The organism is Candidatus Protochlamydia naegleriophila (assembly GCF_001499655.1).
GTDB lineage: Bacteria > Chlamydiota > Chlamydiia > Chlamydiales > Parachlamydiaceae > Protochlamydia > Protochlamydia naegleriophila.
This window is the reverse complement of sequence record NZ_LN879502.1, coordinates 1,672,469-1,730,139: the sequence shown is the minus strand read 5'-3', so window position 1 is coordinate 1,730,139 and position 57,671 is coordinate 1,672,469. Positions and strand designations below refer to the sequence as shown.

At 41.1% G+C, this 57,671-nt stretch carries 46 protein-coding genes and 1 tRNA gene (1 of these 47 cut by a window edge); 23 read left to right on the top strand and 24 right to left on the bottom strand.

Features of this window, described 5'->3' with window-relative positions:
• The first annotated feature begins 372 nt into the window (after window positions 1-372).
• Window positions 373-711, top strand: coding sequence for a cupin domain-containing protein (locus PNK_RS07250; protein WP_032124307.1), 339 nt, complete (start codon window positions 373-375; stop codon window positions 709-711).
• A gap of 69 nt (window positions 712-780) precedes the next feature.
• Here the strand turns inward: PNK_RS07250 and PNK_RS07245 are convergent, their stop codons facing one another.
• The 3 genes from PNK_RS07245 to PNK_RS13695 form a co-directional block, all read right to left on the bottom strand.
• On the bottom strand, window positions 781-1,248 hold the full coding sequence (locus PNK_RS07245; protein WP_032124308.1) for a hypothetical protein: 468 nt from the start codon (window positions 1,246-1,248) through the stop codon (window positions 781-783).
• Window positions 1,249-1,359: 111 nt separating this feature from the next.
• Window positions 1,360-2,955 carry a RasGEF domain-containing protein gene (locus PNK_RS07240; protein ID WP_059061226.1) on the bottom strand — a complete coding sequence of 532 codons (1,596 nt, stop codon included), beginning with the start codon at window positions 2,953-2,955 and terminating at the stop codon, window positions 1,360-1,362.
• Window positions 2,956-3,158: 203 nt separating this feature from the next.
• Complete coding sequence (locus tag PNK_RS13695) at window positions 3,159-3,389, bottom strand: hypothetical protein (protein ID WP_059061222.1); 231 nt, start codon at window positions 3,387-3,389, stop codon at window positions 3,159-3,161.
• Window positions 3,390-3,549: 160 nt separating this feature from the next.
• On the opposite strand from PNK_RS13695, the gene PNK_RS07230 reads away from it, so the two are divergent.
• A complete protein-coding gene (locus PNK_RS07230; RefSeq protein ID WP_059061220.1) occupies window positions 3,550-5,913 on the top strand; it encodes an ATP-binding protein in 2,364 nt (787 codons plus the stop codon).
• Window positions 5,914-6,495: 582 nt separating this feature from the next.
• On the opposite strand, the gene PNK_RS07225 is transcribed toward PNK_RS07230, so the two are convergent.
• Window positions 6,496-6,750 (bottom strand): hypothetical protein, encoded by a 255-nt coding sequence (locus tag PNK_RS07225; protein WP_158021743.1) that lies wholly within the window; start codon window positions 6,748-6,750, stop codon window positions 6,496-6,498.
• A gap of 523 nt (window positions 6,751-7,273) precedes the next feature.
• Here PNK_RS07225 and PNK_RS13900 point away from each other — a divergent pair.
• The 4 genes from PNK_RS13900 (at window position 7,274) to PNK_RS07205 (ending at window position 11,886) form a co-directional block, all read left to right on the top strand.
• Window positions 7,274-8,371 (top strand): collagen-like domain-containing protein, encoded by a 1,098-nt coding sequence (locus tag PNK_RS13900; RefSeq protein WP_158021742.1) that lies wholly within the window; start codon window positions 7,274-7,276, stop codon window positions 8,369-8,371.
• Window positions 8,372-8,549: 178 nt separating this feature from the next.
• On the top strand, window positions 8,550-9,968 hold the full coding sequence (locus PNK_RS07215) for a methyltransferase domain-containing protein (protein WP_269446512.1): 1,419 nt from the start codon (window positions 8,550-8,552) through the stop codon (window positions 9,966-9,968).
• Window positions 9,969-10,096: 128 nt separating this feature from the next.
• Window positions 10,097-11,185, top strand: coding sequence for a glycosyltransferase (locus PNK_RS07210; protein ID WP_158021741.1), 1,089 nt, complete (start codon window positions 10,097-10,099; stop codon window positions 11,183-11,185).
• Between the two features lie 17 nt (window positions 11,186-11,202).
• Window positions 11,203-11,886: a hypothetical protein gene (locus PNK_RS07205; RefSeq protein ID WP_158021740.1), complete on the top strand. Its 684-nt coding sequence runs from the start codon at window positions 11,203-11,205 to the stop codon at window positions 11,884-11,886.
• A gap of 107 nt (window positions 11,887-11,993) precedes the next feature.
• Here the strand turns inward: PNK_RS07205 and PNK_RS07200 are convergent, their stop codons facing one another.
• The 4 genes from PNK_RS07200 to mscL all read right to left on the bottom strand — a co-directional run bounded on the left by PNK_RS07200 (window position 11,994) and on the right by mscL (window position 16,090).
• Entirely contained in the window at window positions 11,994-12,761 is a 768-nt protein-coding gene (locus PNK_RS07200; protein ID WP_032125773.1) for a hypothetical protein, read from the bottom strand.
• 93 nt (window positions 12,762-12,854) lie between these two features.
• Window positions 12,855-14,306, bottom strand: coding sequence for a GMC oxidoreductase (locus PNK_RS07195; RefSeq protein ID WP_059061215.1), 1,452 nt, complete (start codon window positions 14,304-14,306; stop codon window positions 12,855-12,857).
• 12 nt (window positions 14,307-14,318) lie between these two features.
• Entirely contained in the window at window positions 14,319-15,611 is a 1,293-nt protein-coding gene (locus tag PNK_RS07190; protein WP_059061213.1) for a DegT/DnrJ/EryC1/StrS family aminotransferase, read from the bottom strand.
• A gap of 47 nt (window positions 15,612-15,658) precedes the next feature.
• Window positions 15,659-16,090 (bottom strand): large-conductance mechanosensitive channel protein MscL, encoded by a 432-nt coding sequence (gene mscL, locus PNK_RS07185; protein ID WP_059061211.1) that lies wholly within the window; start codon window positions 16,088-16,090, stop codon window positions 15,659-15,661.
• A gap of 72 nt (window positions 16,091-16,162) precedes the next feature.
• Here mscL and PNK_RS13895 point away from each other — a divergent pair, with 72 nt between their 5' ends.
• On the top strand, window positions 16,163-16,297 hold the full coding sequence (locus PNK_RS13895) for a hypothetical protein (protein ID WP_269446511.1): 135 nt from the start codon (window positions 16,163-16,165) through the stop codon (window positions 16,295-16,297).
• A gap of 94 nt (window positions 16,298-16,391) precedes the next feature.
• On the opposite strand, the gene tgt is transcribed toward PNK_RS13895, so the two are convergent.
• From tgt to PNK_RS07170, 3 genes are all read right to left on the bottom strand, one after another.
• Window positions 16,392-17,522 (bottom strand): tRNA guanosine(34) transglycosylase Tgt, encoded by a 1,131-nt coding sequence (gene tgt, locus PNK_RS07180; protein WP_032125769.1) that lies wholly within the window; start codon window positions 17,520-17,522, stop codon window positions 16,392-16,394.
• A complete protein-coding gene (locus tag PNK_RS07175; RefSeq protein ID WP_051982006.1) occupies window positions 17,519-18,166 on the bottom strand; it encodes a queuosine precursor transporter in 648 nt (215 codons plus the stop codon). Before PNK_RS07175 ends, tgt begins: the two co-directional genes overlap by 4 nt.
• Window positions 18,167-18,279: 113 nt before the next feature.
• Window positions 18,280-19,254: a C39 family peptidase gene (locus PNK_RS07170; RefSeq protein ID WP_051982005.1), complete on the bottom strand. Its 975-nt coding sequence runs from the start codon at window positions 19,252-19,254 to the stop codon at window positions 18,280-18,282.
• Window positions 19,255-19,437: 183 nt separating this feature from the next.
• Here PNK_RS07170 and PNK_RS07165 point away from each other — a divergent pair, with 183 nt between their 5' ends.
• Both PNK_RS07165 and PNK_RS07160 read left to right on the top strand, forming a co-directional pair.
• Window positions 19,438-20,244, top strand: coding sequence for an MHYT domain-containing protein (locus PNK_RS07165; RefSeq protein ID WP_162264039.1), 807 nt, complete (start codon window positions 19,438-19,440; stop codon window positions 20,242-20,244).
• A 304-nt stretch (window positions 20,245-20,548) separates the two neighbouring features.
• A complete protein-coding gene (locus PNK_RS07160) occupies window positions 20,549-21,916 on the top strand; it encodes an alanine/glycine:cation symporter family protein (RefSeq protein ID WP_032125768.1) in 1,368 nt (455 codons plus the stop codon).
• A gap of 105 nt (window positions 21,917-22,021) precedes the next feature.
• On the opposite strand, the gene PNK_RS07155 is transcribed toward PNK_RS07160, so the two are convergent.
• The 3 genes from PNK_RS07155 to PNK_RS07145 form a co-directional block, all read right to left on the bottom strand.
• Window positions 22,022-22,702, bottom strand: a complete 681-nt coding sequence (locus tag PNK_RS07155) for a class I SAM-dependent methyltransferase (RefSeq protein ID WP_059061209.1) — start codon at window positions 22,700-22,702, stop codon at window positions 22,022-22,024.
• An 80-nt stretch (window positions 22,703-22,782) separates the two neighbouring features.
• Complete coding sequence (nfi, locus tag PNK_RS07150; RefSeq protein WP_059061206.1) at window positions 22,783-23,475, bottom strand: deoxyribonuclease V; 693 nt, start codon at window positions 23,473-23,475, stop codon at window positions 22,783-22,785.
• A 9-nt stretch (window positions 23,476-23,484) separates the two neighbouring features.
• Window positions 23,485-25,884 (bottom strand): hypothetical protein, encoded by a 2,400-nt coding sequence (locus PNK_RS07145; RefSeq protein ID WP_032125765.1) that lies wholly within the window; start codon window positions 25,882-25,884, stop codon window positions 23,485-23,487.
• A gap of 323 nt (window positions 25,885-26,207) precedes the next feature.
• Here PNK_RS07145 and PNK_RS07140 point away from each other — a divergent pair, with 323 nt between their 5' ends.
• The 4 genes from PNK_RS07140 to PNK_RS07125 all read left to right on the top strand — a co-directional run bounded on the left by PNK_RS07140 (window position 26,208) and on the right by PNK_RS07125 (window position 28,214).
• Window positions 26,208-26,681 (top strand): DUF948 domain-containing protein, encoded by a 474-nt coding sequence (locus tag PNK_RS07140; protein WP_051982003.1) that lies wholly within the window; start codon window positions 26,208-26,210, stop codon window positions 26,679-26,681.
• Window positions 26,682-26,683: 2 nt separating this feature from the next.
• Window positions 26,684-27,358: a YtxH domain-containing protein gene (locus PNK_RS07135; protein WP_059061203.1), complete on the top strand. Its 675-nt coding sequence runs from the start codon at window positions 26,684-26,686 to the stop codon at window positions 27,356-27,358.
• 2 nt (window positions 27,359-27,360) lie between these two features.
• Window positions 27,361-27,669, top strand: a complete 309-nt coding sequence (locus tag PNK_RS07130; RefSeq protein ID WP_059061201.1) for a hypothetical protein — start codon at window positions 27,361-27,363, stop codon at window positions 27,667-27,669.
• 161 nt (window positions 27,670-27,830) lie between these two features.
• Entirely contained in the window at window positions 27,831-28,214 is a 384-nt protein-coding gene (locus PNK_RS07125) for a YtxH domain-containing protein (RefSeq protein ID WP_158021739.1), read from the top strand.
• A 121-nt stretch (window positions 28,215-28,335) separates the two neighbouring features.
• Here the strand turns inward: PNK_RS07125 and PNK_RS07120 are convergent, their stop codons facing one another.
• The gene (locus PNK_RS07120; RefSeq protein ID WP_032125762.1) at window positions 28,336-28,860 is read right to left on the bottom strand and encodes a hypothetical protein; all 525 of its coding nucleotides are present in this window, start codon (window positions 28,858-28,860) and stop codon (window positions 28,336-28,338) included.
• Between the two features lie 382 nt (window positions 28,861-29,242).
• A complete protein-coding gene (locus PNK_RS07110) occupies window positions 29,243-29,836 on the bottom strand; it encodes a hypothetical protein (protein ID WP_032125760.1) in 594 nt (197 codons plus the stop codon).
• Window positions 29,837-30,117: 281 nt separating this feature from the next.
• Here PNK_RS07110 and PNK_RS07105 point away from each other — a divergent pair, with 281 nt between their 5' ends.
• The 3 genes from PNK_RS07105 to PNK_RS07095 all read left to right on the top strand — a co-directional run bounded on the left by PNK_RS07105 (window position 30,118) and on the right by PNK_RS07095 (window position 34,220).
• The gene (locus tag PNK_RS07105) at window positions 30,118-30,327 is read left to right on the top strand and encodes an alkylphosphonate utilization protein (protein WP_032125759.1); all 210 of its coding nucleotides are present in this window, start codon (window positions 30,118-30,120) and stop codon (window positions 30,325-30,327) included.
• A 307-nt stretch (window positions 30,328-30,634) separates the two neighbouring features.
• A complete protein-coding gene (locus PNK_RS07100; RefSeq protein ID WP_059061199.1) occupies window positions 30,635-32,062 on the top strand; it encodes a leucine-rich repeat domain-containing protein in 1,428 nt (475 codons plus the stop codon).
• Between the two features lie 739 nt (window positions 32,063-32,801).
• Window positions 32,802-34,220, top strand: coding sequence for a leucine-rich repeat domain-containing protein (locus PNK_RS07095; protein WP_059061197.1), 1,419 nt, complete (start codon window positions 32,802-32,804; stop codon window positions 34,218-34,220).
• Window positions 34,221-34,591: 371 nt separating this feature from the next.
• Here PNK_RS07095 and PNK_RS07090 read toward each other — a convergent pair.
• Window positions 34,592-34,679 (bottom strand) — tRNA-Ser (locus PNK_RS07090).
• Window positions 34,680-35,171: 492 nt separating this feature from the next.
• On the opposite strand from PNK_RS07090, the gene PNK_RS07085 reads away from it, so the two are divergent.
• Window positions 35,172-37,394: a hypothetical protein gene (locus tag PNK_RS07085; protein ID WP_059061195.1), complete on the top strand. Its 2,223-nt coding sequence runs from the start codon at window positions 35,172-35,174 to the stop codon at window positions 37,392-37,394.
• 132 nt (window positions 37,395-37,526) lie between these two features.
• Here the strand turns inward: PNK_RS07085 and PNK_RS07080 are convergent, their stop codons facing one another.
• Window positions 37,527-39,047, bottom strand: a complete 1,521-nt coding sequence (locus tag PNK_RS07080; RefSeq protein ID WP_032125756.1) for a carboxypeptidase M32 — start codon at window positions 39,045-39,047, stop codon at window positions 37,527-37,529.
• A gap of 26 nt (window positions 39,048-39,073) precedes the next feature.
• A complete protein-coding gene (locus PNK_RS07075; protein WP_059061192.1) occupies window positions 39,074-41,599 on the bottom strand; it encodes a bifunctional UDP-N-acetylmuramoyl-tripeptide:D-alanyl-D-alanine ligase/alanine racemase in 2,526 nt (841 codons plus the stop codon).
• 327 nt (window positions 41,600-41,926) lie between these two features.
• Here PNK_RS07075 and PNK_RS07070 point away from each other — a divergent pair, with 327 nt between their 5' ends.
• From PNK_RS07070 to PNK_RS07060, 3 genes are all read left to right on the top strand, one after another.
• The gene (locus tag PNK_RS07070) at window positions 41,927-42,772 is read left to right on the top strand and encodes a zinc metalloprotease (protein ID WP_059061190.1); all 846 of its coding nucleotides are present in this window, start codon (window positions 41,927-41,929) and stop codon (window positions 42,770-42,772) included.
• Window positions 42,773-42,886: 114 nt separating this feature from the next.
• On the top strand, window positions 42,887-43,102 hold the full coding sequence (locus PNK_RS07065) for a dodecin family protein (RefSeq protein WP_032126098.1): 216 nt from the start codon (window positions 42,887-42,889) through the stop codon (window positions 43,100-43,102).
• Window positions 43,103-43,333: 231 nt separating this feature from the next.
• A complete protein-coding gene (locus tag PNK_RS07060) occupies window positions 43,334-44,257 on the top strand; it encodes an alpha/beta hydrolase (RefSeq protein ID WP_059061188.1) in 924 nt (307 codons plus the stop codon).
• 920 nt (window positions 44,258-45,177) lie between these two features.
• Here the strand turns inward: PNK_RS07060 and PNK_RS07055 are convergent.
• From PNK_RS07055 to PNK_RS07035, 5 genes are all read right to left on the bottom strand, one after another.
• Window positions 45,178-48,291 (bottom strand): efflux RND transporter permease subunit, encoded by a 3,114-nt coding sequence (locus PNK_RS07055; RefSeq protein ID WP_079992853.1) that lies wholly within the window; start codon window positions 48,289-48,291, stop codon window positions 45,178-45,180.
• Entirely contained in the window at window positions 48,288-49,106 is an 819-nt protein-coding gene (locus PNK_RS07050; protein ID WP_032125750.1) for an efflux RND transporter periplasmic adaptor subunit, read from the bottom strand. The genes PNK_RS07055 and PNK_RS07050 overlap by 4 nt, the downstream gene beginning before the upstream one ends.
• 1 nt (window position 49,107) lies before the next feature.
• Entirely contained in the window at window positions 49,108-50,373 is a 1,266-nt protein-coding gene (locus PNK_RS07045) for a TolC family protein (protein WP_059061186.1), read from the bottom strand.
• 79 nt (window positions 50,374-50,452) lie between these two features.
• Window positions 50,453-51,547, bottom strand: coding sequence for an LptF/LptG family permease (locus PNK_RS07040; protein ID WP_079992852.1), 1,095 nt, complete (start codon window positions 51,545-51,547; stop codon window positions 50,453-50,455).
• Entirely contained in the window at window positions 51,544-52,695 is a 1,152-nt protein-coding gene (locus PNK_RS07035) for an LptF/LptG family permease (RefSeq protein WP_032125747.1), read from the bottom strand. The genes PNK_RS07040 and PNK_RS07035 overlap by 4 nt, the downstream gene beginning before the upstream one ends.
• 327 nt (window positions 52,696-53,022) lie before the next feature.
• Here PNK_RS07035 and PNK_RS07030 point away from each other — a divergent pair, with 327 nt between their 5' ends.
• The 3 genes from PNK_RS07030 to ftsH form a co-directional block, all read left to right on the top strand.
• Entirely contained in the window at window positions 53,023-53,361 is a 339-nt protein-coding gene (locus PNK_RS07030) for a DUF4339 domain-containing protein (protein ID WP_059061185.1), read from the top strand.
• 4 nt (window positions 53,362-53,365) lie between these two features.
• Window positions 53,366-54,706, top strand: a complete 1,341-nt coding sequence (tilS, locus tag PNK_RS07025; RefSeq protein WP_158021738.1) for a tRNA lysidine(34) synthetase TilS — start codon at window positions 53,366-53,368, stop codon at window positions 54,704-54,706.
• A 412-nt stretch (window positions 54,707-55,118) separates the two neighbouring features.
• Window positions 55,119-57,671, top strand: the 5' portion of a protein-coding gene (ftsH, locus tag PNK_RS07015) for an ATP-dependent zinc metalloprotease FtsH (protein ID WP_032125743.1). It continues 195 nt past the right edge of the window; 2,553 of the gene's 2,748 nt are visible here — the first part of the coding sequence; it begins with the start codon at window positions 55,119-55,121; its stop codon lies off the right edge, out of view.

Sequence of the window (57,671 nt, the reverse complement as noted above, 5' to 3'; positions counted from 1 at the left end):
TTGATTCGCCCCATTCACCTCTATCCTTTAATACAGACTGAAAAGTTAGAGAAATGCAGATCTTTGCATTTCCACCTTCCTGTATTAAAGGGGAAGGTTAGCATTTACTAGAGAGCCGAGGATATTTATCCTCTTCTTTTTCTGAGAAAAATGCCTAGCAAGTTTTTTAGCTTAGTGTCCATTGAATCTAAGATAGACAATGCTGTTGAAGTTTGACTTGCGTGACTGCAAAAGAGGCTTCGGGCATGGTCAATATTCATTTGCCAGCATCACTCTTGTGCATGAGTTGATTGGCCGCACCAAACGAATTGATGGGATATTATGGAAGTCAATAAGATTAAAATTATGAGACTTGATCAAAGGAGCAATGGGATGATCAAAATCGATTTCGATCATCTTCCCTTTCCCTCGGATTTTTCCATTCAAAAGCACATTGCCATTTGGATTCCACCTTTGCAGAAAGGTGGAAACCATAAGCATCCAAGGAGGGAGCTTTTTGTCTCCTTTGATAAGCATTTAGAACTGCACTGGATTGATCAGAGAGGTCAAAAACAGATGGCATGCATGAAAGAGGAAAATCAACTCTATCTTTTTGACATTCCACCCTATGTCCCACACGTCGTTGTCAACACATCGCAAGTCTTACCCGCCATGCTCATTGAGTTTGCGGGCAGCGAACAGCACAATGTCGAGCCTTATCAGGTATTATAAAAGTGAGAATATTAAAGAGAAAAAGAGCCTGATTTATGATAAAATCAGGCTCTTTTTTTAAACGGCGATTTAGTTTTTAATGATGAGTTTGGCTTTGAATTTGCAATGAGCGCTTGCTTGTTCTGTTGCTTCATTGTTTTCAAAGAAGCTTGCTAGATAACCCTCTAACAGCATGGCAATGATGCATTCACCTTCTGTAGGCTTGATCTCGCTGTCAGCAAGTTTTAGAGTTAAAATTTTCTGAAGATCGAGGCTTGGATTTTCATAGTATGATTTTAACTCATATCCGGAGCTTTCTGTTATGGTGGAACGAATAACTTCTTGGCACTTTTCAACGGTTGTTAATGTAAATAACCCGCCCTCAATTGCTTTAAGTTGGCTATAACCTTGTGGATTGACTATCTCGTAACCATTCATGTTGCCTGGTGGGCCAATATAGACATGTTTCTCTTCGCACAGGCGAATAAGCCCCTCTTTTTGATCATAAAGTCTGGTAAATGTGTCTGCTGTAGGAATGCCGTTAAATGAAATAGTCATGTTACTCCTTAGAAAGTTAAGATTCTGGTTATGCCCATATTCATATTAAAAGTTATGTAAATAATTTACCAATGCTAGCCATTAATGGCTTAGAGTGGCTAATGAGATTGTTTATTCTTTAAATAACGCTTGTGTAGAGCTCGAAATGGGAGTGGGATCCATAGCCTGAATAGAATTAAGCCAATTTGTCATGGGAGCATAGATAGTGCTTTCAATCTTCTTTTCTGTCCTATCTTTGAAAGCCTCATGTTTTTCAGTTGCTTGTTTATTATCATTGATTGCTTGTTGTACATCAGCTGGAGGAGAAGCTTGCATATTTTCTGCCATTTTAATCTCTTCAGTTAAATCGCTGATTTTGTAGGAGAAACCCATCGATTTTTTTTCGAGGTCTTTGATTTCCTTTTTGAAAGCCTTGATTGTTTCCGCATAATTCTCGTTTTTTGTGTTCTGATAGGCATCTGTTTCAAATTCCAATTTGCGATTTAAGAGATCAATGCTGTCATTGATGGCCTCTCTTTTGTGTTCGGCCTCAGCCTTCTTTTCCTTTAAATTACCTATGTGCGAGTTTAAGGCATTGGGTCCTTGCTCTAGTGCTTGTAAGGCTTTTAATTCCTTTTGTTTCAAGTCAATTTGTTCTTTAGTATGGTCGACTTGGGCATTGAGCATGTAAAGACCTCCAAGAGCTGCACTCATTGGTGGAACCTTTGTTCCTTCTGCATTTGCAAAACGATTTAATAATCCTTCCCGGCTACGGAAGGTTTTCATCAAGTCATTCAATTGATTTTTCGACTCGGCGCTCAATCCATTTTTAACTTCTGAAATGGACTGTTTGGTATCGGATAAGCCTGCATAGATGGCATGAGCGATAGAAAAATCATTTTCTTTCAATGCCTTTTCAGATAATTTGATCACGAGTTCCATCGCCTGTTTTTTTTGTTGGGGAGTGGTTTGCTCAAGAATGAATTTTTGCATCTCTTGGCCCACATTATTGAACATGTGCGCTTGCTCTTTAAGGTTAGGGCAATGCTTAGCGTATAATTTGGGGTGAAGTTCGTATTTTGTAGAGGCTAGCATTTCATTTAAAGATGTTTTTGCAAGTAGCTGCATTTGTCCAGTTTTTAACTCGCTGAGCATTCCCGTGAGTTTTACTTCTTGAGTAAGACGGTTGAATTCGGCCTTGAGAGAAGGATTTTTTTGCAGCACAGCTTGAATGGTTTTATCGTTTCGCAAATTTTCTAACGTGGCGGAGGCTTCCTTTGCGTTTGCATAGGTTAAGTGATCCTTAATTGTTTGGATAGATTGCTTAACCGCTTGCTGAGTTTCGCTTGATTTTCCCTTCTTTCCCAAAAAGGAATTTCGTGAAACCTTCACAGAAAATTCCTCTCCTCCAAATTGAAGCTTCACGGCCCCTTTTTCATTTTTGAGCGTTTCAGCTAGGCGAGATAATTGCTGGAAAGGATTCTCCGTTTGCATCTTAATAGAGGGATCCGAAGCAGTAAAAACTTGTGAAGAGCTCTTTGCAGCTCCTCCCAGTGTTTCGCTGGCCCTCTGCTGAGCTTTTTGGACTCCGGGGTTACTAAACTCCGAAGATATAGTCCTCCCTTGCATCTTTCCTACTACCTCTGTCTGCTCCAAGCCCTGCGTTTGTGGCAATATTTCAACAGAACCGATAGCATGAAGTCCGTTTGGCTGAAAATTAATACCCATAAACACCCAAACCTTTTTTAAAGATAAAACCTTAATCTATATTATATTATTTATCTGTCGACGTGTCAAAAATTATATTGGTATTGTTATTTTTTTAACAATTTCTTTAATAATCATAAACGCAAAACTAATAAATGAATATTCCAGAAAGTGTTTGTTATACATAAATGCCTTGTTTTCTCTTGAAAGATGAAATAACAAGGCTAAGCGGGGTCTAATTTTTTGGGGGAAGGGTCGAGTTGTAAAGCTAGTTGAGTTCCCCAATATCTTCGAGCCAGAGGGATGTTTTTTTCTCTGATTGATCTGCATTCTTGGAGATCGAGATCGATAAGTTCTAATCCATGTGATTCCACAAATTCTCTAGCTCCTGCAAACGTTTTGGATTCTTGAATAGTGGCTTTCATGAAGGTATCGAGATAAGAGCATGTCAACATATAGAATCCATTAGAATCCATGATTTAAGTTGATTTTACAGGCATTTGCTTGACAAAGAGAGTGCACAAAAAATTTATCATGACTAGCGTGGTCAACAACCGAATGGAGTTTTAATAAACATTTTTTTATAAAATAAGCTTTACTAACAGGAGTTGTATCATGCAAGAGTTCGAGAAGCTAGGTGTATTTTACTTAGGCAAGGTAGTCGATCCATCAAATGGCCAAGTGGAAGATAATTTATTGCTATACGACTCCAAAGATTTGACCACACATGCTGTTTGCGTTGGGATGACGGGCAGTGGAAAAACAGGGCTTGGTATCGGGATATTGGAGGAGGCGGCTATCGATAAAATCCCGGCCATTATCATCGATCCTAAAGGGGATATGGGAAACCTCTTGCTCACCTTTCCAGAACTCTCGTCAGAGGAATTCAAGCCATGGGTTGATACTAATGAAGCTGATAGGAAGGGAATGGCATTGGGTGCCTATGCAGATAAGATGGCCAAAACTTGGGAGAATGGATTGGCTGCATGGGGGGAAGATGGCGATAGAATCAAGCGTTTTAGAGACTCAGTCGAGTTGACCATTTACACACCAGCTAGTTCAGCAGGGATTCCGATTTCGATTTTAAATTCCTTTGCAGCCCCGCCAAAAGAGTACATGCTAGACACGGCGGCTATCCGCGAGAAAATTCAATCGTTGGCATCGAGTCTGCTTGGCCTATTAGGCATAGGGGCTGATCCGATTAAGAGTCGCGAGCATATTTTAATTTCAACGATCATTGATCAAGCGTGGCAGGCTGGAAAAAGTCTCGATATTGCTACTTTAATCCAGCAGGTACAAAAGCCTCCCTTCTCTAAAATTGGCGCCCTTGATGTCGATACATTTTATCCGCCTAAAGATCGAATGAGCCTGTCCATCAGTTTGAACAATTTACTTGCCTCTCCTGGATTTCGAGCTTGGATGGAAGGGGTTCCGCTCGACATTAAGGAACTGCTTTATACAAAAGCTGGTAAGCCTAAACTTTCGATTATTTCTATCGCTCATTTGACCGATGCCGAAAGAATGTTTTTTGTCACATTACTCCTCAATGAGTTTTTGGCCTGGATGCGCCGCCAGCCAGGAACGTCAAGCCTACGGACATTGCTGTATATGGACGAAATTTTTGGATTTTTCCCTCCAACGGCAATGCCTCCTTCTAAATTGCCTATGTTAACCCTACTTAAACAGGCAAGAGCATATGGAGTTGGAGTTGTGTTAGTGACACAAAATCCAGTTGATCTCGACTATAAAGGGCTTTCAAATTGCGGTACGTGGTTTATTGGTAAGCTTCAAACAGAAAGGGATAAATCACGTGTCATAGAAGGATTGAATGTGGCTTCAAATGGTGAAATTGATGCTAAGGCGTTAGACAAAATGATTGCTATGACAGGAAATCGCACGTTTATCATGCGGAGCATCTATGAAAAGGACCCCGTTCTTTTTCAAACGCGCTGGACACTTTCTTTTTTGCGGGGTCCTCTGACTCTTACTCAAATCTCGCAACTGACCGATAAGCCTTCAGAATCTCTTCATGAAAGATCTGCACCAGTTGAAGAGAAACAAAGCTCGGTTTCTAGCTCGGAACCAAGTGTTCCATCCGGTATTAATGTATTTTTTGCTCGCCTAGGACAAACGAAGTCTCCTGTAAAGTACGAACCTCGGTTGGCAGCTATCGCTAAGCTTCATTTTGTAGATGCAAAGAATAAAATTGATCTGTGGGAAAATGTTTGCTATGCCTTGCCTACAAGCGACGAAGGAAAAAGCATCCTCTGGGATGAAAAGGCAAGTATTCCTGATTTAAAAGACCATCTTGAAAAAGCTCCTATGCCTGAAAGTATGTTTAAGGAGCTCCCAGCGGGTCTTATGCAAGAGAAAAGTTATATATCGTTTGAAAAAGCATTTGCAACCCTGCTTTACCAAAATCGAACTCTTATAATTTATCAATCATCGGACTTAAATTTAACGTCTAAAGTAGGGGAATCTGAGGGGGATTTTCGATCAAGAGTCATTCATGCCATGCGCGAAAAACGAGATGAGTTAGTTAAAAAATTGCGCGAGAAGTATGCAGACAAAGTAGAGGCGCTCGCCGCCAAGATCAAACGGGCTCAAGACAAGATGGCTCAAAAGCAAGAGAAAGCTGGTATGCAAAAAATTCAGACCATTATTTCTTTTGGAGCTACACTTCTGGGCGCTATATTTGGCCGCAGAGTGACAAGGGAAACAATTTCCCAAACAGGTACATCACTTCGACGCGCCACTCAAATGGGAAAAGATTCACAAGATATTACTCAGGCTGAAAATGATCTTAAAACTTATCAGCAACAGCTTCAAGATTTAGAAAATCAAATGAATAGCGAGGTGGCGGCCATAGCTTCAAAATCGGATGTTGATATTAAGATTGAGACGATTTCTGTCAGGCCGCGTAAAAGTGACATAGACGTGGAAAGTGTTTCATTGCTTTGGTGGCCAATTAACTCTTAAATACCATTCAGCTTACAAGGAAAGAAACTAAGCTATTTTTGCAGTGCTTCAAATATTTGTTGGGTACTGCAACTTTTTGCCGTGCAAGTTCTCCCGCAATAAAACAAGCTTGAACCTGAAGAGAATCGTCTAAAAGAATAAAATACGTTCATTTTCCTTAATTGATAAAGTCCAGAGGGCTCGCCAAATGCCTGTATGGCGTCTGAGACAAGAAAAAACTTTTGGATTGCTCTTCATGCAAGATTAATCATAGATTGGGCTACATGAACACCTTCTGCAATAATTGAATAATGGATGGAGTTGTCTTTCAAAACAGCTCCAACGAAGCTTGGATGGCGGTGATTGAGAGCTGCATGGCATTAAATAAATGAGTCGCCGTTTGGACACCTGCTTCGAAAGCAGATTTTGCTTCTTCTTAGGGTACATTGATGTGATCTGCTTTTTAAATAGCTAATAGCTTCTATTCTTCCAAGTAATTCTGGGGCCAATGTAACAATTTTTACACCATTTAAATCCCCATCATATTCACTTATAGATTGATCTAAGGATTGAATGGCATCCGGATCGTGCGTGCCGCATCTATTACGTGCAAAGAAGGCCTTCTAAGTGAATACCCAAAATTGTTGAGCCATGTGGCCCCACCAAGATGCGACTGTAATGGGGAAGAAGGTGTTTGTAGAGTTCTTTATTCAATGAAACTAAAGTTGGTAAAAATGCCGTGACGCCGTATTTGGGAAGTTGGCTTGCAACGTGCTTTACTTGATCAGCCTGAACAGAAAAATCAATTCCAAATCCTTCGTTGATTTGTAGATCGATATAACCTGATGCAATAATCAATCTTTTTACATTGATAGCTATCAGCATTTTCTTGAGCTGCAGCAACTTTTCAATTTACTATCCAACGTTCACCTTCTTTGAGGCCATGTTTTTTTGCAATCCTGCCCTTGTAATAGCGGTGAACCTTTTTTGAAGGGTATGAAGGTTGATTTAAATCAGGCATACATCCTTTTTAATCAAAGAAATATGTCCTTGTGTGAAAGCGCATTAGAAAAACAAGCTAACCTTAAGGCTAAAAATAGCTTTTCGAGCCGAAATGAACACTGACTATCAGAATAATCGACTACATATCTAGCCAGCGCTTCTTAAGCGTACTAAGTTGGATTTACTTATAAATGTTGGAAATGCCAAGCAGAATGAATGAGAATTTAATCGTTCATAATTGCTTGGATGCCATCATTTTGTAGATGGGATGGCTCGCAGTGCCAAGAAAATCGTTTAAATTAAATTTAAAATTTTCTATTGTCAGTACCTTGTTAGCGCCTTGAGAGTACTTACGAAAATTTTAAGATTATGATATCCCATGCGCAAAAACGTCTTTCTTCTTTCGCTCTTTCTGGGCATACATTCTCTTGCTTTTAGTGCAGAATCAATTTTTCAGTTATTTAATAACGCAAATGAAAAAGAATTTGTTTTTGATCCACTCAATTCTCAAAGAGGCTTAAGCCGCACTCATATACATAAACATAAGCATAAACATAAACATAAAATTGTTCTGAGAGGGCCTCGAGGTGCTAGAGGACCACAAGGGGTGCCAGGAGCAGTTGGTCCTATGGGGCCAATGGGATTATCTGGTGCAACCGGGCCTGCAGGCTCGACGGGTGCAACTGGTGCCACAGGTCTAATGGGAGCGACGGGCTCGACTGGTGCTACTGGCGTAACTGGAGCGACGGGAGCGACGGGATCGATAGGACCAACAGGTAATACTGGAGCGACAGGCGCTAAAGGAGAAACTGGTGCTACTGGCGTAACTGGAGCGACGGGATCGGTAGGGCCAACAGGTAATACAGGAGCAACAGGAGCTAAGGGAGAAACTGGCGCAGTTGGATCTACAGGAGCTGTGGGAGCTGGGTCGACAGGTCCAACAGGTAATACTGGAGCAACAGGCTCGACAGGGGCAACGGGTGCGATAGGTCCGACTGGGAGTACAGGAGTGACAGGTGCAATTGGACCCACCGGAGCTGATGGGGCTGATGGAGCAACAGGTGCTACAGGACCTGTGCTTGGCACATTTGTATCTTCAGTAATTACAACAGCAGATTTGGTAGCAAGCAATAATACGATAAAGTTTGGCGCCTCATCAACAACTACGCTTTCGAATGGCTTTACTAGTGCTGCAAGTGGTGTATATACAATTCCTGCTACAGGGACTTATAGCATTACGTTCGGCGTATCGGCTAATCCATTCAATGTGACAATTGCCGTAAGGAGAAACTCAACTGATTTGACGCAAGGAACGCTTAACACGCAAAATAATCAAGGAATAGCTGGAATGACGTTTGATGTTGCCTTAACTGCAGGCGATACCATTGCTATATACAATAGAAGTTCGTCTGCGTTTACATTGCAAGGTAGCGGTTCAACTGTAAAAGCTTATCTTGAAATTCGGAGGATTTTATAAGGTTTGTAATCTTCGCTAGAACCGATTGATTTGGTTTTGGATAAATAGATGGTTACATATATAAAGTTTGTGAGATTAGAGATTGATAAAAATGGTTTTAAGGTATCCATGTTGAACTATTGTGCTAAGCTTATGCTAAAAAAAAAAATTATTCTTTATTTCATCTTCTTGCTTTTTTTTGGGGCTTGGGGCTGAAGAAAGCCGTGATGATAAAACCGTAATGATAGCCATTCTTGCACGGAATAAGGCACATGTTTTGCCTCAGTTTTTGAGCTCCATTGAAAAACTAGATTACGACAAGCAGCTCGTTTCTTTATATATTAACACCAACAATAATCAAGATGCGACTGAGGAAATTATTAGGGACTGGGTGAAACAAAATGAAGAGCAATACCAGCGTGTGATTTTTGAAAAGCATGAGGTGGAAGATGTGGAGTCGACCCGTCCTCATGAGTGGACTCCAGGAAGATTTAAGATTTTAGCTGCTATTAGAAATAAAAGTTTAGAGCAGGCAAAAAAACATCAGACTGACTACTATTTTGTGGTAGACTGCGACAATTTTATTGCTCCTTGTACATTGAAAGAGCTTATTCGAAAAGATAAGCCAATTATTGCTCCTATGTTGAAGTCAATACCGGAGCCTGTGGATTACTACAGCAATTTCTTTTGTGCAGTTTCAGACATAGGCTATTATCAAGATCATCCAGACTATATGAAAATTTTGCATCGCATACAAAGGGGAACTTTTAAAGTGCCCTTAGTCCATTGTACCTACCTCATCAAGTCTGAATATCTCGATCGGTTGAATTATATGGATGGCAGTTCACAACATGAATTTGTTATTTTTGCTCGTTCCGCAAGAGATAATCATATTGATCAGTACATTTGCAATGAGAAAAATTTTGGTGTTTTGCTTCACTTTCACAAAGATTTATCTGTAGAAGAAGAAAGAGAAAGGATCAAAGATATTGAAATAGAAAACTACCTAAAAGAACCGCTGCAGGGAAATATTGAAAATGTATTTAATTGCATTTATGACAAGGGGATTTGGGGGCGCAACAATAAAGGAGAGGGCTTCTCAGGCGAGGGGTCCAGTGTCGAAAATGCCGCCCAATACGCAAAATTTTTAGAAGATTTCATCAAGTATAATCAGATTGAAAGTGTGCTAGATGTAGGATGCGGCGATTGGACATTTTCTCAATATATTCAGTGGGGAAAAACCCGTTATATAGGAATTGATGTCGTCAAGTCTGTTATAGATAAAAATCTTGTGAAATTTGCTTCGCCAACTGTCAATTTCCTTCACTGCGATGAACAATTTACCGACCTGCCTTCAGCGGATCTTGTCATATGCAAAGACGTTTTACAGCATCTGCCAACCGAAAGCATCTTTCTATTTTTAAATCAGATCTCCAAGTTTAAACATTGTTTAATCACGAATGACATCGATGATTGGAGCACGAATAAACCCATTCAAGCGGGCGATTATCGATCCATAGATCTTCAAAAGCCACCTTTTAATATGAAAGGGGTTAAAATATTAACTTTCCGTTCAGGGTATGTCACAAAGCAGATCTTTTATATAAACAACAATTAAAATCAGCAACCCGCAGCAGTCAGAATACTATGTGCTATCTTTATTACATATTCATCTTTTGTAGTTTTTTTGTTTTTGATTTAGATGCTCAGGAAATTAAGAGTAGCCGGGAAAGAATTTGTCTTAACATGATTGTTAAAGATGAAACTCCAGTGATTGAAAGATGCTTGGCAACAGTCAAACCAATCATCGATTATTGGGTCATTGTTGATACTGGTTCGACAGATGGTACGCAGCAAAAGATTAAAGAGTTCATGAAAGATATCCCAGGCGAACTTCATGAAAGGCCGTGGGTCAATTTTGCGCATAATCGCAACGAAGCTTTAGCTTTGGCGAAAGGAAAAGCCGACTATGTTTTGTTGATGGATGCCGATGATACATTGAGATTAAATCCTGATTTCAAAATGCCTGATCTGAATTTAGATTGTTATAACAGCCTCATTTTATTTGCCAATCTGCAATATGACCGACCCTTATTGATTAAAGATGCACTCGATTGGAAATGGTATGGAGTTTTACATGAATATTTAGCTTCTACACAGCATAAAACATCTGATCGGCTGCAAGGCATTCAAAAAATAGTGAATACCGATGGAAATAGATCCCAAGATCCGCAGAAATATCAAAAAGATGCAAAGCTTCTTGAAGCCGCTTTAAAAGAAGATCCGACAAATAGCCGTTATGTTTTCTACTTAGCTCAGTCTTATAAAGATGCTGGTGAGTATGAATCTTCTTTAAAACAGTATGAAAAGCGGGTTGAAATGGGTGGATGGGATCAGGAGATTTTTTACTCTAAGTTGCAAATCGCAAGATTACAACAAATGCTTAATAGAAGTCCCGAGACATTCATTAAAAGCTATTATGATGCTTATCACTATAGGCCCTCAAGAGTTGAGCCTCTCTACTATTTAGCGAAATATTATCGAAGTCAACAAGATCATTTAAAGGCTTATCTTATTGCTTCTATAGGTCTCTCTATACCAGCTTCTCAAGATAGTCTATTTGTGGAGAGGTGGATTAATGACTATGACATGCAGCTCGAGTTGTCTGTTTGTGCTTATTGGATTGGCAAATATGAGGAGTGTCAAATCCTATCCGCCAATCTTTTAAAAAAGCCCGATTTACCGGAAAATGTCCGTGAAGTTGTAGAAAAAAATATTTCTTTCGCAAATGCAAAACTTGTGGAAAGACTGCAAGGGAGTGTTAAACAACTATGAAGGTTAAAGGACGCTATATGGCTCAATCATTGAGCAAAAAAATATCTATTATGGCTCTAGGATCCTGTTTTCTGTTTGGAAATCTGCATGCATATGATAGTCAACAGGTTCGTTTTGATGGGTCTAATGAAGTCGTTGCTGTTTGGCAAAAAGTGGATACTGCAACGAGCTATTTGCAAATTGTTGGATCGTATGGAACCTATAATGCCCCTACTGTCTCTTTAACAGATCCCGCAAAAGTACATGCCTTTTCTCCAATTCTTAAGACATCCCAATTTTCTTCTGCAACGGTGAGGGCTGTGGCAATATGGAAGGCTTATGATCTTGCAACTCAAAATTTGGTCATTCAAGTCGCGGTCGCTTCTAATTCTGGTTGGACGACAGATTCTGCTACAACGATCTCATTAGATGGAGAGACTCCAAATGATGACTATCGCGTGATTATTTCTGATGACGGTCATGTGATTGTGGCTACTTGGTCATCCGATGTGGGAGGGTCTAATCATAGCCGTGTTGTGACCTCCAGTGATGGAGGAATGACTTGGAATCATCTATCTCTATCAGATATCTTGCTGGGACAGCCGGTAAGTTTTGTCAATGCACAACCAGAGCAGCCTCAAAGTTTGATCGGTGATCAAACGATGTTTGTATTTGGCTATTTATTGAATTTCATCAAAAAATTAGGAGTGATATTCAGATAACCCTATTGGGAAGGCAATGAGAGCCTATGATTTTTTGCAGGTGTTTGGATTGAATGAAAGAGGCCCCGATTGGGGCCTCTTTCATTTAAAGGACATTATTTTAGGTTCTAACGATTAGGCTTGGGTGGGGGTGCTGGTTGGATGATTGTTTCTGGTGCTGCAGTTGTTGAAGTAGGATAAGGATATTGTGAAACAGTCGTGACTGGATAAGCATCGTTATAAATGGCAGAAGGTGCATTAGCTGGACGCTGTAGTGCTGTTGTTGTTGGCTGCGCATAGTTTGATTTGTAAGCATTATAACCTGCGGCTTGATAGCCTGTTGGCGAAAGTTGGCTTCCTGGGTAATAGCTAGCAGGTCCTTGTTGAACGGTTGTTGAAGGGTAAGTCGTAGTTGGGGTAGTGGTTGTGTAAGGGTAATTGAGAGTCGATGTATAGCTCGATGTTGGGTATGGATAGTTATATGTTGGGGTTTGAGTTGTGGTTGTGTAACGGCCAGAAATATAGGAACTAGTTGTCCCGTAGGGATAAGCTGGAGCAACAGTTGTCGGAAAAGCTGTAGGAGATGTATAACGGCTTTCGGTTCGGGGAAGATTATAACGATCATTTGATGGATAAGAGGCTACCGTTTGTTGAGACATATAAGGTCTTTGAACAAAAACGGCTTGATTGGTTGTGTAAGCTGGAAGTCTGTTGATTGCTCCTTGGCGGGAATTGTAGTCATAGTTTGTATAGAGGGAAGAGTTGTAAGGTGATTGGACAAAGACGGCTTGACCACTCGTATAAGGGTAGTTGACCTGGGCATTGGCGTATGAAGCTATCATCAGAAGAGCGCTTACAACTCCTATGCTGATGGTTTTTAAAAAAGAATTCTTCATAAACCTACCAAAAAGTAATTTCCTATTTTTTCCCTATTTTTATTATAGCAAAAGTAAATTAAAAAAAATATTAATGAGCTGCCTCCTGAATTCTTAATTCGCTTGCTTTTTTTGTTCTTGCTTAAGATGGGAGGCTAATCTTCTTGCGAGAGCCAGAATGGTCAGGGTTGGGTTAGCATTTCCGGCCATTGGAAAGACTGAGCTACTCATTAAATAAAGGTTATCTACCCCAAATATTTTGCAGTTGGGATCTACGACACCATTTGTTGAATACATAGCCATGCGTGTCGTTCCCATCTGATGACTGGCGTCGCGTAAAAAGGTCAATTCTTCGTAGTCGGGATTAGTGACTAATCTGCCAATGCGATTCGAATCGAGTAAATCTGTCATTTTCTCAATAAAGCGTTTGAAGCAGGTCTTGTCCAGCTCTCTAAATTTCCAATCTAGACAGGCGACTGGCATGTTTAACGTATCGCGATCATTGGTTAGAAATAGGCGACTTTCCCGGTTTGGAAGCTGCTCTAGGTAAATTTTTACTGCATAAGCTAACTTGCTGCCATGCAAACGAGGGAAAATATTCATGCAATGATTGGGCAATTCCCATTCCCGAAGTAGATTGGGGTGAAGGGCAATGCCGATTTCTAGTATTTTATTGCGACTCTCAAAGAAAGTGCGTGCTTCGGTGATATCTTTTAGGTCGTATGGAAAAAGCATTCCAACGTAACCTTTAGGATGATCCAGTAGGTTTCTGCCAACCCAGTCAGTTTGATTACCAATTCCTTTTTCTAACTGTGAATTAGAGCTTAGTAGCAACTTGGTGGTTTCGATGGAGCCGCAGGCTAAAACAAACAGTTCAGCTTGGACTGTCCATTCATCGCCATTTAGAGAACGGACATTGAGCTTGGTAACATGTTTTAAATTTTCTGATAAAAGAATGTTGACTGCGGAGGCTCCTAAAACGGCTGTAATAGAAGAGGAGTCTTTCAAGCGTTTGTGGAATTTAACGCTGCTATTAGTTGGAATGCATTCTAAAAGATCAATGCTTGGGTAAAAGCAAGGAAGCTGTGAAATGGTAGAAGGCAGCTCGTTTGGATGATTGTTTAGCCAAATGAGGTCGGCTATATCGTAGTCTTCTGCTATGGCATGGTAATAAGGATGCAGCTCTTCATAGGTGATAGGCCAGCCTGTCTCTTGGAGATAGAGTTTGGGTGAAAAATCGATCGGATCTAACGCTTTCCACTTTCCTCCCCAAATATTTAATGTTCCTCCATATTGTCGCAGATGTGTTTGCTGTTCTCTAGCAATTTCAAGATTGAGTGGGTGATTGGGATCGACGCTCCTGATAACCATTCCTTTTTGCTGAAAGTGAGCGAGTTTTTGCGTGTGCCAGTCGAAAGTTTCGAATCCACTATCGATTAAAAGAATTGAGTCGAACGAATTTTCTAGTTGGGTGGCCAATTCGAGTCCAGCGGCACCTGTGCCTACTATGCAAAGTTTTACTTTGGGCAGCGTCGAATTGAGATAATCGTTGATAGTCGTAATCATAGATAAGTCATTTTATAAGAGTCGGTGATATCCCTGCTCAATTTTGCGAAAGGCTGCGGTCAAACAAGTATAATAGTCATCGTCCACGTCAATAAAGCTTGGTAGAGTAAAAACGCAATTGTCCATGCGTTCTGCTTGAGGAAAATCTTGTTTTGTTATTCCTCTATAAGGTTCCAATCCTTGCCAAGCATCTAAAAGCGGGCCGCGATGATGGCCCCACAAATCAAATCCCTTGGCAACTAAAAAGCGACGATATTCACAAGAGCCAACTCCAACTTCAACGAGCGGGACTCCTTCGGCTGCTAGGCACTGTAAAAAATGAAGTAAAGAAAGGTCATGGAGTTTTGAGGGGTGGTAAATCATTTTTATGCCTCCATAAAATCCTCCCATTTCAGTCTCTTTGGTAGGTATTGGAAAGGAAACAAAAGAAAAATCATTTACACAGTCGATAGTCTTCTGATAATTTTTAGCTCTCTTTTGATTGCGCTCTTCAAGACTTTCTAATGAAATGAGAGCTAATGCCATGGCAAGAGGATGGGCTCGCCATTTCAGTCCAAGCACTTCGCTGTCTAGGCTCTCAAATGGACTGTTTTGGAATTCTGTAAGGAGACCTTTCCGATGCAAATGACAATAGGCCAGCATCTTTTGGTAGGCGGCTGTATCATTTGTGCAGGCTAGCCCTCCTTCACCTCCAGAAACGGCTTTACCCTTTGGATTTGACCCTTGTAAGCTAAAGCAGGTGATATGTGTGAAGTTACCTAGTTTGGTACCCTTCCAAGAGGCCCCATGTGCATGAGAAGCGTCATCGATAATGGGAAGATTGAATTGTCGGCTGATTTGGAAAATAGCCTCCAAATCACAAACCCGCCCATTAAGATGGGTGATGTTGATGGCCTTGGTGCGCGGGGTGATCTTTTTTTTTATTTCTTGAGGATCGATGAGTAAGCTGTCTGGGTGGATATCGCAAAAAATGGGTCTTGCACCTAGATGAAGAGCACCTGAATAGCTGGCTATGTAGCCAACGGCTGGAGTGAGGATCTCGTCTCCTGGCCCAACACCGGCTGCATAATAGGCTGCCATAATGGCTGCTGTACCATGGCTAAAAGAGAGGCAATGTTTGCAGCCGATATAGTTTGCAAAGGCTTTTTCAAGTTCTAAACTGATGCCAAATCCTGAACCGGATAATTCATCTTGATCGATGAGTGAGGCGATCAAAGCCTTTTCTTTTTCTTTTGGGCGCATCCACTTTTCGTAAAAGGGGAGAGGAAATACCTTAAGGCCTCCTAAAATGGCTAGTTCAGTCATATAATCGCCCGATCCTCTCTACATTGCTTTTATGTATGATTTATTTATCAAATTTTGTTTTCACTCGTTATCGGAGAGCAGCAATGCCCGCATTTTTTTGCTTTGAGTGGGATAGACATCAGGCATTCAGGGCACTCTTTGGTGTTTGGCAAGACCTCCTGTTTTTTGTGCAAACTATTCATCATCTTAATGACTAAGAAGATGGCTCCAGAAAGAATCAGGAGATCGATGAGAGTGTTGATGAAAGCGCCATATCTGATTTCTACGGGATTTCCTGGACTTCCAGGCCAATTCAATTTGATTGACAGAGCACTAAAATCGACCCCTCCAAGCAAAAGTCCAATAGGAGGCATGACGATGTCGGTTACGAGGGAATTGACGGCTTTACTAAAAGCGGCTCCAATGATAATACCAACCGCTAAATCAACCATATTGCCCCGAAGTGCAAATTCTTTAAATTCTTTTAGCCATGCCAGCATTTAATAGACTCCTTGGCTTCTCTGCCGATTGCTATGAATTGAGTGCTTTGTGTATATGCTATAGAATTGATTGTGTCAATTAAGAGTGAAAAATTTTTTATGAAGCTTGGGGAAGGGATCTTAGAAAGCTGGCTGGTGGATTTTTATTCTGGCAAGTGGGAAAAGGCTGGAGAGGCTTGGAAAAATGAGTTGGGGATAGGAGGGTGAGAATAAGAATTGGGTGATTCCTATTCTCAGTTTCTTAAATTATGAAGCTCTTACAAAACCCTAGGCGTTTAAGGAAAGATTAAGAAGAGTTAGTTTACACCTTGTCTTCCATGATGTCTTCCCGATATTTTTGCATGAGTTGCACCATGAAGTAGAGGTTATGAATTGTTGCTAAACTCATACTTGTCAGTTCCCGGGCCTTAAAAAGGTGGTGAATATAAGCCAGGGTAAACTTGGCGCAAGCCGGACAGCCGCAATCTTTTTCAATCGGAGAAAAATTCTTTGCATATTCTGACTTTGTGATATTGAGGCCTCCTTGCGAGGTCAATAAGATGCCATGGCGGGCAGCTCGAGTCGGATATGAACTGTCAAATGTGTCGATGCCAAGCGGAATGCTTCTATCTATGGAGGGGAGATCGCCAATACCGAGTAGGTGATTGGGTTTTTCCTGTGGCAAGAGGGGAAGAGTGTGGGAAAGCAAGGTATGCATCTCATCCTTGGTTTTACCCATGCTTCCACCGATTGCGAATCCATCAAAGGGAAGACCGGTTAAGAATGAGCAGCTGGCTTGACGCAACTCGGGATCGACACCTCCATGAATAACGGCATACATGGCTTGCTGTTGGGGATTTTTTAGATGAGCTTCCAAAGAGCGCTGTTCCCAACGGTGTGTACGAGCCAATGACTTTTTTAAGGCTTCTGGGGCGATGTGATAGGGTGGTAGCTCATCAAACGGAATGATGATGTCGGCTCCTAGGTCTTTTTGTGCTTTTATCGAGCTTTCCGGCGTAAGCAAGACTTTAGATCCATCGCGGTAAGAGCGAAAAAGCACTCCCTCTTCCGTAATTTTAAGAACACATCCCCCTTGTTTTTTTGTGCCGCGGCTTTTTAATTCGTCGGCAACGCCTCCGTAGGCGAGGCTAAAAACTTGAAATCCTCCCGAATCTGTAATGATTGGCAGTTTGCGGTGAATGAATTGATGCAGGCCGCCAGCTTGTCTGACAGTCTCTGTACCCGGTTGTAGGAGAAGGTGATAAGTATTGCAAAACATGAGTTGCAGGCCGATGTCGTGCAACATGCTGTTGTCTAGTGCCTTGACAGTTCCATTAGTGCCTACTGCTACAAAATTTGGCGTGTCTATTATTCCATGCGGTGTATGGATGCGGCCGACTCGGGCACGTGATCGCTTGGAGCGATGGATTAATTCGAAGTGAAAAGATTTCATGCTTTGGCCCACCTTACAAATGGAGTGAAACAAAAAATAACAACTAATTTTACAATAAAGCTGATGAAGATGATATCGGCAACAGAAGCAACGATTCCATACAAACCAGCGAAACTAAATAAGAATGTATCTAGAAATTGAGACAAAATGAGAGCGATAGCGGCCCGTAAAGCGAAGCTTGCTTGTGGCAGCTTTTTCTTCAAGAAAGAGAAAAATCGAATGTCAATTTGCTGGACCACAAAGAATACGCTCATCGATGCAATGAGTAAACGAGGGGATGCTGATAAGATAGCCACAAACGCTAGTTGTGTCTCGTCATAAGGACTAGGCTTATAGAGTAGATGGATTTGCGAGACAAGGACGAAGAAAACCATGAAAAAAAAGCAAATCCAGGTGGCTCGATTTGCATCTTCCCTACTAAAATATTCTTGCAAAAAGTTAAGGCCCAATAAGCTTCCGATCGCGAAAGCATCGCTTGCCGTCACGTCGAATCCCAATAGGGTAATTTGCTTGAGCACAAAAAGATTGGCTATGAGAGCCTGGACTGCTACCCATGCTGTGAGTGCTGACTTACCAAGCTTCAAAGCCGCCAAGGCAAAGCCTATAATTAATAAAACCTGAATAAAAAATAAAATCTCGTTCATAGTTCAAATAGAATAACAGAAATAAACTTTTGAGTATAGGATTGTTACGAGAAAAATATCACAATTTTGAAAGGCCCGTTAGTAAAAGAGGAATGGCATTTTCGATGAGCGTTTCAAAGAGGCTTATCTATTAGGGTAATATTTTGCTTAATGAGCGGTCGGAACACGTAAGCTACGAACAAACGCCTTTGCCAAGCTTGAATAAAATCTTGCAGATCGTAGCAGATTGTCGTTTCTGAGTCTTTTTGAAAAGCTGGATCCATGCAAATGATTTGTTGGGAAAGGGGATTAAAGCCTTTGATGACGATAAGATGCCCACTATTGTAGGATTGGGCACTTCCTGGAAGCGGTCCTTTGACGCTAACAACAAGCGGGATTCCATCTTTTAACTGATCAATGACTTGATTGAGTGACGCAAAACGGGCGACCCAACAGTGCCACTTCTGTCCGAGTTCGATGAAGGCTTGGGCGACACTGAAACTCCAGTTACCGTAAATGTCAAATCTCGAGTCGTGCACTTTTTGAGCAAATGAGAGAGGATGAAGGGACGCCTCCTTTGTAAGGAAGCGAATCGTCGCTGTTGTGGATACGGGAGAGCAAAAACTTTGATTACGTGGATGGGTAAGGGCCATTTGAGAGAGTGGGGGAACGTCTAAAAGCAGGGGATCCTGCTGGTTGTGGGTCGTCTCTAGATAGAGGTTGTCGATTGCAGACGCGCAGGCATGGAGGGCGATGAAGTGCTCGAATTGGGCACCCTCCTGAACCTCGACTCTTACCCGAAATCCTGTGGCTTTTTTCTCTCCCATACAACTGACAAGGTCTTGAAAAGTTCGGCAGTTTAAGTGTTCATCCTCATGATCAAAGCTTGCCTGCTCCTTCGCTCCCCAAGAAGCATAGGGCAGCCATTTGGACCAGACACCTATTTTGAGGCTTGCGAAAACAAGAAAGCGTCCATTTTCTGGACGAAGGGCGTTCCAGGAAATGATGAGCTCATTAAATGGGTTTATCGCATCTAGCTCCCATTCGTAATGGTGATTCTCCCCCTGACTTAAATGGTGATGATAGACTTGAGTGAAGTTTACACGCACAGGAATTCTTGCTTAATTAATTTAAACGCTAATTCATTATAATAGGACAAACATGATGTTAACTATATGGTTTTATTGTTATAATAGATGTATAAGAAAAAAAGATATGCATTTCTAACAGACATTTTGAGCTGTTTTTTATTTTTTCCATCTATTAGTCTCATTCTTTTCGAGCTTAAAAATTTGAAAAAGTTGGTTGATATGCTGACTTTTCTATCTTTTATTATGTTTATTCAATGGTCTTCGCAGGTCATGCTTGGGGGATATCCTCATGACTATAAGATAGGGTTGATTATTTTATCCTATGTCGTCTCTGTTTTGGGATCTTATGTAGGCTTGCGCTTAGTGAACATGGGGATGGTTGAGAGCGAAATCAGATGTCGCGTTCTTTGGTTACTTATGGCAGCTATCGTGATGGGAGGCTGTACGATTTGGGCGATGCATTTTCTTGCGATGCTTGCCTTTCATATGGGTATAGAAGTGAATTATGACCTGTTTTTAACGCTGTTTTCCATGTTATTAGCAATGGGTGTTGCAGCGATTGGATTTTTGTTTGCAGGGCTTACAAAAATGAGCGGATTTAAAATTGCATGGATTGGCCTGTTCATGGGAATCGGATTTGCAACCATGCATTATATGGGAATGGCGGCAATGATCATGAAGGCTTCCGTGTCTTATAAACCGCTGTTATTTTGGTCTTCTATTTTTATTGCAGTTGTGGCTTCTATAATGGCTTTATGGTTGATGTTAACAGTCCAAGGGTGTTTGCTGAGATGGATCAGTGCTTTTGCAATTGGGACTGGGATAAGTTGCTTTCATTACATTGGAATGGCAGCAGCCGTTTTTACTCCTATAAGTATTCAGAAAGAAGTTTTGCTAGAGCATGCAATCATCCAACAAGCTGATTTTGTATTATATCTCTCTATTGCGATTATTTTTACATTGGCAATGATCCTCTTCATTTCTCTTCAAGATATGAAAGAAAATTAGGGAAATGTAAGTAAGGAAACTGTTTTTTCTTTGAAATAATTCTGAAATTAATTTAATCTGATTAATAGACAGCTTTTTGTCATACTAGATTAATGGAGATGTTGTGAATACCATTCACGCTGTTCTCAAATTTTTGTCCTCTTCATCGTCAGCACCTTTCGGTGCATAAATAATCTGCTTCTTCACTTTTTTTTTCACATGTACATCAATCTCAAATAATGAGATACTCTAAATCCTTCTTTTTTGGGATTTACAAAACAATAAATGTCAAATTTTAATTATCTATTTAAGTAGGTAAAAATATATGGATTTTAGCCTAAAAGACTTACTAACGAGTTTTAATGAAGCGTTCACTTTTTTTCTGATTTTTCCAAGCATTATTCTTTTTGGACTTTATCTGACTTTTAAATTGCGTTTTGTTCAATTATCCAAACTTAAAATGAGTTTTTCATGTTTGCTTAAGAAAGACAGCAGCAGTCAAGGCAACATTAGTCATTATCAAGCTGTGTCTTCTGTTTTAGCAGGTAATTTTGGAACAGGAAATATTTCAGGGATGGCTGTTGCAATTTCAACAGGCGGACCGGGTGCTCTTGTTTGGATGTGGGTCATGGCTTTTTTAGGCGCATCTATTCAATATACAAGTTGCATTTTAGGAGTTAAATATCGTCGATTAAATGCCGAGGGAGAGTACGTTGGTGGTCCAATGTATTATTTAACAGATGGAATGGGAATGAAGTTTCTCGGTATCGCTTTTAGCCTGTTTACCATTTTTGGGGCCGTGACGGTTGGAAATTTTGCTCAAATTAATTCTGTGACTCTTCCTTTGGCAAAGATGGGATTAGATCCTTTTATTTCCAGTGTAGTCATTGCGGCGTTTGTGGGAATGGTCTTATTAGGTGGTGTGCAGAGAGTGGCTAAACTTGCTTCTTTCGTAGTCCCAGTAAAAGCAATTCTTTACTTAGGAACAGCGCTTATCATTCTTGGCTTGCATGCCGACCGCATTATTCCGGCGTTTAAATTGATGTTTACAGCGGCCTTTGATCCGCAGTCAGCTTTAGGCGGAGTACTTGGATTTAGTGTTGTTAAAGCTATATCGACAGGATTCGATCGCGGCATTTTTGCAACGGACGCTGGAACGGGTATTGTTCCCATTTTGCAGTCTAGTGCTCGTACGAGCAATCCAGTTGTTGATGGAGTTGTGACCTTAGTGACTCCGTTTTTAGTCATGATTGTTTGCACAGCGACTGGATTGGTTCTGCTTGTGACAGATGCTTGGCAAGTTGCAGGTTTGCAAAGTACAAATATGGTGACTCATGCTTTTCAAAGCGGGCTTGGGAGTTCATTTGGATCTTTTGTTGTAATCACGGCTTTAATTTTATTTGCCTATACAACTATTTTAGCATGGGCATGCTGTGCAGAGAAGGCCATTGGATTTTTATTTGGCAGTCATCATGCAACACGTTTTAAGTATTTTTATATAGCTTGTGTTCCATTAGGAGCCTTAATCCAGGTTGATCTCATTTGGCGTTTGGCCGATATAGCCATCTCTTTGATGCTCTTTACAAATTTAATTGGCGTCATAGGGTTGTCAAAACAAGTCATTGGAGAAAGCAGAGCCTTTTTCCTAAAAAACGAAGAGGAAGAGTATGAGTTAGGAACTGTACAGTCGTAAGCCTTCAAAACAAGGGATATCGTTTGATATTCCTTGTTTACTGGATCTGGCTCTATACAAGGGCCGCGGGCATGCCTAAGTAGCTAATTCTTGCGGCTCATATATTCAAGCATTTTTTTTCATGATCACATCGAGTATCGACCTGGAATAAAGTTTTCCATGCATTTCGCTATGGGAATGTCTTTCGTTGATTGCAACCAGTTTAAAGTGAGGATAAAACTCTTGTTCGATATCCTCTTTTCCAAAGAGAATAGAAGGAATAGATGTGTAAGGATCTATGACGACATTTTTTGTTTGGCTAAGATTGTTGCGTAAAGGGCCATAAAAACCATCTTGATAGGAGGCCAAGCTCAAAGTGTAAAATCCAGTCTCTTTTAATACCCTGTGGAGTTCACATCGATACTGAAAACGCATCCGTTCATCCACTTGATGCTTGTAGCAAAAAATATCGATGGCAGCATCAAAAGTTTTTTCTTTAAAAGGGAAGGGAGCGCAGACCGATTGACAATAAGACTTAATGGGCTGGCATCTCTTTTCAGCTTCTTCTTCAATGAAACGTATATTTGCAGGAATGAAGTCGATACAGTCGATTTCATATCCTTGTTGAGCCAAAAAAAAGGCGTTACGCCCTTTTCCACATCCTAAGTCGAGCAATCGACCAGAAGCGACGTTATGCTGTTTAAGAAATAGATTGAATTCAGAAATCGTTTGGCTGGGCTCTATTTTGTAAGAGGAGGGAATGCCTTTTTGCTCGTATTCTTTTTGCCATTTTATTTCCATTTCCATATCGATATCCTATTTCATGTGAAAGGACTAAAGATGTATCTTGCTATTGCTTGAAATTTTGCGCAGCAATTTGACGCGCCCTAGCTTAATGAATAGTTTTTTCGGCATTCATTCGCAGTTAGATGGGCATGCCGAGTCGGCTCTGGAAGGCGGTAGTTGGCCATACATGCTAAAACAATTTCAATGGCTGTTTTTAGCGAGATGCGATGGCCAGGCGAAATGATGAGCGGATTGCATTTGCTCTTTGTTCGCAATAAAACGCCCACTTCTTCTCCATTTGCGATGAGCGGTATATAATCGCCAATAGATTCTCCAAGCTCTCCTTGAGGTTTTCCTACGAGGATATTCTTGGCAACACCGATGGTTGGGATATCTAATAGAACGCCGATGTGGCTTGCAATTCCCAAGCGGCGAGGGTGGCTAATGCCTTGTCCATCGACCAAAAACAGATCTGGGCATTTGGGGAGTTTTTGAAAGGCTTCTATAAGAGGCGGAGATTCGCGAAACCCTAAAAAACCCGGAATATAAGGAAAGGGTTGTTGTTTAGCTGCATGGGCCTTTGATTCAAGGGTTAGGCTCTTAACATCTAAGGTCACTACAGCTGCATATACCATTTTTTTAGGATCATAGGGATTATTGCTGACATCCATTCCTCCAAGCAGGCGGAGAGGATTGAAGTCATCTTGTAGAAGGACACGGGAAGCTAGTTCATTTTGAACTTTCTTTGCTTCTTCTAAAGAGTCTGGATAGAGCCAATTTGATGGGACTTGCATGCCTTGTTCCTATGTGATCATTGGATTTGGAGCTTCGTTAATCATTAGATGAGAAGGTTCGCCGCGGATATGCTGAAATCCACGTATTTTATATGTTAGTGGATAGTAGTGTTGGATCAACTCTTTCATAAAATGCATGATAGAAGATTCAGGGGTTTCTTTTAGAGAATCTTGGTTCTCAAAGCACAGAAATCCTACATTTGGATCCACTACCCAAAAACGGTTGAGATTTGTATCGTAGCGAATGGCGAGGGCGTGCCCTTTCGCCTCTGCGGGATTGAAATTAGCAGATTCGTTTGAACGATCGCCAATTGTTAAGCTGAGTCGAATCCATCCCGATGACTCAGCTAATAAATCACTGTTTTGGCCGAACCAATTTGTAAAAGCTGCTTCATTATCGAGATAATTGAAAGTGAAAACTTGTTTATCTGATTCCACTCCCTCTTTCTGTAAAAGAGGATCTGGTAAAAGAGAAGGATTGGGCACAAAAAGGCGTGTGCTGCAGACGTGAAGGCTTTGCAAAAAGCGATCAGAATGTTTAATGACAATGGTTTTAGCAAAATCTTCGGCCGAAAGGTGTGGCTGCATTTCTCCTTCCAAACAGATGCGTTGACAGATACCCCAGCAAACACCGACACCAAGTACTTGATTGTCATCTTCAATGCCTTGAATCATTTGAGCTTTGATTTGCTTTCCCCATTTCTCATAGAAATCGATCTCTTTTGCGAAAATCTGACTTCTTTGGATGGTTACCCATGTCTTTTCCAATTCTTGGTAATCAATCTGATCCGTTTGTTTAGCTTTTATTAGCTCATTAAAGGCTGCTTCCGAATAGGTGTGATCGCAAAACTTTTCTCTAATTGCAGCATCTTCGAAAAGGTGTGAAACCACTTTTTCACATTCGAAACTTAAAATGTTTGCGAAATCTTTTTGGATAGACTGGACAATGATCGAATCGCTTGGCAATGGAAAATCGAGCGGGAAGGGAATGGTCACTTCTTTATGCGACTCTTTTAACTCCGCTTTGATCGATTTAAATAGGTCATAGGCGATTAAGAATTTTTTCACCTGAATATCTTGGGTGATATCAATCGACTTTAAACGAGCTTTGATAGCACAGCCTCGAAGGAGTTCTTTGATAGAATTGAGAGGACCAATGTAAAGAGTGGCTTGAAGCTCACTTTGAACCATTTCACTGATAATTTGATAAATCAGATCTCTTTGATAATAGGGAGAATGTTCGTCGAGCGTGTAGCCCAGGCAAGCCAATAGAATAGCTTCATCTGGCTCTCCATTGATTAATCGAATTTTTTGTTTGAATTCACGGGTGATATAAGCCTGATTAATAATGCGTTGTAATGCATCCCTTCTTTGCTGTTTTTCGCGCGGTGTAAAGTGATCAATTGCACGAGCAATTTCAAATTTATTTTCGATGAATGTCTCGTCCAAAAACAAATCTCTTTCTGAACTATTTCGAATCGTTTCTAATAAAAGTTCAAATGGGTCTGTGGCTTGAGCTTCTCGATTTTCTGCCTGTACTTCGGTTGCGTATTGAAATAACGCCTTTTTCATTTCTTCGTTTAGCAAAAGGCGTCCATCTAAAACATCCTGCATTTCGTGCGAACTAGTGATTTCATCAAACGCCGTGGTATTGCCCACTGCCTGTTCTACCCGAGTCTTAAGCTCGCTCAAGGCTTCTTCATTTTGAAAGTAACAGCTTACTCTTCGTGCAATAAAATGAATCATGAGTTCTGATGGAGAAAAGTAAGGGTCTTTTAAGTAGTCCGATAGTAGCGTTGGATGTCTAATGGCTCGATCGGCAAGGTCTTTGCCAAGCTTTATAGTCAGAGCCTCATAAATTTGCTGCGTATGTTTTTGGCAATTGAAGTTTGCTTGGATCTGATCATTCAATTCAAGAAGCTGATCCAGAGAATCGATATCTAAATTGGTCGCCAGCTGGTTGATTTCAAATTGATGATGCAATGAATTGGCCAAGTCTTCAATGCATTTTTGTTGATGCGGAGCATACTTTTCTTCAACGCATTTATCTATATGATCCACTTTTAAGGAGGAGGAGGTTTGATATGGCGGCAGAGGTGTTGAGGATTGCACTGCTGGTCGAAAAGGTTGGTTATTAGCTTGATCAAATTTATGGATCAACACAGTCAGAAAAAAACCGGTGATCATCCCAAAAATGCTTCCAACACCAGATAAAATCATCACTTTCATTCCAAGTGTTAAAGCTAATGTCCCGCCAATGGCAGCTCCCCCAAAAACACAGGCTGCCACTACAGTGATTTTTTTTATTGTGAGCGGAGAGATGTTATCAACAAATTCACGAGGCGTTTGCGAAATGTGGGCAAAAGGAGACGCAAGAAACGGTGCTAAAACTCTAGAAATTACTGTCATCGGAGGCGAACCATGTTTATTGGAATAGTAAATTAAATTGTATAGAGAGAGAGCTTAATTTTCAATGAAATCATGATTAATTGGATTTATTTTATAATTTCAATTTTTAAGCGTAAGTTTGTTGATTTTTTTAGCAAAACTTTTCTAATTTAGATGGATTTGTCATTAAAATTAAAAAAAACTATAATGAGAGAATGTCGTTAAAGATTGAAAAAAATATTTACATTCAGATGCTAACAATTCATAGTGAGGAAAGAGAATCAAATTCCATTATCTGTTGGTATGTTGATTAAGGGCCTATAAGGCTCTACAAGGGGGATTCCATGATAATCGAAATAAGTGTCGCAGTCATTGCTTTGGCTTTTGCTGTACTGGTCATTTATCTGATTTTATTATTTAGCGCGGTTAAGCAAACGCTTGGCCAGACCAATTTACTTGTCAATGACGTGCGCAAACAACTTGATGATCTGAGCGGCGAGGCTAAAAAAACGATTGAGCAGGCCAATCAAATGAGTGCAGACCTTAAACACAAGATGGAGGCGCTCGACCCTCTTTTTAATTCGATAGCAAATGTTGGAGATGTTTTGGAGCACAGGGCGGAGTCTTTTAGGCAGAGATCTGTCCGTTTGGGCAGGTTTGATGAGCGAGCCTCACATTCTGCTCCTTTTTTTAATGATTCTGATCATCAAGAATCGATCAATCGTGCCAAAACATCTGAATCAGTTGTAGTTGCAGAAATTCTTGAATTAGCAGGTCTAGGCATTCGTCTATGGCAAAAACTAAAGAAAAGGAGATAACTATGGCGTCGAAACAAACGCATTCAAAAGATTTTTTAGTAGGGGCTGCAGTAGGCAGCTTGTTGGGCAGTGTGACAGCTTTATTGATGGCTCCAAAAGCTGGTAAAAAACTGAGACAAGACATTAATGAGTTGTATGGTGATTTAACAGATCGCACGCACGATGCGGCCGATCAGTTTACAAAGAGAGGCAAGCAGTTTGCAAAGTCGTTTAGCGGTCATTCGCATGATTTGGCAGACAAAGCTAAATGTTTGGTTTGTGGGGTTAAAAATCTTGTTGGCTATGGGCATGAAGAGGAAGAAGAAGATACGACGCGCGATTTATTAATAGGTGGTGCGATTGGTGGCCTTTTGGGTGCAGTAGCTGGATTATTGCTTGCTCCTAAATCGGGCAGTGATTTAAGAGAAGATATTGCTGATACTTATGAGGATTTTGCAGAAAAAACGCATGATGCAGCAGAGCAATTTTCTAAGCGAGGCCGAACTTTTGCTAAGACGGCTAAATCTAGAGCCAATAAGTGGATTGATTTTGCTAAAGACATTGTCGATGAGTTCTCTGAAGAAGCAGAAGAAAAAGGCGAAGAATTTGCAGACAAGGCAAAGAACCGTGTGAATGACATCGTTGAATGGGCTTCTTTAGGTTATCGCGTTTGGCAAGGGCTTAATAAGAGAAGATAAATATGGAACGTTATCGAAATGATCGCCGTATGATTGTTGCTGCGGTAGCTGCAGGTTTAGTGGGAGGGTTAGTCGTTCGCTTCTTGAAAACCCTTCCACGAAACAAACAGCAATCGAAGAGTCAAGATGGCGATCACATTGTATTAGGAGGAATTGCAAAAGGGATCATCAAGATCCATGTCGATTCTGGAACTCATCCGTATCTCAATATGTTGGGGCATGCCATTCGATTCTTCAATCAAGAAAATGCGTTTTGCAGCTCTAAAAAGCTTTTAAGTAAAAAGCCTGCAATATCTCTTAATTCAATGTAAAGAGGCGTTATTTTATGGCACATAAACAGCATCTTTTGATTTCAGCTTTGGCAAGCTTGTTTAAGCTCATTTCCACGTCAAGGTCAAAAAAGGTTTCAAAAGGATCAATTGAGCAAGCCAAAAAGGCGGCAAATCAAATGACTATAAGAAGGAAGGGCATAATGAATAAGAATATTATTTTAGGTGGTGTAGCTGGAGGGTTAGTAGGAGTGGCGACAGCTCTCTTACTGGCTCCAAAATCGGGAAGCCAGCTAATAAAAGATGTTTATAAACCTTTAGCGCCAGTCATCCGCAATGTTTTTTCGCAGGCTAAAAAAGCGCATCACAAAGGAGCTAAACAGGCATCCTCTCACTCCTCTCATGCTAAAATAAAAGGAGAGGCGCATGCGGCTCACAAAGCTGTTGCAAAAGGCATTTCTAAGGTGAAAAAGGGGGCCGCCACGGCGACCAAAAAAGCCAGCTCAGTGAAACGGAGTGTGGCTAAAAAAGCGCATGGCATAACTCAGCCTCATGCTCATTCCCATGCCAATGAGGCAACAACTTAAACGATGATGTCATTTGCCATGATTAGATAGAATTGAGCAAGTGCCGATAGTCATGAACAGGATAAGAATTTTTGGTGGTTCCTGTTCCTGTGTTAGCTGCTGGTTTTTCATAAATGAAGGCTTAGGATCCATTCATGGCAAACGAGTTTTGAAAAGAAAGATGTTCGCTCACCAAGTTTTTGAAAATCATGTTTAATTCGATTCTAACTTGATGAGTGGGGCTATTTAATTCTTTTTTTACCTTTTTTACAAGGTAACGAAGAGCTTCCTTATCGGGATGGGTCAAATACCCTAGTGCAAATGTAAAGGCTGAGAGTAACAAACAAGAGCCGTCGACGCAATTTTTCACAATGTCACATTGTCCAAAGTAAAGACCGCAGGCATAATTGGCTGTCTTAAAGTAAATGCCGATGAAAAGAAAAAAGAAAAGCATGCTCAAGCCAAAGAAAATAATGCGGTAAGCTGTGTTTTGTCGTTTTCTAAAGTTATAGACGTGTTGATAATGCAATGCAATCGAGCGTCTAAAAAAATCAATGTCTAGTAAAGGTTCGCTCTTCTTATTAAACAAATCATTTTGTGGACTGCAGGTCAGAAAGCGAGAATAAGAAATGGATGAACCTTTAAGTAAATTTCTTTTTCCGGACATATGACCTTATCTGTTTATTATAATAATGAATTTATTTTAATTATTATATTGAATCAACTTGTTTTAATCAATTTGTTTATTGGTGCTGTTTGGAACATGTGGATTTATTTAATTAAACGCGTGTTATTTGATTAAATCTTCAACATATATATTTCAGGAATCTTTGCTAACATTATACGGAGTGGTTTTAGATCTTCTTTGCACTTTTGCGTTTTACTATTTAATATCATTTGGATTTTGTTTAGATCGTAGAATTGGCAAGCAATTAGATCAATCAAAATTTGATGACAAAATTCTCCTATAAAAACAGATGATGATCGCATGTTATTAATCGCTATAAAAACTCAGGGTATTCATAAAAGCGTTTAAAGGACTGCCTATATCAAATGCAATGTAGCAGGAATAGAGCGAGCTGATTGCCGATATGTAAAACAGGGCGACCTGTCAGAGTGCTAAATAGTGCAGCCAGTTTGACTTTAGTATTAATTTCGCTGAACTGGGAGTGTTGCACGGCTCTTTGACTCAAATAGCGGTGCATTTTTTTATAAGTCCATTTCATACCTTGATAACATGATTGAGCGATAATGGGAAAAGCTAATGCCAATGCTATAAGGCTAATGATATGGCGTGGATGCCAGGGATTGATGTTGAAGATTGTATTGGGTCCGAAGACAGTTTCTAGTTGAGCTGTTGAAAAAATGCTATGTATGAGAGTCGAGATGACGAAAGTCCCAGGTCGGGACACTATGGCACTCAGTATGAGGGAGATTTTAGCACAAATGATGGTTGTCTTACACCATCTTTGCATCCATTTTGGGGCTTGGGGGGCTATGGTAATGGAAATTTCACGGCCCTTAATAATTTGGCAGATTGTATAAAATTCGACTAATGCAAATACACAAGTCATTGAGCCAGCTGCGTTTTTAACCCAATCTTTGATCAGAGGTTGATTTAAAAAGTGAATCCCAATTTGCATAACGTCTTTAATAATTCCAAGTATCGAGTCCATATTGCGTTGTGAATGTGCTTTTAATGTTCGTTAAAGAGTTTGAGTTCAAGCAATAACTATTTTTAATGGCTGATGCAATTAGCCTTATCGAAAAAAAAGAAACATTTTAAAGTATTTCTAGATTTTAAATCCATGCGATCAATAAAATTTTGCGTTGCAAACATGCGATTGGCTTTTTGATTGCTCAGAAACTAATTTTTGCATTTAGCTCATATGACGCAAAAAATGATGATCAGATAAGGTGGTTTATGGAGACAAAAGATAGTAATGGAACGGCTCTAAGCGAGGGGGATTCCGTATACGTGATTAAGGACTTGAAAGTCAAAGGCTCTTCCACAGTTCTTAAAAGAGGGAAAATATTTAAAAACATTCGGCTTACGGATGACCCGGAAGAAGTTGAATGCCGCGAGGGAAAGACAACTCTTGTCTTAAAAACCTGCTTTTTAAAGAAATCATAGCATTCATGCCGTGTAAAATTTTACAAAAACGTTCTGAAACGGGTTTAATCTGGGAATGCTCAACTGCCAGTGCAATAAACTGCTGATTGAGTATTGTCTAGAGCTAGGTAAAGCTGATATTCACGATATTCAATTTTTTCGTCGTTTTCTCCAAGAATTGAGGAGAGTCCAATAGTTATATTGATTCATCGATTCTTATGATGCTTAGGTGTTTTATTAAAATTAATTTGATTTTAGTTGTGTTTAATTAATTTTGTATTTTATTGTTTTAGTGCTTAATAATTTAACCAATAATAAGGGGCTCTATATGTCTTTTAATATGTCTGTCGGTGTTTCTCATTCTTCCAATCAAGCAACATTCGCAGCTGATGCGTTTTCTGGTTCAACTGCTAGACACTCTCAGAGTCAAACGCTTTACAATTGGTTTCCTACTCAGACTTTTAGTGATGTGAGGCTGTCATTTGAAAACGAAACACCTTCTTTCAAAGCGCAACAATTACCATCTTCTTCGTCTGAAGAAAATGGGACAACCAAGGGGATGATTAAATCCTCAGAGTCTTTTACGGGAGCCAATATTAAAGCGCTCTTGAAGATCGAGGCGGGAGTTGCGGCTATTTTTTCCTTTGCAGGACGCCCTTTTAGCTCTGTGGGACTGCTTCGCAAAGAAAAAGGAGCGACCATTGAGCAGGCTGTTTTCTGTGAAATGTATTTAGCGCTAAAAGCTGCAAAATACAGTAACTCTGTTTTGACAGCTATTTGCAATAAGGCAGAAAACCAATATCCAGGCCAGGATGCAAGTGGAAATAAGCTTAGCGTCGACTGGAAGGCCAGAATGAAGCTAATCACTCAATGTATAACTAAAGAAGTAAAAGAAGTCGGGGCCTTTGATAAATTACAGGAAATAAGCAAGCTTTACACTTGTACCTATGCTCCTGGAAAGCTAGCCTTACTTTCCGAACTGATTGAAGAAAGAAAAAACCTAGATGTCATTCATGTCTTCAAATGCTTGCCATTGCAAGGAAATCCTGCTTATGACGGGTTTATCAATGAAGAAAACAAGAGCTCTTATGAAAGTGTAAAGGAAAGAGTGTTTATACAAGCATCTCTCATAAGAGAGTGGATGGCATCTAATTCCAATTTATTAGCTACTGTATCTGATCTTAATCTGACACCTCAAAATAGAGAAAGTCGTTCATTAGCCAGTGAGCGTATTGAATGCGCTTTAGAATGCAGAGATTATGGAGTAACGAGTCTTCCTGAGGAAATTAAGCATCTTACTAATCTAGCTAGGCTTAGTATGGCAGGACATCCAATTCGTGTCTTACCGGATGCTTTTTATCAATTATCAAGCTTAAAAAATTTAACTATTGTTTACACTGACTTAGAAGATATTGGCAATATCGGCCGTTTAACTAATTTAGGATCGATCACGCTTAACAACAATAAATTGACTTCATTGCCTGGGAAAATGGCAGCGCTTACACAACTGTATCGTCTTTCGGTTCTTGACAACCCACTTAAAAGTTGGCCCACTTTCTTGTCCAACCTCCCCCTATTGGCGGGTTTTCATTTGTCTGGTTCCCTTAGCAAGCAGCCAATACCAACAGAATTAGAGAAAGAGTATGACTTTAGTTACGAATTCGACTCAGGACGAGTTGTTGCGAACCCTTCAGAAGAAGAGAAAGAGCAGGTGACTTGCATTACAGGATCTAAAAAAATTACTGATTTTATATAAGGTTCCACGCAAATCTCCCAATGACTAACTTGATCTCTAGGATTTTGTGAAGGCATTGGGAGAATGCAGTGGGCGGCTTTAAAATCAATCGGCTCACCGGTCTCTTGTTCAGTTTCTTTATAGACGCTATAGACGCCAACAAAAATTGACCCTAAAAAGATTATAACTAGATTATAGCTATAGAATGCCAATAAGAGTGATTTGTCACTTACATCGGATGGTAAAAGGGTTAATCTTCAATGTTTAGCTTGGGTACTTGGGATAATCTTATTTCTATGGATTGATAGTCTATAGAATAGTAATTGAAATGTATAATCGTTGAGCAACGGATGAAGAAAAAAACTCAACAGAGTATCAATAAAATTGACTTTTGCTGAGAACCCTCGAAAGGGTTAAAAAGGAACGAAAAAAGTTGAATGCCGCGAGGGAAAGACAACTCTTGTCTTAAAAACCTGCTTTTAAAGAAATCATAGCATTCATGCCGTGTAAAATTTAAAAAAAACTTTCTGAAATAGCTGGTTGAGTATTGTCTAGAACTAGGTAAAGCTGATATTCACGATGTTCAATTTTTTTCTTCGTTTTCTCCAAGAATTGAGGAAAGTCCAATGATTATATCGATTCTACGATGTTAATAATTATATCAATTTTATGATGATTATATGTTTTTATTTGTGTTTAATTAATTTTGTATTTTATTGTTTTAGTGCTTAATAATTTAACCAATAATAAGGGGCTCTATATGCCTTTTAATATGCCTGTCGATTTTTCTCATTCTTCCAATCAAGCAACGTTTACATCTGATGCATTTTCTGGTTCAGCTGCTAGATACTCTCAGAGCCAAACGCTTTACAATTTGTTTCCGACTCAGACCTTGAGTGATGTGAGACTGTCATTTGAAAACGAAACACCTTCTTTCACAGCGCAACAATTACCATCTTCTTTGTCTGAAGAAAATGGGACAACCAAGGGGATGATTAAATCCTCAGAGTCTTTTAGGGGGACCAATATTAAAGCGCTCTTGAAGATCGAGGCGGGAGTTGCGAATATTTTTTCCTTTGCAGGACGTCCTTTTAGTTCTTTGGGACTGCTTCGCAAAGAAAAAGGAGCGGCCATTGAGCAGGCTGTTTTCTGTGAAATGTATTTAGCGCTAAAAGCTACAAAATACAGTAATTCTGTTTTGGCAACTATTTGCAATGAGGCAGAAAACCAATATCCAGGCCAGGATGCAAGTGGAAATAAGCTTAGCGTCGACTGGAAGGCCAGAATGAAGCTAATCACTCAATGTATAACTAAAGAGATGAAACAAGTCGGAGGCTTTGAGAAATTACAGGAAATAAGCAAGCTTTACACTTGTACCTATGCTCCTGGAAAGCTAGCCTTACTCTCCGAACTGATTGAAGAAAGAAAAAACCTAGATGTCATTGATTTCTTCAAATGCTTACCATTGCAAGGAAATGCTGCTTATGACGAGTTTATCAATGACGAAGAACAGAGGCCTTATGAAAGTATAAAGGAAAGAGTATTTATGCAAGCATTTCTCATAAGAGAGTGGATGGCATCTCATTCCAATTTATTAGCTACTGTATCAGAGCTTGAACTGACACCTCAAAATAGAGAAAATAGTTCATTGATCAGTGACCGTATTAACTGCTCTTTAGGATGCAAAGACTATGGGTTAACAACTCTTCCTGAGGAAATTAGGTATCTTACTAATCTAACTAGTCTTACTATAGTAGGACATCCAATTCGTGTCTTACCGGATGCTTTTTATCAATTATCAAGCTTAGAAAATTTAACTATTATGTGCACCGACTTAGAAGATATTGGCAATATCGGCCGTTTAACTAATTTAGGCTGGATCGCGCTTAACAACAATAAATTGACTTCATTGCCTGGGGAAATGGCAGCGCTTACAAAACTGTATCGTCTTTCGGTTCTTGACAACCCACTTAAAAGTTGGCCCACTTTCTTGTCCAACCTCCCCCGATTGGCGGGTTTTCATTTGTCTGGTTCCCTTAGCAAGCAGCCAATACCAACAGAATTAGAGAAAGGGTACAAGTTTAGTTACGAATTCGATTCAGGACGAGTTGTTGCGAACCCTTCAGAAGAAGAGAAAGAGCAGGTGACTTGCATTACAGGATATAAAAAAAATTACTGATTTTATATAAGGTTCCACGCAAATCTCCCAATGACTAACTTGATCTCTAGGATTTTGTGAAGGCATTGGGAGAATGCAGTGGGCGGCTTTAAAATCAATCGGCTTGCCGGTCTTCCGTTCAGTTCCTTTATAGACGCTAACAAAAATTGACCCTAAAAAGATTATAACTAGATTATAGCTATAGAATGCCAATAAGAGTGATTTGTCACTTACATCGGATAGGGGTAATTTTATTTCTATGGATTGGTAGTCTATAGAATAAAGTAGTAACTGGAATGTATAATCGTTGAGCAACGGATGAAGAAAAAATCTCAACAGAGTATCAATAAAATTGACTTTTGCTGAGAACCCTCGAAAGGGTTAAAAAGGAACGGAAGAGGTAGGATTCGAACCCACGGTCGGGGGCTGCCCGACTTCTGTTTTCAAGACAGACGCATTCGGCCACTCTGCCACTCTTCCGTATACAAGAAAACCAGCCTTGAAGGCTGGTTAACCATTTTCACTTGGTCAAGCATAATTTATACGTCATTTCAGCTAATTAGGTCTAACGTTTTTTCTGTTTTTTTTCTGATTACTTTTTTAATTTGATTTAAGTCTTTATCAATTAGTTTATTGCGGTTTGTTTTTGAAGCATGAGAAAGTATCCATATACATTTGCAAATCTAGTGAAAATCTTGAAAAATGCACTTTAGAAGGACTACTGAGATACAAAATGCATCAGTTACCCGAAAGATGGCTTGTGAATAGATGAATTGGAGAGAGTCTCTTGCGCTGCTAGCCCCCCCTTTGTTACTGGCAATAGAAATAGAAAGTATTTTGAATTAAATTACAAATGATTGCTTCTATATAGTTGAAAATGTTATTGATTATTATCTGTCTATATTAATTAATTTAATTAAAAATAGAAGTTTGAGATAATTAAAGTAGACAGTTAACATAAGGGGGGTCCATATGGGTGCCCGTTCACACAATTTGTCTATCATTGAAGCGGTTGAGACGCTATCAAGTATTGCCGATTTAGAATTTGATCGGGAAATCGGAATAGCTCAGCAGCACGAACTTATTTTACAGAATGAAAAGGTAGATTATAAGACTGTTCATTGGTTGCATCAGGCTGACGCACCCTCGACGGTTAATTTAGTTCGTGAAACTTTTCGAGTTATTTTGCATTATTTGCGCAATTTTTATCGCAAAGAATATGGCTATGTAACGGATCAGAAAACCATTGAAGGCATTAAAACGATTATGGTTTTGGTGGGGGAGGCGGCCAAAAAGCTTGATCGTTACACGAATATTTTCCATCAAACGCAGAAAAAAAGCGTGACAGAATTCAAAGAATATAAGCAATTGCAAGAGTTTTATCTTTCTAAAATAGCCAGGAAGATAGATGAGGGGGTCTTGAGCAAGTGGATTTTAGGCTTATCGATTGGAAAGTGGAAAAAGCAAAAGGCTATTGAATTTAAAGCTGCTGCTCCAACTTCTGTAGAAAGCTTGGCGGAGACTCAACACGTATTTGTAGATCTCGAAACGGTTAAGAAGGATACAGAGTATGAGCTGTTTTTTATTCGGAAAGAGGATGGCACCCGTTTTTTCAGTCCGCGTTTACTGCGCAATATCAAGCTCGTATGCGATTTTGGTGACTATTTTGGCGGGCATAAAGGGATCGATCCATTAGAAGGCATTAAGCATTGGCATGATCGTGTTCTTCACCTCTGTGCACGCAATATCTTAAAAGCCTTAGGTCCTCGCTTACAGCACTTCTTTCACGATATTCGCAAAATTAAAAACCAAGAGATCATTGTTTTACTGAATAAGGCGTTGCTGGCTCTTTTATTAAGTTCTCATTCTCAAAATCTCTTACGCCACACTCCTATTAAAAGTTGTAGTGAGTATTTTGAAGACTTCCAGTCTTTTTTAAGAGAGCTTCTTCATTGTCGCACATATCAAAAATGGCTGGCCTATCCGCCTAAGGAAACCAATCAGTTTGCTTATGAGTTGATCGAGATGGTTCAAGTATTATGTAGAAGCTTGTATGCCAATCTTCAGGGAACTGAAGAGATGGTTCCGGTTGTTCAACGCCTCATTAAAGAAGCTGGCCAAACGCTTACCAAAGAGCAGCAAGAAGAGGTGGGCAAGTCTCCTATTTGGAAGCACTTGACTAACGATTATACGGCGATGGCAAAATTAATGAAGCGCCATCCGAATGGTCCGCTCCTCAAAGTCCTCACGATTTTGGAAGAGGATGCTTTCCATGTTTTTGACCCATTGATGCAGCATAATATTCCAAATCAATTGTACGATTTATATGTACAAGAGCAGCGCATTTCTCATTTGCGCTTGGCTGCACCTGTCTATCAGGAGTTTATTAATAAAGCAATTGTCGATGAAGAGTTCAAAAGCTTTATCAGGCTGTATAATCAGGCGACTCCCATTAAAAAACACCTCTTAATTAATTTGCAGGACCGCACTTCTTGGCGTGAACATGCCCGATGTGCCGCTTTAGAAGATTTGCAACATCAACCAGGCATGAATAATGCCCTGTACGTTGTGACTTTGGCAACAGACACAGATTTTTACCATCAGCTTAGCCCTTATCATCAAGTGAATCACGTTGAGCCTTTCGTTGAGCAATTTAAAGAACACTTAAAAGGAGAGCATTCGGGATTCTTTTTCCCAGAGTGCATCGAAAGGAAAGCATTTGCCAAGTTTATCGATGAAGTCTTTCCTGTCATTCATCGCATTTTCTTTTCGAGCAAGAACGTTTTGCAAAGAGAGAATAGGCTCGATTTTATCGAGATCTTTTACCTTTTCCTGCAGCTCAAATTGCTCGAATGGATTAAGCCAGACTCTTTTAGTTTAACTTGTAAGGATGGCATTGATATTGGCGGAGCCTATAGCAGTGAACTCTTTGTCTTCTTAAAATTGATCAATGGTCAAGAATTGACGCAAGAGGATTGGGAGCACCTGAACTTCATGCTTTATGCTCCTTCGCTTCTCATACGCGAAAGAGTTATGTTGCCAGAGCGCTTCAATCGCATGTTAAGCGCTTTAAAAACCATTGAAAATGCTAAATTAGAAGTTGGAGCCGAAAATTTTGCTGCAATGCTGGATATTGCGTGCGCTCCGCTTTTTGAAACGCCGATCTTAAAATCTACTCTTTTACTTCCGCGTTAAGGAAATAAAAAGCGATTGTAGAGATTGGCTTAAAGGCGACAAGAAACGTTAAGTTCTTGGTCGCCTTTGTTATTTAAACACGGCTTGCTCCTTGCTTAAAGCGAGATGCAGGAGCGTAAAGCCGGGTTTTAACTACAGTTGATAGATTTTGCCATATTTGCTTTGAAGGTATTGAACATAGGCATCAGCACTGAATGCATGCCCTGTTGCTTGTTTGAGCAGTTCTTGGGTCGTGTAACGTCGTCCATGCTGATAGATTTTTTCGTGCAGCCATTGCTTAATAAAATCCAGTTTACCTTCTGCAACTCGATCTTCCCAGTCTGGATATTGTTTTGCAAAGGCTTCGAAGAGATGGGCTGCATAGAGATTTCCAAGAGTGTAGGTTGGAAAATAGCCAAAGGCCCCCATGGCCCAGTGAATATCTTGCAGGCATCCTTCTGCATTGTTTTCTGGCCTAATCCCCAAGTACTCTTCCATTTTAGCGTTCCAAGCCGCAGGAACATCTCTTACAGAGATTGAACCCTCGATCAAAGCCTTTTCCAGTTCAAAGCGTAAAATGACGTGAAGGGGATAGGTAACTTCATCGGCTTCTACGCGAATAAATGAAGGCTCAACCTTATTGATGGCTCTATAAAATTGATCAAGGGTGATGGTGTCGAGCTGACCTTTAAAAATCTCTTTTAAAATGGGAAGAAAATGTTTCCAAAAAGGTTTGCTCAGTCCAATGCGCGTTTCCCACCAGCGTGACTGGCTTTCATGCACCCCTAAAGAACGAGCGTCCCCAAGCGGAGTTCCGTATGAGTCTTGAGGAAGACCCATTTCGTAGAGAGCGTGCCCACCTTCGTGTAAGATGACAAAGATGTTGCTCATTAAAGAGTTTGGGTGAATGCGAGTTGTAATGCGGCTATCGGTTGGGTGGCTCGAAGAGGAAAAAGGGTGGGAGGAAAAGTCGACACGTCCTTTATCGGCATCATATCCCATTGCTTCTAAAATTTTATGGCTAAAGGCAACTTGTTTGCTTTGATCCCACTTTCCGAATAAAAATTGATCATCGACTGGCTGTGCAGCCATTTTTTTGATCAGCGGTGAAATTGCATCACGCAGCTTGCTAAAAACTGCATCGACCTCTTTTGTTTTCATATCTGGTTCGAATTGATCGATCAATGCATCGTATGGGTGCTCTTGATAGCCTAGTAAATCGGCTTTCTTTCGGTTCATGCTCACGATTTTATCTAAGAAGGGAGCGAACTGTTGAAAGGCGTTGGATTTTTTTGCATTGCGCCAAACGACAATCGATTGAGAAGTTAATTTTGCAAAATCTTCGACAAATTTTGCAGGAAGAGAGGTGTCTTGAACGTAATCGCGGTGCCATTCTTTAACGGCTGCCGTCTGTTGCGGAGTTAAATCCTTTGCGACAACTTCTCCGGTGCGAAGATCGATCAATTTGGCTAATGCATTGGCAAATTTTTTGCTCGTTTTTTCGCGATGAATTAAGCCTGCCATTGTTTTAAGCTGTTCAGCACGGATAGCGGAACTACCTTGCGGCATATAAGTTTCTTGATCCCAATCAAGAAGAGATGAAATGCCTTGTAGCACACGTGTGTGTTTGCCAAGCTGGTGCAGTTTTTGAAAATCTTTTTGAATTTTTTCCATATCGTTATCCTCTCCACAAATGATTACTATCTGATTTGCCGTCCTTCTTCATAAACAAAAATACGTTGTATGCGGGGACCTAAGCAGGTGATAAGTTCATGAACAATCGAATCACCGCTTGAGGCTAATTCCTCAGGTGATAGGTATTGGCCGCACTCATCTTCACCAAAAATTAAAACCTTATCGCCAATGGCAATGTCTGGGATGCCAGTCACATCCACCATCATGTAGTCCATGCAGATATTGCCTATCATGGGAGCTTTTTTTCCTCTGATCAAAACATGGGCCTTCCCACTATAATTGCGATGCAAGCCATCAAAATAGCCGATGGGCAGGACCGCGATCTTTTGAGCTTCTTGCTCGACTCTATAGCGCCTGCCGTAACTCACTGTTTCACCCTGTTTGCAGACATTAATTCCCACAATGCGAGAAGTTAGTGAAAGAGCCAAGCGCAGATCTAAGGAAGCTTTTACCGATTCCGATACATAGAGTCCATAGGAGGCAAGCCCAATGCGGACCATATTATACTGAGGAGTAGAAAAGCGGATGGCTCCGCTCGAGTTGGCGGCATGTACCCACGGCGCTGTGATACCATGCTCCTTTAATGTTGCAATGGTAGAGTCAAAGCTGCGAATTTGTTCATTGGTAAAAGCATCTTCCTGTGGATCATCCGCACAGGCAAAGTGAGTCATGATGCCTTCTAAAATCAAATTGGGTTGAGATAAAATTGTTTTAGCTAGCTCCAAAGCTTCTTCCTGCCGACAGCCAAACCGGCCCATACCCGTATTGATGTGCAGGTGAACTTTTATCTGTTTTGCTTGCCTTTTTGCCTCTTTTCCCAAAGCTAAAATGAAATCTTTATCGCTGACGCCAACTTCTAAGCTCCACTTAACTACTTTGGCTACCTCGTAGATGGCTGCGCTGATGGAAAAAATGGATTGGCTGATGCCCGCTCGCTTTAAACAAACCGCTTCGTCAACATAAGAGACACCCAGAATATCGATGCCGTACGATGCTAAAAATTTGGCCATTCTCACATCGTCCGTTCCATAGGCTAGCGCCTTAACCATCACCATTATTCTCGTTTGAGAGGGAAGCTTTGCTTGAATCATGTCGAGGTTATTTTTGATGGCAGCTAAATTGATAATACATTGGTTGTGATTTTGGCTTTCGTTGAATGCTTCAGTCAATCGATCTAAGGGGAATTTTTTCTCACCTTTGAGCAAGATTAAATCTTGGGATTGAATGTGATTTTGGAGGTGTTCGAGCACTTCTTTTTCAGATTCAAAGGCTAAGATCTCGGTTTCCGATGAGTTTTTTTCCATTTCTTCGATGAGAGGCTTGAAAGGCTTAGTTCCGAAGAGAAGAAGGTGGCGGAGATGGGCCTTGGCTAATGTTTTACCAATGCTCCGGTAGTCGCTGTTCGCATGCATCGGCTCTCCGCGCATTCCACCGAAGACAACGATTTTTCTTTGAGAATCGGCCGCATAATCAAAATGCCTTAAAGCTAAATCGACAGATTGGGGATCAGAACAATAGGTATCATTGATGAAAGTGGCACCAGTTGGAACCTTCCAGATTTCTGTCCGTGTAGGCTCTGGTTGATACGTTTGGAAGACTTGTTGAATGTTGCTAGCGGAAATTCCACTTAACCAGGCAGCCTTTGAAGACATGTTGATGAGATTTAGGTAGTAAGTATAAGCCGCAGACATACGCCCCTGGTAAACAGAGTGATCGGGGAAGGATAGTTGGTAGTGTGCTGGAACTGTTACATCTGTTTGAAAAGAGGTTGCATGCGGCAATTTTTGACAGGCTTCATCCCAAAAATAAATGGGAAAAGAAGGGGTTGATTGGGAAAGCTGCGAATGAACTTCTGTTGGAAGAAGCGACCATCCTCCTTCAGGCGTTGCCCAAATGAGTTTGAGCGTTTCTTGAGCCAACGTTGACATGTCTTGGAGGGTTGCTAAATGCTTTTTGCCAATTGGGGTTAAAATGGTGTAGTCTGGCTTAATCAAATCGGCTAGTGCTTCCATTTCCTGCTTTTGAGAAATGGCCGCTTCGATGATAGCGATTTCGTGCTCTTTTCGGATTGTTAAAAGGCTCAACGGAACCCCGATCTGGCTGTTAAAACTCTCCGGCGAAGCGGCTGTTTTTTTCTCTGTTGCCAATAGAGTGTGAAGCAGGTCTTTGACCATGGTTTTACCAAAAGAACCTGTGACGCCAATGATTTTAACGGGAAGCTGCAACCGATAGGCTTTAGCAATTTCTTGAAAGGCTTTTAGTGGGCTTTTAACGCGTAGCAAAGTGAGCCCATTTAAATCAGAAGGAGGAGTCCATTGATCAGATACAATGGCATATTTAGCCCCTGCCTGCACTGCTTGGCGAACATAGTCATGTCCATCCAGTTTTTCCCCTTTCAAGGCAACAAATAATGAGTGGGAAGAGCCGATTCTCCTGGAATCAATCGTAATTTGATCAACAATGGCAGGCTCAGAAAGAGTACCTCCTGCTTGGTTAAACCCATTCCAAAGACGTAGGTCAAATGCATCCATATTGAATACCGGTATGTAAAAGGTAAAAACTTGAGCTACTGATGATAACGGAACATATTCGCAAGAATTCCTAAGAATCTCTCCAGAAGTATGCCTCTAGTCCATGATAAGCCTGTCCCATAAACAATAGTATAGAGTTTCATCATTGTAAATTCCAGCTATATGATAAAAACATGGCCTCTACTCAGATCTCCAACTTTGCGATGCTGTATTTCTTTTATTCATTAATATGTTTTAGTTGTGTTTTTGTTTTGTATTTAATTAATTGAATTATTTATTTTAATTATTTTTTTTATTATAATGCTTGAAAAAACTATTTTAGGTGTTATGAGTATTACAGCTTTGAGAATGGATGCGCCTTTACGAGGCAACTATAATGAATTAGAAGTTGTAGATGATGCTGAACTTCGCAATAAGTTGATTCAAGAAGTTGCTTTATCCACCTTAAAAGACATTGCGGCGAGTTGCGTGATAACGGGGGTAACGTGTTATTTTGTTGCGACAAGCGCAATTCCGACTTTATTGATCGGGGCGATTTCTATGATAGCGATGAATCTTGTTTTACGTTCGCTATCTGCCGGCACTCTCTGGATGATATACCATGAAAGGGAGCATAATCCTCTATTGCTTTTCGCTTATCAATTATCGCAATGCATGTGCCCGATTAGTTTTTCGATTTTAGAGAGCATGACTACGAGTGTAGTCATTCATGAAGCAGGCCATGCGCTAGCAGCAACGGCTGTTTATAATAATTCACATGCTTCTATCGAAATATTTCCTTTTTTGGGTGGAGTGACTCGCTATTATGAAGGGGCTTTAACAAAGTTCGGCGAGCATCTAGGGCCACGTGCCTCTCGTTTGTTTGTCAATGCGGCGGGGCCCTTAGCTGGGATTCTTGCAGCTAGCTGTGAAATAGGCCTTTCTCATTATGTAAAAGAGGATCACCCACAATTATCGCTTTATTTATTGAGTATGGGGGTCATGACGGTTGCACAGCATGTCATGTATGCCTTATCAGCCCTTTCACAAGAGCTCCCTTCTCCTGGGCATGATTTTGTAGGCCTATGGAAAGTTGGAGGCATTCATCCACTGACATCTGTTGTTTGCATGCTGGCCTTGCCCCTGCTTGTTAAGACGACTCTATTCTCCATTGATTACTATCATCGTTCATGATCGAAGTTTCATTCAGGGTTATAAGCTTAGTTTGACAAATGAAAAGGTTGCATGATAAAACATGATAATCTAAACAGGTCAATAGGGATTTTTACTATTATCTGGAGGGTCATTATGTCAATTGCTAAAGTAATCGAAGTTATTAGTGAAGGAAAGAGCATTGAAGAAGCAATTCAATCTGCTGTTACAGAAGCTGCCAAAACATTACATAACATCAAGCAAATCAACGTTCAGCACATTGAAGCTCTTATAGAGAACAACAAAGTTTCTAAGTATCGTGTAAATGTTAAAATCAGCTTTGTTCTTGATACTAACCGTCAGGCGGATTAGAAAATGTTATGTGACAGGAATTCATTATTGAATGCCTGTCACTTTCTTACATGTGCTTGCGCTTAGTGGCTTCCGCCATCCCTACAATCCCTTTTTCAATTCTTTGGGTTCAATAGCTAAATGCAATTCTCCTACTTTACCTGGATGCAGGATAAGATTTTTGATATTGACATATTGAATATAGTTTACTATATTCAATATGTGATTAAACCCTTATCTAAGAAAATGCATATGTTAGAGAAAAATAGGGCTCTTCCTGCACGGCAGGGAAATCTGGATCCAATCGTCTATAGAGGAATGACAGTCAATCAGTTGACAGAAGCCTATGACGATTATAGGACTATTCCTAACTTGGATTTTTTGCTGAAGGAAAACCGAGAGCGTGCTCAAGCTGTAAAAGCCAGGTTGAATCCCATTCAGGATCTCTCTTATGGCTCTGAAACAATTCAAAAATTAGATATCTATGCGCCGCAGGATGCTAAAAAGATACCCGTAATCATTAGTATTCATGGAGGAGGCTGGATTGCGGGGAGCAAAAGTCCTTGGGCTATTCCTGCAGAAATTTTGCTAGCAAATGATATCATCTCTGTGTCTATTGACTATGGACTTGCGCCTCAATACCGGATGGAGGAAATCATTACGCATGTCCGTTATGCCATTGCGTGGGTATATAGAAATATTGATCAATACGGAGGTGACCCGAAACGCCTCTATATTTATGGGATATCGGCTGGTGCACATCTTGCAAGCTGTGCTCTTATGCCAAGTTGGCACAAAGATTTTGATCTTCCACAGAATGTCATCAAAGGATTGGTTGCGATGTCTGGCATTTATGACTTATGCACACTTGTGCATGCTTCTCATGCAGACTCACAAAAGGCACTACAAATGACATTGGAAGAGTCATTGCGTGACAGTCCGCTCTATCATCTTCCGAAACTGCCAATTCCAGCCATTATTGCACATGGTGAGAAAGAGCCTTTGATACTATATCACCTTGAAGCCAGTCATTACGCCCAAAAGCTACACAATGCAGGCTGTGAGGTATCTTTGATTGAAGTGCCTGGCGCTAACCATTTTGATATGATCAATGAGCTTACCAATACTGAAGGGGAAGTATTTAGAGCTGTTATGAAAATGGTTCGTTACCTATAGTTCGCTAGATGCCGACTATGGGCTTTAAAATTAGTCGTCCTACCGCTCTCTCTCTCTCAACATATGCATCCAAGGTTACCCCATTACTCATATGCTTGGATAGAATGTTACCTATGTGATCGTATCGGACCTAAGTCTATTAATTAAAATTCTTCATTTAAAAAACATCAGCATTCAAATTTTTTTGGAGGTGAGTTTGAGTATAACTCAAAAAATTGGGGGACGATTGTATTAAAGCAATAGTTTCTTAGTATTTTTTGTCTGGCAGTTTCTCTCCACTGTTTTTACCGAGATCGGGAGATTGTAATAAATAATGGAGGCCTTCTATTAAGGCAGGAATGTTCTATGGGGGGATGAACTGCTGTGGGCATGGATTCTAATATGATATTAGGCAACCCTTCCAAACGGTAGGGGGAAACAAATAGCAAAGAAATGCGCAAGAACTCTTCTATAGAGGTTGTCGCATCTCGAAAAATGACTCTTTTTGAATAGCTAGTCTGCTGCAAAGTGCCTGGCAAAGCGCTTTTTCTTCCCCGTCACCAACGATGAGTAAATGATGATCAGGAAAGTGTTTTTCAATCTGGCTCTAAGCATTGATTAAATCGGTTACCCGTTTTCTTTCTTCCAATCTCAATGTCTCCTTCAGTCGCGACTTTCAAAAGCGTGAGGATTTTTAAAAAGTGACTCAATCGAAGGACTTGTTCTGTAAGTGTAGCAATAGAGTGGCAATGCGGATAGGTGGTATTTTTTTAGGCGGAAAATAAATGCAATAGATACAAAGACAAAGAGGAAGGACTTTGAGCGTACCTGGCAACACGATAGATATCAAATGCAGTTTCTTAAAATCGTTAAGTGAAATAGATCACTCAATTGAAAATCAAAGAGCAAACCAGGATTGATTTGCCCTTTGAACGAATGTTTTAATGCGCTGCAGGCTCTACATTAGTGGGAATGTCTGTGCGTTTGCGCGCTGTAAATAATTTTGTGAGCCACTCTAAAGTATTGTCCATCATAAAATATATGACAGGCACGATAATTAATGTTAAAAACATGGACGTGATGAGTCCTCCAATAATGGCAAGAGCCATTGGTGCGCGAGATTCAGATCCAGGTCCATTGCTCAAGGCAATGGGAAGCATTCCAAATACCATGGCAAGGGTTGTCATCAAAATCGGATGAAGCCTTGTCGGTGCAGCCTGCAAAATAGCTATCTTAATCTCTAATCCATCTCTCACGCGCAATGTGTTGATGTAGTCGATTAGCAAGATCGCGTTTTTTGTTACGAGTCCCATCAACATGATGATACCGATGATCGTGAAAATGCTAAGAGTCGACTTGGTGAGCACCAAGATGCCGAGAGCTCCTACGATTGAGAATGGCACAGAAAGCATGATAATAAACGGCTGAACGAAGCTTTCAAATTGAGAGGCTAAAACCATGTAAACGACAATGACAGCCAAAAAGAGAGCAAATAAAAGATTGTTAAAAGACTCTTTCATCGATTCTGCGTTACCAGAAAACTGAACGCTATAGCCGGGTGGAAGATCGATTTCTTTAATAAATGAAGTGATTTCATTGATCGCTTCACCCAATACTTTTTGCTCGGTTCTCAAATTACTGTAGAGAGAAATAATGCGGAAGCGATTGTAGCGGTTGATCTGGACCGGGCCTTGCTTTTCTTCGATATCGATCAAATGATCGAGTTTGACTAAGTTGCCTCGGTCATTGCGCACAGCCAGGTTTAGCAAATCGCGGCTCTTATTTCTGAATGCCTCTTGCAGTCTGACTGTGATGTTGTAGCGCTCTCCATCAGCTCGGAACTTGCTGATGTCAGTTCCTCCAATTAAAGGCTTAATAGCTTGAGCTATAACAGCCGGGGCTACTCCCATGGCAAAAGCCTGATTACGCTTGATGAGAACCTCGATCTCTGGCTTTCCAGTTTCATAAGAGGTATCTAGGTCAACATAGCCTTCTTGACCTTCAAGCTTTGTCATAAGACTCTGAGCAATGCTTTCAATTTTATCGAGGTCATGCCCTTTGATGTCGAGTTGGATGGCAGCATTTCTTACTCCACCGCCGGAAATGGCCTGAACCGGTTCGACGCTGATTTTAAGATTTTGCATGCCCGCAAGCTCATCACGCACCCATTTCATGGCATCTGTTTGGCTAATATCCCGAGCGGCTTTATCCGTCATCTTGATATAGATTCCGCCCTCATTGACCTTGTTGAAGCTGTCATTGCCGATGGTTGTGAAGCTGTAGCGAAACCAATCCTGGCCTTGAATTTTAGCGCGAACGTTTTTCAGAACGTCATCGGTTATGACAAGCGATGAGCCGAGCGGGGTTCTAACCTTGACGAAGAATTCGCTGCGGTCTTCTAAAGGAACAAATTCTGATCGGACATACTGGCCCATATAGAGCGTTAAAAAAAGAAGGCTAAATGCAACGAGCAGAGTCGTTTTTCGAAAACGAAGGGCTCCAGTTAAAACAGACTCATAGCTGTTATCTAAAGCATGCAAACAGTTTCCAATCCAGCGCGATAAAAAGTTATTAGAGTTTGAAATTTTTAGGAACTTAGCCGACAGCATAGGCGTCAAAGTAAACGCGACAAAGAGGCTGATCAAGACAGCAAATGTGACAGTCAAGCCAAATTGGTAGAAAAAGCGGCCGATCAATCCTTTCATGAAGGCAACAGGCAAAAATACCGCAACGATCGACATCGTAATGGCAAAGGCTGCAAGTCCGATCTCCTGTGTTCCAACCATCGCAGCCTTTTCTGCATTATTGCTTTTTCTAAAATGGCGGTAGATATTTTCAACGACCACGATGGCGTCATCAATCAAAATACCGATCGATAATGAAAGAGCCAGCATCGTCATCGTATTAAGGGTGAAATCCATCCATTTTAAAAGAGTAAAGGTTGCGATGACGCTGATGGGAATGGCCAGAGCGCTGATGAGCGTAATGCGGAAGTTTCTCAAGAATAGGAAAACGATGACAACGGCGAGCGCGCCTCCAAAGATCAAGTGAAACTCAATTTCTTCGATTGAATGTTCAATAAAGACAGACAAGTCTTGGGCAATTTCTGTTTTGATGCCTTGAGCGGCTAAGCTTCCTTTTAACTGCTCAATGGCTTTTTTTACCTCTTTGGCAACAGTTACCGTATTGGTTCCGGACTGTCTTCTCACGATCAGTGCCACAGCATGTTGTTCATCTAAACGGGCTAATGTGCGCTGCTCTTCCAGTCCATCGACAATTCTGCCTACGTCGGCGATCTTGATTGGATAACCATTTTGGTAAGCGACTACGATAGAGGCCAGATCTTGCGCTTCGTCAAATTCGGCTTTGATCTTAACAGGCAATTCGTGGCTGCCTGTTTCGATACGCCCGCCTGGGAATTCGATGTGTTGAGTGCGGATAGATTGAATGACATCTTGAACCGACAGATGCAAGCCTTCTAGTTTGTAGGGATCCAAATAGATCCAAATATTGCGATCTTGTTTTCCAACAATCTTGATTTGGCCAACGCCTTGGACTTGTTGGAGGCGGTCTTTAATCGTTTTTTCAGCAATTTTTGAAAGATTTTGAATAGGCTGGTCGCCAGAAATAACAACAGCCATGATAGGGGCGGAGTCAATGTCGAACTTTTCAATGATGATGTCTTTAAGATCGCTTGGAAGTTCTTGGCGAACAGTCCCGAGTTTAGCCTGGACTTCCTGATAAGCGATATCGACGTTTTTCTCCAGATCGAATTCGATGGCTATTTGCGAAATTCCTTCGGCGCTTGTTGAACGAAGATGCTTAATCGAACTTATGTTTGAAACGGCTTCTTCGATGATTTCTGTGACCGACTTTTCTATTGTTTCTGGATCGGCTCCTGGCAGAGTTGAAACAATCGTGATAACTGGAAAATCAACTTTGGGAAATAAATCCACACCCAGCTCTTTAAAGGCGATCGTTCCAAATACAACGAGCGCAAGCATGATCATGGTAATGAAGACTGGGCGTTTAACAGAGAGATCTGAGAGAATCACGATTTATTTCCTTTAATCAAAATTTTGGCAAAAGAGCCAGGAAGAATTTTTCTGTCTTGATTGCTTATGATGGCACGGCAGCGAATAGAGCGGGTAGCCTCATCAAGGCAAGGATAAATTAAGTCAATTTTAGCTGCATAGTGCGCTTGGCCTGTTCCTTCGACTTCAAACTGAATGGGAGTCCCAACTTGAACGTTATTCAAGTAGACTTGGGGAATCGAAAATTCAAGATAAACAGGGGTCAAAGACTGCATTTCGATGATGGGGGTTGCAGGTACAGCAGAAATTGACTCGCCTTGGTCGACGAGCTTTTTGGAAACAACTCCATCAAATGGAGCGCGGATGACTGTTTCATTTAAATTCGCTTGAGCTCTACGGACTTCTTCCTCGTCTTGCTTTACCTGTGCATGGGCAAGATCATATTTTGACTTTGCCTCTTCGAATTTCTTCAAAGAAACTGAAGGTGTTTGTCCATTATTTTTTTCCCATAGCCTTTTCATGCGCAAGTAGTTAGTTTCTGCATCGGCTAAGTCGATTTTGGCAGATTCTAGAATGCTATTTTTTTTAGCTAAGTCGATTTGAAAAAAGGTCGGATCAATTGCAACGATCGGCTGCCCTTTTGAGACCTCTTGGCCAACTTCTACGTAAAGATAGTCGATCCGTCCAACGACCTGGCTTCCAATGGTACTTTTGGATGAGGGATAGACATTACCAACAGTTGAAAATTCAAAGGGCTGACTCCATAGCTGGGACTGGTATAGCAGAAAAAAAGTCGCCAAAGTAGGGATTTGTCGATTGATTAGCTTTTTTAACATTTTAGAGACATCCTTTTTTATACATCATTCCTGCAGAGTAAATCAAATTAGCCCTAGACTGGTGAAAAGTATAGAGGGCTTTATAATAGCTAACACGGGCTTGAGAGAGGCTCTCATCATCATTGATGACGTCAATATTGGTAACAAGGCCTTCTTCAAATAAGTTCTTGGTCAAGGCTAAATTTTCTTCGGCTAAATTCACTCCTTTCAGGGCTACAGGAATTTTTCCCCGGGCTGTCTTAATGGATAAAAATGCCGAACGAATGTTGAATTCAATGTCTTTTTCCAGCTGTTGATAGCGCCATTCTAGTTCATTCACTTCTTTTTTTATTCGTTTTAGTCTGGCATTGGTATTGCCTCCATCATACAAATTGAAATCGACGCCGATGCCGGCATCTAATCCTTGGCGATAGGGGAGGGCATAGTCAGATGTTGTGCTGTAGTTGGAAAAAGCATAAATGTTAGGGTAGAGATTGGCCTTCTCTGCCTTGTATCCATGTTGAGCCGCTTTGATTTGCTCTTGCAGAGCCAAAAGATCTGGATGATTGATTTTAGCCGCTCCAATTAGCTCATTTAGGCAATCTTCTGGACACTGATCTGGCAGCAAGTCTTCAATTTCAGTTTGAGCCGCAAGGTCTAATCCCATGAGGCGATTGAGGCGCGTCGTGGCGAGCTCAATGTGAAAGCGCGCTTCCATCAAATCTTGATGAAGCTGGGCCAGCTGTACTTCAACTACAAGAGCTTCATTGCGGTGTACGAGCCCTTGTGATAAAAAGTCTTGGGTGACTTGCAACTGCTGATCGAGGGAGCGAATAGACTCTTGAACAACCCATTCCAATTTTTGATAAATGAGCAACTCGAAATAGGCTTCGTTGACAGAATAGAGAAGGGTTTGTTCTACCTGATCCATTGCGTGTAATGCTGAAGAATAGAGCTTTTTCTGTGACTTAACAGCTTCGCGTGTCAATCCAAAGTTGACAAGTGGGATGACGAGAGAAACCCTGGCATGCCTGTTGCCTTTGTTGTGGCGCCACTCCTTTGCATTACCAGAAGTCATATAGTCGGCTTGAGCACTTAACTGCGGGCGGCCAGTGCTGCGCGCCTCGTCAATCTTGTCATAAGCAATGAGCGCTCTAATATCCGCCAGAGTCTTTTTTTCATTGTTTTCTAAAGCAATCGTTTGGCATTCCTCTAGACTGAGTTTAGCGTGGAGCGGAGAGTTGTAAAGACTGACTGTACAAAAAAAGAGTAATAACCAAGCACGCATAGTAGATGCACTTTAAGTAAGTAGATTAGATGGTAAAAAATTGAAATGAGAATCATGCTAAAAGGAAGTCTATTTAAATTCAACACGCCCTATTCATTTTTGTAAAGCGATAGCCAAAGAACCCGAAAATTCCGAGAAAAGGAACGCCAATGGCCCATACTGGAGGAATCACTTGCCTTTTTGCCACGACTTGTGCGGCGTCCATTAGCATGTAAAAAGCAATGAGGCTGAATAAACAACCAATGTAAATAAAGAAAACGGGAAGCTGGCGCGAAAAGCGGACGCAAATGGGAGCTGGTGCTAAAATAGCCAATAAACAAAGCCATGGCATGAGAAGCTTCCAATAAAATGCGCTTGCCATTTTGCTTTCCTTTTCGTTCAAATTAATTAAAGAAGCGGGTTGCTGAGCCGCCAGTTCAGTAATCGATAAAACGTCTGGATCCATGATCGTGGATTGTAGGATTTCAGAGTTGAATCGCATTTTTTTGAATTCATGCTGCTTGTAAGCTGCTTTTTGAAGAAGTTCACCGTTTGGCTGCCGGATGAGGTGGTCTACAAAGTAGCCAATCGGCGCAACTGTTTGTGGCGACAAGAATTTAATGCGGTAAATACTGTCGACAGATTCAATCCAGTATGCGTCGAAAAATTGTTCCTTGGCTAAATCATAAAGCTGGAAGAGCAGTAAAGAGCCATCTTCTAAAATCACATGCTTAACGGCTACTTCTGGTGTGTGGCGCACTTTTTGATGCTTAGTGGCATCTTCCATACGCCTTAATTTCTTAAGGGCCGGAGGCATTAGAATCTGTTCGTTGAGGTATAGCAAGGCCATGCAAACCAGGGCAATGAAGATAAAAGGACGCATGAGCCTCTTTAAACTGATTCCACCTGCCATGAGAGCTACAAGCTCTTGATGGGAATTTAGAGTGCAGACGGTTTTGACAAAAGCAATGAGGAGGGCTAAGGGAATCAAAATTTCGGCACGGCTCGCAAAGACAAAGAGGTAGTAACGGCTAAGTTCCTGCCAATGCAGTTGAATTTGATGATGAGGAAGGGCGCTTGTATGGCTCGCGTAGTCGATTAATACGTAGAGGCCGTAAAAACAGCAAAGAAATAAGAAAAAGACTTTGATGAATTCGAGCAGGAAATAGCGTTCCCAAATCATTTTGAACATCATTCAATTCCTTTGCTGACGCGGTTGATAACAAAAATCGATAGTAAGGCGATGACGATAAGCGGAGCTAAGTAAAGCGTAGCAGAAAGGTGAAATTGTTGATCGAGCCCTTTAGCGACAAAAAAGGCAACCAGGTAGGTTGTTGTGAATAAAATGACGAGAATGAGGCTACGGTGTTTGCGGTGGCGGCTAATGTTTAAGCCGAAAGCCGTCCCCATCAAAGTAAAACTAATCACGGCAAGAGCTATGGATAGTCGCTTGGCTATCTCAGAGTGGCTGCGGTTGAGCTGTCCCTCTAGGAGTTTGATCTGATTCTTATCGCTATTGTCCAGCTTGGCCTGATTGAGAGCTTCCCGCTGTTCTTGAGAGCGGATGAGAAGAAGGGGAAGTTTTAAGTAATCATTGTTAATGGTCCAGACCTTCTTTTGTAGGACTTGAGAAAAATCTTCGACGTGGGTGATGGATTCTTCCATATTTTCAATCAGAAGGTCGTCGAATGCTTCTGCTTGATCACTAGCCGAGCTGGTTAAAAGGGTGACTCCTTGACCAATGAAGACGGAAGGGGATGCCTTAAGGTGCTGGGCAATTAAAAGATTCAAGCGCTGATGATGTTTACTAGGGATGGCAAGAATGGCATCGGACGCTGATTCCCCAACACGCGATGGCCCAAGCGACTCAAAGTAAAGACCTTTGAGACGCATTAAGTGTTTATTGTTTAGTAGCAAAAGTGGATTGATAGAGCGCAGTTCGCTTTTTAGCAGGTTTGTTTGTAGATGCGTCTGAGTCGCGACCTCCGAAACCATCCAAAAATTAAAAAGCGAGAGAAAAGCAGCTGTTATAAGGATCGGGGCTATTAAATCGCGCAGGGCAAATCCGCATGCTCTGAGGGCTGTCAACTCGTGAGTATTAGATAAGCGTTGGACAAAGATGAGCGACGCAATTAGGCAAGACAGGGGTAAAGCTATGGGCAGGATATAAGGAATTTGATAGAAAGCGAATAGCAAAATATAGGAAAGAGGGGCTCCAAGTGCGGCAAAATGGGCGATTTCGTCCAATCGCATGGTTAGCAAAATGGCAATGAATGCTAAGACGCAAGCAAGCGTAATTTTTAAGAAATGACCAATTGAATAGCGCCAAAGTAGGGGGATCACAGATTCTATTCCATACGTATTTTTGCTTGAATCTTAGAGGGTGTTAGCAATCCTCTTCTTAAACAAGGTTTATGCTCAAAATAACTTAAACAAGTTAATGCATCAAAACGGGTTCGAGTTGTTCATCTTATGACGAGTTTCAATGGATAAGATAGAGGCTCGATAAAACAAATCTTTTAGTAATTTTGTGCAAAAGTTGTAGTTTTTTTACTGAAGTATCGCAAATTCAAGTGAATAAAGTATAAATAGAGTAAATAATGGCTGAATTTGATACAATAAAACAATGCCGTATTGAAAAAATCAAAGCTTTTCAGATTCAGTGGGAAAATGAAACAAGAGTGGTACATTTTAATTGATGGTAGCAAGGAAGGGCCTTTTACACCTCTTGAGTTGAAAGCCGATTCGCGCGTTACCCCCGATACGCTCGTTTGGAAGCCTGGATTCTTGGAATGGGTTGCCATCCGCTTTATTCCTGAATTAAAATTTATTTTTAAAGATGAGCCGGAAAGCAAGCCATTGCACGAAGATCCGAATACGCAACCACTGGGCTCGGACTCCTCTGAGCAGGCGACATTGATTATACAGGAAGATCCCTCGCAATTTTTTTTATGGATTCTCTTGCTCATCCTCATTCTCATCTATGTTTTTTATCAGTTGCACCAATAAATACATGCTTACGACTGTTGTACAATTTTTAAAGGTTTATTGCGGCTCTTCCAAGCCCATCTTACTTGGTCTTTCGGGCGGAGCTGATTCTCTCTCTCTCTTTTATTGTTTACTCGAAGGGCAGCGTCAAGGATTGGTTACTTTTCATGTGGCCCATGTGGACCATGGCTGGCGTACTGAAAGTGGGGCAGAAGCACGTGCTTTGAAGCGGCTCGTTGAGGGATATCAAATTCCTTATCATGAAAGGGCGTTAAATCCTTCCTCGTTAGTTGGAAATCTAGAAGCAGTTTGCCGGGAAGCGAGACAACAATTTTTTTATGAGTTAAGCCACCAGCATGGATTTCAAGGCGTGATGCTAGCTCACCAACAAGATGACCAGGTTGAAACGATTTTAAAGCGAGTTTTAGAAGGTTCCCATTGGTCGCATTTTACAGGTCTGCAAAGCGAAACGTGGCTGCAAGGGATTCGTTATTTGCGTCCTTTGCTTTCGATTTCAAAAAAAGACGTGTATGTGTTTTTAAACGATCGACATCTAGTTCCCTTTGAAGATGACACGAATAGCGATGAACGGTTTTTGCGGGCTCGCATGCGGCAAACAATGATTCCACAGTTAAATCAAACGTTTGGCAAACGGGTCGACAGTGCTTTGCTTTATCTAAGTGATGAAATGCAAGAATTGAAAAAGTATTTTTATGAGAAGCTATCGCCCTATTTGGATTGCATCGTGCGAGGACCATTTGGTTCCTATTTGAATTTGCAGCATGTCGTGCTGCCTTTTGCAGAAATAAAGTATTTGCTTCGTTTAATTTGCGAGAAAGAAGGATTTCCTTTATCTCGTTTCATTCTAAAGCGTGCAGGAGAGGCTTTCTTTAAGAATGAGTCAAATGTCATTCTTGAAATTGGTGGAAAAGGCCTTGTGATTGATCGGCAGTGTCTTTTTCTTTTACCTTCTTTAAAAGAATCGCACTGGAGCGATTCCATCCCATTGCTGCAAGAAGAGCGTGCGGTGGCGAATGGGGCGTGGAAAATTGGGATGCAAAAGCGCTCTTTTCTCTCCTCGCAGTGCGCCTCTTCCTGGAAAGAGGGGTGGATCGGTCTGATGCGGGTTTGCCTTCCTTTAGGCGACTACCATCTGGGGCCGCCCCTTTTGAAAGCTTGCCGAACGCTTCATTCGACACCTATTGATCGCTTCTGGACAAAGCATAAGGTTCCGGCTTTCCTGCGTTCTTATTTTCCTGTTATTTGGCGGGGAGACTCCATTTTCCATGAGTTTTTAACGGGGCGGGCGGACTTTACATTAGAGGAGGGCGACGAGTGCCTTGAAGTGCAACTGTCGCGCGAATAAATGAGGTGGCCTTTAAAGGTGGATCTTTTGATGGGAGATTTGGTTTTGGAGATTGTTTTTAAGTAAAAGCTGGAAAAGAGGGTGTTAAAGCCATTGAATTAAATCCTTACGATGAGCACAGTCATTGCTTGTCGCAATGCTGTTTTTGCGAAGGTTGCCATCAAATTCGCCAATTTCGGAGGGGGTTTATGCGATAGATCTCAACTCAGCTTTTACATTAGATTTGAGGGTGACGGGTTCACATTCAAGTCTAAATACAATTCGAGGTTGCTAGAATTTTTTTTAAATTAGAATTCCTTGTTGAAAGCGAATACCTCCTGTGATAGAATCAATAAATCAATATGCAACTTTTATGTGATCTTTTTCCATCTGTAGATAGATGAAAGATCGTTAAATCGAATGTTAGGAAATTATGCCAGACGATAATAAGCAAGACTTTAAGAAAGGGATATCAAACAGCTTCGTTTGGTTCCTTATGGCCGCTTTTTTGTTTGCCTTAATGGTGCAAAATTTTATCGATACCAAATTTGCCAAAGTGTCTTTTAGCTATCAGCTAGAGCATCTTGTCAATTTACAGCTTTTGCAGCCAGAAGATAGCCGCAAGATTGCTTTAAATGACAATTTAGTCACTTTTAGTGGTAAGTTTAGGGATCGTTTGACCGAAGAGGGGAAAACTCGCTACAAGTACTTAGAGCTTCTTGACACAAATCATGAGCTAAAGTCTGAGCAGGTTCGCGTCAAAAGCGAGATTAAAACGCTTAAGTCCAAAGTTACCGATTCAGCTAGTATGTTTTTACAGTTGAGCGGACTTCCTGTTCCTAAGGGTGGATATGTTGTTGTTGATGATTTATATAACACGCCTGACGAAGATCAAAGCGTGGTCATTAAGAACATCGCGAAATCCAATGTGGACAGCTTAGCGGCTTTACAAAAAGAATTTACCACCCTTCGCCAAAATGCAACGGAAGATTCTTTAAAAAATTTCGGTAATTCGATCAATGATTTATTGAGAAACTTTCGATCGCCAGCTTTGGGCATTGGATCTGAGACGATTAAACAAACGCTTAAAACGATAGATAAAGATGTGGCCGAAATCAGTGCGGCATCGATGTCGCCTTTTCAGCAGCTCACGGTTTATGGTCATGCGCTTGACAATTTGCGTACGATAGTTGACGAATTGAATCAGGAAGAAGATCACATCCGTTTGACCAAGCTGCGCAGTGTCCGCAACTACAAAGAGACGCTTGATGAGTACAATCAGATCAACACGCGTCTAGATGACAATCAAATCCAGTTAGACAAGGCGCGTCAAGCCGTTGCTAATGTGATTTGGTACTTCAATAATCAAGAGCTTTCTACGCGTGCCTTAGAAAAGCAAGATCCAGAGATTTATAATCAATGGTTTGCCAAGGCAAAAGAAGAATGGAATAATTTTAACAACAATCGCGGTGGCATTTTTAGAGCGCCGGATCAGCCTCTTAATGCTGTGCTGGAAAAAACATTCAAGAGCGAAGAGCCGTCGCCTAACTACTTTAGCTATCTATTTACACTGATGCCAGTGCTGCTCGTGATCTTAGTTTTGTACTTGATCTTCGCAAGGCAAATGAAGGGAATGGGGAATACAGCTATGAATTTTGGTAAATCGCCAGCCCGTTTGCTGAATAAAGGGGACAATAAAATCACCTTTAAAGATGTAGCTGGAGTTGATGAAGCATTAGAAGAGCTTCAGGAGATTGTTGAGTTCCTCAAGAACCCTCAAAAGTTTACTTCCCTGGGCGGTAAAATTCCTAAGGGTGTTCTTTGTATTGGACCTCCAGGAACTGGTAAGACATTGATTGCCAAAGCTGTGGCAGGAGAGGCCGATCGTCCATTCTTCTCGATTTCAGGTTCTGATTTCGTCGAGATGTTCGTTGGTGTTGGTGCAAGCCGTATCCGTGATTTGTTTGATCAAGCCAAGAAAGCCGCTCCTTGCATCATCTTCATGGATGAGATTGATGCGGTCGGGCGTCATCGCGGTGTTGGAATTGGCGGCGGTCACGATGAGCGTGAACAGACGTTAAACCAACTGCTGGTTGAGATGGATGGTTTCGATACTAATGAAGGGGTTATTTTAATGGCTGCTACCAACCGTCCCGATGTGTTGGATAAAGCTTTGCTCCGTCCGGGGCGTTTCGATCGTCGCGTCATCATAGGGCTCCCAGATATTAAGGGGCGCTTTGACATCTTAAAGGTGCATGCGCGACGCATTAAAATGGATCCGTCAGTTGATTTAATGGCTATCGCGCGTAGTACTCCAGGCTCTTCTGGAGCCGATTTAGCTAACATGCTAAATGAAGCGGCATTATTAGCCGCCCGTAAGGGTCGTACGGCTGTGACAGCGCAAGAGACGATTGAAGCGCGCGACAAGGTGCTTTATGGAAAAGAGCGCCGTAGCTTGGAAATTGATGAAAACGAAAAGAAAACGACTGCTTATCATGAATCTGGCCACGCAGTTGTCGGTCTAGTCGTCAAGAGCGGCGATCCAATCGATAAAGTCACGATTATTCCTCGAGGAATGTCTTTGGGTGCGACCATGTTCTTGCCTAAGAAGAACCGTGTGAGCTATTGGAAGCAAGAATTGCATGATCAATTAGCTGTTTTGATGGGCGGGCGTGTTGCCGAGGAAATTTTTGTTGGCGATGTGTCTAGCGGTGCTCAGCAAGACATTGAACGAGCCACTCAGCTTGCCCGCAGCATGGTTTGTAAGTGGGGTATGAGCGATAAACTCGGAGCTGTAGCTTATGAAGAGCGTGGCAACGGTGACCAGTATGGCTTTGATCACCACGAAAAGTCGTATTCTGATGACACGGCGCAAGCAATCGATGCTGAAGTGCGCAGAATCTTGGATGATGCCCATGATGGTGCTCGTGCAATTATCTTGGAGTACAAAGAGCAAGTTGAGCTAATGACTCAGATGTTAATTGAG

What these genes read in the sequence shown, in the direction of transcription:
- PNK_RS07250 (WP_032124307.1), top strand. Translation starts at nt 373, where the DNA reads ATGATCAAAATCGATTTCGATCATCTTCCCTTTCCCTCGGATTTTTCC.
- PNK_RS07245 (WP_032124308.1), bottom strand. Translation starts at nt 1,248, where the DNA reads ATGACTATTTCATTTAACGGCATTCCTACAGCAGACACATTTACCAGA.
- PNK_RS07240 (WP_059061226.1), bottom strand. Translation starts at nt 2,955, where the DNA reads ATGGGTATTAATTTTCAGCCAAACGGACTTCATGCTATCGGTTCTGTT.
- PNK_RS13695 (WP_059061222.1), bottom strand. Translation starts at nt 3,389, where the DNA reads ATGTTGACATGCTCTTATCTCGATACCTTCATGAAAGCCACTATTCAA.
- PNK_RS07230 (WP_059061220.1), top strand. Translation starts at nt 3,550, where the DNA reads ATGCAAGAGTTCGAGAAGCTAGGTGTATTTTACTTAGGCAAGGTAGTC.
- PNK_RS13900 (WP_158021742.1), top strand. Translation starts at nt 7,274, where the DNA reads ATGCGCAAAAACGTCTTTCTTCTTTCGCTCTTTCTGGGCATACATTCT.
- PNK_RS07210 (WP_158021741.1), top strand. Translation starts at nt 10,097, where the DNA reads ATGATTGTTAAAGATGAAACTCCAGTGATTGAAAGATGCTTGGCAACA.
- PNK_RS07205 (WP_158021740.1), top strand. Translation starts at nt 11,203, where the DNA reads ATGGCTCAATCATTGAGCAAAAAAATATCTATTATGGCTCTAGGATCC.
- PNK_RS07200 (WP_032125773.1), bottom strand. Translation starts at nt 12,761, where the DNA reads ATGAAGAATTCTTTTTTAAAAACCATCAGCATAGGAGTTGTAAGCGCT.
- PNK_RS07195 (WP_059061215.1), bottom strand. Translation starts at nt 14,306, where the DNA reads ATGATTACGACTATCAACGATTATCTCAATTCGACGCTGCCCAAAGTA.
- PNK_RS07190 (WP_059061213.1), bottom strand. Translation starts at nt 15,611, where the DNA reads ATGACTGAACTAGCCATTTTAGGAGGCCTTAAGGTATTTCCTCTCCCC.
- mscL (WP_059061211.1), bottom strand. Translation starts at nt 16,090, where the DNA reads ATGCTGGCATGGCTAAAAGAATTTAAAGAATTTGCACTTCGGGGCAAT.
- tgt (WP_032125769.1), bottom strand. Translation starts at nt 17,522, where the DNA reads ATGAAATCTTTTCACTTCGAATTAATCCATCGCTCCAAGCGATCACGT.
- PNK_RS07175 (WP_051982006.1), bottom strand. Translation starts at nt 18,166, where the DNA reads ATGAACGAGATTTTATTTTTTATTCAGGTTTTATTAATTATAGGCTTT.
- PNK_RS07160 (WP_032125768.1), top strand. Translation starts at nt 20,549, where the DNA reads ATGGATTTTAGCCTAAAAGACTTACTAACGAGTTTTAATGAAGCGTTC.
- PNK_RS07155 (WP_059061209.1), bottom strand. Translation starts at nt 22,702, where the DNA reads ATGGAAATGGAAATAAAATGGCAAAAAGAATACGAGCAAAAAGGCATT.
- nfi (WP_059061206.1), bottom strand. Translation starts at nt 23,475, where the DNA reads ATGCAAGTCCCATCAAATTGGCTCTATCCAGACTCTTTAGAAGAAGCA.
- PNK_RS07145 (WP_032125765.1), bottom strand. Translation starts at nt 25,884, where the DNA reads ATGACAGTAATTTCTAGAGTTTTAGCACCGTTTCTTGCGTCTCCTTTT.
- PNK_RS07140 (WP_051982003.1), top strand. Translation starts at nt 26,208, where the DNA reads ATGATAATCGAAATAAGTGTCGCAGTCATTGCTTTGGCTTTTGCTGTA.
- PNK_RS07135 (WP_059061203.1), top strand. Translation starts at nt 26,684, where the DNA reads ATGGCGTCGAAACAAACGCATTCAAAAGATTTTTTAGTAGGGGCTGCA.
- PNK_RS07130 (WP_059061201.1), top strand. Translation starts at nt 27,361, where the DNA reads ATGGAACGTTATCGAAATGATCGCCGTATGATTGTTGCTGCGGTAGCT.
- PNK_RS07125 (WP_158021739.1), top strand. Translation starts at nt 27,831, where the DNA reads ATGAATAAGAATATTATTTTAGGTGGTGTAGCTGGAGGGTTAGTAGGA.
- PNK_RS07120 (WP_032125762.1), bottom strand. Translation starts at nt 28,860, where the DNA reads ATGTCCGGAAAAAGAAATTTACTTAAAGGTTCATCCATTTCTTATTCT.
- PNK_RS07110 (WP_032125760.1), bottom strand. Translation starts at nt 29,836, where the DNA reads ATGCAAATTGGGATTCACTTTTTAAATCAACCTCTGATCAAAGATTGG.
- PNK_RS07105 (WP_032125759.1), top strand. Translation starts at nt 30,118, where the DNA reads ATGGAGACAAAAGATAGTAATGGAACGGCTCTAAGCGAGGGGGATTCC.
- PNK_RS07100 (WP_059061199.1), top strand. Translation starts at nt 30,635, where the DNA reads ATGTCTTTTAATATGTCTGTCGGTGTTTCTCATTCTTCCAATCAAGCA.
- PNK_RS07095 (WP_059061197.1), top strand. Translation starts at nt 32,802, where the DNA reads ATGCCTTTTAATATGCCTGTCGATTTTTCTCATTCTTCCAATCAAGCA.
- PNK_RS07085 (WP_059061195.1), top strand. Translation starts at nt 35,172, where the DNA reads ATGGGTGCCCGTTCACACAATTTGTCTATCATTGAAGCGGTTGAGACG.
- PNK_RS07080 (WP_032125756.1), bottom strand. Translation starts at nt 39,047, where the DNA reads ATGGAAAAAATTCAAAAAGATTTTCAAAAACTGCACCAGCTTGGCAAA.
- PNK_RS07075 (WP_059061192.1), bottom strand. Translation starts at nt 41,599, where the DNA reads ATGGATGCATTTGACCTACGTCTTTGGAATGGGTTTAACCAAGCAGGA.
- PNK_RS07070 (WP_059061190.1), top strand. Translation starts at nt 41,927, where the DNA reads ATGAGTATTACAGCTTTGAGAATGGATGCGCCTTTACGAGGCAACTAT.
- PNK_RS07065 (WP_032126098.1), top strand. Translation starts at nt 42,887, where the DNA reads ATGTCAATTGCTAAAGTAATCGAAGTTATTAGTGAAGGAAAGAGCATT.
- PNK_RS07060 (WP_059061188.1), top strand. Translation starts at nt 43,334, where the DNA reads ATGTTAGAGAAAAATAGGGCTCTTCCTGCACGGCAGGGAAATCTGGAT.
- PNK_RS07050 (WP_032125750.1), bottom strand. Translation starts at nt 49,106, where the DNA reads ATGTTAAAAAAGCTAATCAATCGACAAATCCCTACTTTGGCGACTTTT.
- PNK_RS07045 (WP_059061186.1), bottom strand. Translation starts at nt 50,373, where the DNA reads ATGCGTGCTTGGTTATTACTCTTTTTTTGTACAGTCAGTCTTTACAAC.
- PNK_RS07040 (WP_079992852.1), bottom strand. Translation starts at nt 51,547, where the DNA reads ATGATGTTCAAAATGATTTGGGAACGCTATTTCCTGCTCGAATTCATC.
- PNK_RS07030 (WP_059061185.1), top strand. Translation starts at nt 53,023, where the DNA reads ATGAAACAAGAGTGGTACATTTTAATTGATGGTAGCAAGGAAGGGCCT.
- tilS (WP_158021738.1), top strand. Translation starts at nt 53,366, where the DNA reads ATGCTTACGACTGTTGTACAATTTTTAAAGGTTTATTGCGGCTCTTCC.